This is a genomic window from Paracoccus ravus (assembly GCF_004522175.1).
Lineage (GTDB): Bacteria > Pseudomonadota > Alphaproteobacteria > Rhodobacterales > Rhodobacteraceae > Paracoccus > Paracoccus ravus.
Window position 1 is genome coordinate 1 of record NZ_SDEB01000029.1, and the last position, 41,585, is coordinate 41,585.

Sequence of the window (41,585 nt, forward strand, 5' to 3'; positions counted from 1 at the left end):
GCCTGACGAAGCACAGCCATGATCTGCGGTTCCGTGAAACGGCTCTTTCTCATTCGAATCTCCTCAGCTCACGCTACGAGAAAATTCTACTTATGCAGCCCCTTAACCATGGGGAGGATTACCGAGCCCCCTACAGTCATTCTTCCAGACCGCAGCGAATGCAATTGCAGCATACAGGTTCGGCCCATTTCGACGCTCGCCAAGACAACCGGCGCTGCGGCGCAGCACCCCAGAACAGGCATCCGTGGCAAACCTGCAAACATTATCAGGCAACCCAGGGCGGGAGTGTTGATCACACTGCAGGTCACTTCAATCGAAACGTGGCGATCCCGACCGCTATACCCACGTTGCTGAGCTTCGGCTTGGCAAACAGAGTGCCGTCGGGCAGCGGTTCGCAGAGTGGCGCATGGGGAGAGACGCATCCTGATGTCGGTCCCTCCTTTTGTCGTGTCGGTGCGATCGTTTCCTAAGCAGAGATTCTCTGCTTTTCCCCACGGATGCTGGTTCTTCTAGCGGTTCCGGTATCGCACGCCCTTTTGGATCGCCTTCTCAGGGGCGTGGTCGTCTTGAAAGGTCTGACGGGCGGTGACATGCAATGCAGCCTGGGTCTTCACCGGGGGTAGGCCCACGACCTTGCGTGCCCTCAAAGAATCGACCCTTCCCGCCATGAGCTCGCTGGGCCTTGCCGAAAGGTAGCTTCTCAAACCCCAAAGGCGTGAGCCACCCAACCCTCAATCGTCAGAAGCACCGACCTGCCAAAAACCGCAGAATGACTGTGGCATCTCGGCACGACCGTCGTCGCATCCCGCTGAATGTCCAAGCGCCCTAGAGGCCCAGCCTTGCGGCGAAAGCCCGCACTTCGGCCTCATGCCCGGCGGCAATCGAGCGCAGCAACGTCGCCTGACTGCGCAGGATCGGTTCCTCGGCAAGGATTTTCAGGTGGTTCGCGCGCAGGGTTTCACCTGACGAAGTGATATCGGCAATCGCCTCGGCGGTCAGGTTCGCGACCGTCCCCTCGGTCGCGCCTTGGCTATCGACCAATTGGTAATCGGCGACCTCGTGATCCGAGAGCCAGGCCCGCACCAAACGGTGATACTTCGTGGCAATACGCAGGCGGAAACCATGCTCGGCGCGGAAATCGCGGGCGATGGTGGCGAAATCATCCAGATCGTCGCAATCGGCCCAACAAGACGGCACGGCCAAAATCAGATCGGCATGGCCGAAGCCCATCGGGGCCAGTTCTTCGACATGGCTGCGCCAACCGGCCAGCTTCTCGCGAATCAGGTCGGTCCCGGTCACGCCCAGATGGATGCGCCCGGCCTGAAGCTCGCGCGGGATCTCGCCCGCAGAAAGCAGCACCAGCGAGACGTTTTCCGCCCCGTCGACCCGACCCGCATATTCACGATCAGAACCCGAGCGCGACATGGTCACGCCGCGCTCGGCAAACCAGTCGAAGGTCTGCTCCATCAGCCGCCCCTTGGACGGCACGCCCAGCCGGATCATGCGAGACCCCCGAGTTCATAGACGAGGCCGGGACGGATGATCCCGCCCACCGCCGGGATCGAACGGCCCTGCGCCTGCCCCAGCACTGCCGCCAGCGCGTCATAGCGCCCGCCCGAGGCGACCGGCGGCCAGTCGGCGCGGCCCTCAGCGGCAAAGCTGAAGGTCATGCCGTCGTAATATTCCATCGTGTGACGACCGTGGCTGGCGTCGAAATGGATCGCATCCACGTCAATGCCGCGCCGCGCGAGGTCGACAAGGTTGCGCTCCAGCCGGTCCACCGCCTCGTGGATATCGGGGATTTCGCTCGCAAGCTGGCGCAGCTGCGCCAAGGCCTGCGGAGCCGGAGCCTGAACCGCGAATAGCCGTTCGAGCCGCTCGACCCATTGCGGGGCCAAAGGCTGTTCACCCGCATCGGCTTGCAGTCGGTCGATGCGTTCCTGCATCTCGTCGGGCGTGCGCAGGCCCGTCCAGACCGAGGGCGCTTCCGAGAAATTTCGCCCCTCAGCCGGGGCACTGAAGCGTGCGAGCAGACGGGCGAAACGCTTGGGTCGCCAGATATGATGCAGCAGCGCCGCGCGGCGTGCACCGGACAAAGGCAGCGCGCGGACGGCATCCATCAGCAGATCCATATCGCCCATGCTGGCCTGCAGCTTCAGCGGCGCGAGGATGTCGTGGAACAGCGCGAAGACCTCGGCATCGGCATCCGGGTCGCGGGCGAAAAGCTCGAAACCGGCCTGCAGATACTCGTTATCGCGCGGATGCTCGGGGCGGCTTTCGCCGTGGTCCTGCTTGCGGAAGACCTCGCCCAGATAGCAGTAGCGGGCCGGTTCCGCGCCGTTCTCCATATGCATCTGCACGACGGGAACGGTGAAATCGGGGCGCAGCATGACCTCGCCCCGGATCGGGTCCTGCGTGACATAGGCGCGGGCGCGGATGTCCTCGCCGTAAAGATCCAGCAGCGTCTCGGCGGGCAGCAGCAGGTCGGGCGCGACCTCCTCGGCCCCGGCGGCGCGGAAGGCCGTCAGGATCTGCTGGCCGATCGCCTGTTTCGCGCGCTTGCTCATCCCAGAATGCGCCGGACTTCGGCGACCAGATCGCCGCGTGCCACCTCGGTCTGGGCGGGCTGGGCCTTCCATTCCTCATGGCTGGCCTCGGCAGCGATTTTCGCACCAAGGATCAGGTCCTTGACCTGCACCACACCGCGCAGAGCCTCGTCGCCGCCCTGGATGATGGCGACGGGCGAGTTGCGCTTATCCGCATATTTCAGCTGGTTGCCGAAGTTTTTCGGGTTGCCCAGATAGACCTCGGCGCGGATGCCGGCTTCGCGCAACTCGGACGCCATCGCATAATAGTCGCCCATGCGATCGCGATCCATCACGGTCACGACGACCGGACCCTGATCGACGCCGCCCATCAGCCCCTTGGCGCGCAAAGCGGCCAGCAGGCGGTCGACCCCGATGGACACGCCCGTTGCAGGGACTTTCTGGCCGGTGAAACGCTCGACCAGACCGTCATAGCGACCACCGCCCGCGACCGAGCCGAATTGGCGCTTGCGGCCTTTCTCGTCGAGGATTTCGAAGGTCAGTTCGGCCTCGAAAACCGGGCCGGTGTAATAGCCAAGCCCGCGCACGATCGAGGGGTCGATGACCGCGCGATCCTCGCCCACGCCCATCGCGGCCAGCATGTCGCTGATCTGCGCCAGCTCCTCGACGCCCTCGGCACCCGTGGCCGAAGCACCGACGGCGGCGCGCAGGTTCTCGAGCGTGGCGGCATTGTCCGCGCCTTTCGAGGTCAGGAAGGCGATCACCGGATCGGCCTGTTCCGGGCGCAGGCCGACACCTTCGATGACCGCGCCGGATTCGTCCTTGCGACCGGTGGTCAAAAGCTGGCGGACGCCCTCTTCCCCGACCTTGTCGAATTTGTCGATGGTGCGCAGAACGTCATCGGCAGGCTTGCCGCCCTCGACGCCCATCGCTTCCAATATGCCGTTCAGGACTTTGCGGTTGTTGATACGGATCAGGTAATCGCCGCGCTGGATGCCAGCATGTTCCAGCGCACCCGCCAACATGCCGCAAATTTCCGCATCGGCGGCCACGCTGGCCGAACCGACCGTATCGGCGTCGCATTGATAGAACTGGCGGAACCGACCCGGCCCCGGCTTTTCATTGCGCCAGACCGGACCCATCGCATAGCGGCGATAGGGCGAGGGCAGGTCATTGCGGAACTGCGCCGCGACACGCGCCAAGGGCGCGGTCAGGTCATAGCGCAGCGCCAGCCAGTCGCCCGCGCCGCCGCCCGGGACCTCGGCCTCCTGCCATGCGAAGACGCCCGCGTTCGGGCGGTCCACGTCGGGCAGGAACTTGCCCAGAGCCTCGACAGTCTCAACGGCGCTGGTTTCCAGAGGCTCGAATCCATGTCGATGGTATACTTCTGCAATGCGGTCGAGCATCTGCTTGCGCTCGGTCACGTCTGCGCCGAAATAGTCACGAAACCCCTTGGGCGTCTCTGCCTTGGGACGTGGTTGCTTTTTCTGATCTTTCGCCATGGTATGCCTCGGGCTTTTCCATGCGGGGGTCTAACGGATGGAGGATGCATGGACAAGCAGACGCTGGAAAGAACCGAGCGGCTCGAAGAGGCCGTCGCCCATCTGACCCGGATTGCGGATGATCTGTCAGGGATTGTCGCGCGGCAAGAGGGCGAGATCACCCGCCTGAGCCGCAAGATCGGCATGCTGATGGAGCGCGAGGCCGAACGCGAGGCCGAGGGCGGGACGATTCCCTTGGCCGACCAACGCCCGCCGCATTGGTGAGAGCCGCTTAGCGGCTCGCCGGGCCCAGACGCGGGCCAGAGGGCGCCAGCTGTGGTGGCGCGGTCAAAGGCGGCTCGCCGGCCCGGCTCTGCGTCGGTCGCGCCATGGCACGCATCGGCTCGCTGAAGGGCGGTCGCACGGGCGCATCCGGCGTGGGTTCGGCCTGATCTGCGGGCAGGTCCGCTTCGACGGGTTCCGGCTCCTGGGCCGCGACCGGAATGGGCAGGATTTCCTCGCCATCATCCACCGCGCGGCGAAAGACCAGGATATTGTGATAGATCGTGGTGCGCCCGGTCAGGCCCGCACGTTCCTCGCAGGGCAAGGTCTCGGCACGGACATATTCCCAGCCGTCCTGCGCCATCTCGTTGAGCGCGGCAGCAAGCGTTGCCGAGAATCGTTCGATGCCGGTCTTGGCACCCTTGGACTTTTCGCCGCGCGAGGGGGCCGGAATGACGGTGTATTCGTATACCATTGGATCGTCCTGCCTGTTCCGTGATCCAAGAGTTACGCCAGATCGTTCGGCAAGAAAAGCGCAGCGCGCAATGCTTGGTTGCATTGCGCGCCACGGTCAGGGTTCAGGACAGGATCGGCTGACAATTCCTGCAATGCCGCTCGGCCAGCTTGCGGGCCAGACGACCATTGCCCAAGGGCCGGGCCGTGGGTCGATCCCGCCCCGAGCGCAGCTCAGGAAAGAGCGTCAAGATCTCGTCGCGCGCCGCCTCGCCGATGCTTGAAAGCGCCTGTGGCCCGGTATGCAAGGTCTCAGCCTCGGCCCCGTTGGCAAAGACGATCTGATGCGCGTCGAGCAGGAAATGGACATAGGTGACGCTGTCGCAATCCTCGATCACCTCGACCCCGTCAAGCGCAAGGAGTTGCTTGGCCGGGACCAGAACCTCGCCAAAGCCGAACATGCGCTCGACTATGCGCGAGCGGGCGACCAGCCGATGTTGCGGCGAGACGACCAGATCGCGATCCGGAATCATCGGCCCCAGCGCGCCCGCGCGGATCCTGATCGGTCTCAGATGCGGATGAAGCGCCAAGGTCTCGCGGTCAAGGCTGCGGCTCGAGATCCAGCGGATCGGTTGCGGACCCTCATCCTTGGTCAGCACCCTGTCGCCCACTTTCAGCTCGCCCGCGATCGTTTCGCCATCCGCCATCCTGATCCTCGTCTCGGCGGCAAAGCACAGCACGCTCACATTGGCCGAAGTCAGATTGGCCTCGGTGTGATCGAAATCCGCGAACTGGATCGTCAGGCTGTGCCCAGGGCCGAGGTTGAGAGTTCCCCAGGAACCTCCCTGCTCCGAGGCGAAATCGGCGCGCAACCATGCCAGAGGCGTTGCATATGTCGTTCCATGCTCGGCATTATATGCCGCAAGCGTCGTAGGGTTGTAATAAGAAGACAGATCAATCCTGTCTATCAGCGGATTGAAGTCCAGAATCGAATCTCTTCCGGCGCTGACAAGGAATGTATCCGCACCGCCGCCGCCATAAATCGTGTCGTTCCCGGCCCCACCATCGAGCAGATCGTCTCCGTTACCGCCTGTCAGATAATCGGCCCCAGCCCCGGTCGCGATGGTATCGCTGCCCGTTCCCCCATGAACCTCATCTTCGCCCGAGCCCGTGGTGAAAAGATTAGCACCGCCGCCATAATCATAAATGTAGTTATTGCCCTCGCCCGCGTCGACGGTGTCTGCACCGCTGCCGCCTGAAAATCCCAGAATTATCTGGTCAGATCCCTCTCCGGTGGAAATGCTGTTATCCCCGCCGTAATCCAGAACATAGTCGTCCCCGGTTCCGCCAGAGATCGTGTCGTTTCCGGTTCCAGCGTAGATGGTGTCGTTGCCGTCCCCCCCTACCAATGAATTGTTTCCAGAGTAGTCCGCGAGCACGTCGGCGCCCAAACCACCATCGAGCGTATCACCGCCGGTTCCGCCGTCGAGGTAATCATCCTGTGTACCACCGCTCAGAGAGTCGTCGCCTGTCTCCCCATAAAGACTATCGCGTCCGGCGCCCCCATCGAGCGTGTCATTGCCCAACCCACCGAATACAATGTCATTGCCCTCGCCGCCCAGCAGCGAGTCGCTGCCCCCGTCGCCGCTGATGCTGTCGCCACCCTCGCCCCCGTCGATGGTGTCGCTGCCGGCAAGCCCATAAAGCGTATCGGCACCGGAAAGGCCGTTGATCTCGTCATCAGAATTGCTGCCGTTGATTGAATCGCTACCAGTCGTACCATTAAAAACCGGCATGGTTTCCCCCTGTGAGCTAATGCCGTCGTGAACAGGAAACAGTCGCCCCAAGAATTTACGATAAAATCTGAAAAAAATATGATGCGCGATTTGGTATCGAAGTTTTTATGCGCCACCGATCGCAAATTACATCTCAGGGATGAAAAAGAGCCGCATCGACTGCCTAAATTAAAAGCGTTGCCATAAATTCGGCAATGCGCCAAAGCGGCTTAAACAGGTTACGGGATTAAACCATGCCGCCGGGGCTGAAATTCCGGCTGGTCGGAGGGAATCATTTCATGAAAAAACCGCCTCCGGCCGAACCGAAGGCGGTTTTCTCTTTTCAGGCGAGAGAGCGGGTTACTGGCCCAGTTTCTGGCTGACCAGATCCTGCACGGCGGCGGGGTTGGCCTTGCCGCCGGTGGCTTTCAGCACTTGCCCCACGAACCAGCCCGCGAGTTTGGGGTTGGCCTTGGCCTTTTCGACCTGAGCCGGGTTCGCGGCGATGATTTCATCGACGGCTTTCTCAATCGCGCCAAGGTCGGTGACCTGCTTCATGCCGCGCGATTCGACGATCTCGGCCGGATCGCCGCCTTCGGTCCAGAGGATCTCGAACAAGTCCTTGGCGATCTTGCCCGAGATGTCACCCTTGGCGATCAGGTCGATCACGCCGCCCAGTTGCGCCGAAGAAACCGGCGAGGTCTCGACCGACAGGCCCTCTTTGTTCAGACGCCCGAACAGTTCGTTGATGACCCAGTTCGCGGCCATCTTGCCGTCGCGACCCTGCGCCACAGCCTCGAAGAAGTTGGCGTTTTCGACTTCGGCGGTCAGCACGCCCGCGTCATATTCCGATAGGCCCAGTTCCTGCACGAAACGCGCCTTCTTCTCGTCCGGCAGTTCCGGCATGTCCGAGGCGATGCCATCGACCCATGCCTGCTCGATCTCCAGAGGCAGGAGATCGGGATCGGGGAAATAGCGGTAATCGTGGGCTTCTTCCTTTGACCGCATCGAGCGCGTCTCGCCCTTGTCCGGATCGTAGAGGCGGGTTTCCTGCACGACCTTGCCGCCATCCTCGATGATGGCGATCTGGCGGCGGGCCTCATATTCGATGGCGGCCTGAATGAAGCGCAGCGAGTTCATGTTCTTGATCTCGCAGCGGGTGCCGAGATGGCTGAAATCCTGCGTTTCCTGATAGCGCTCGTAGGCGCCCGGCGCGCAGACCGAGACGTTCACGTCGGCGCGCAGGTTCCCATTCTGCATATTGCCGTCGCAGGTGCCCAGATAGCGCATGATCTGGCGCAGCTTGGCGACATAGGCGGCGGCTTCCTCGGGGCCGCGGATGTCGGGACGGCTGACGATCTCCATCAGCGCCACGCCAGTGCGGTTCAGGTCCACGAAGGACATGTTCGGGTCCATGTCGTGGATCGACTTACCGGCATCCTGTTCGAGGTGGATGCGCTCGATGCGGACCCGGCGGGCGACGCCGGGGGCCATGTCCACGATCACCTCGCCCTCACCCACGATGGGGTGGTAGAGCTGGCTGATCTGATAGCCCTGCGGCAGGTCGGGGTAGAAGTAGTTCTTGCGGTCGAAGGCCGAGCGCAGGTTGATCCCGGCCTTCAGGCCAAGACCGGTGCGCACGGCTTGCGCCACGCAGAATTCGTTGATGACGGGCAGCATCCCCGGCATGGCCGCGTCGACGAAGGCGACATGGCTGTTCGGCTCGGCGCCGAAGCCGGTCGAGGCACCGGAAAACAGCTTGGCGTTCGAGGCAACCTGAGCGTGGACCTCGAGGCCGATGACCAGTTCCCAGTCCTGTTTCGCACCCGAAATGACTTTGGGTTCGGGAGAGGTATAGGTCAGATGGTCAAGCATGGCATTTCCTTTGGCAAGGTTGCTGCGCTTCTAGGCGCTTGGGGCGCGGGTCGCAAGTGTTCGGGGCGCGTCAACGCCCGCCCGGACGGCTGCGTTCGACATAAAGCGGAATGTCGTCCTCGTTGACCGAGATCGGGCCGGCGCTCGGACCATGGGCGAAGCGCTCCATCAGCGCGTTTTCCAACTGCCGGTTCAACTCGCGCGAGCGGGCGACATATTCGGCATTGGATTCCAGCGGCAGACCGGGTTTCCAGACCTCGGCAAGGTTGCGCAGACCGGTCCGGTCCATCTGGTAATAGATCCGTTCCAGTTCGGCGGCCTCGTATTCCGAGAGGCCCGCGCGTTCCAGCACATAGCGCCCGGCGCGAAGAGAACTGTCAAAGGTCTCGCGGACGATATGGTCCACCTTGGCGTCGTAAAGCTGATAGACATTCACCCGGTCATAGGCCCGGGCGATCACCACGATTTCGGGCTTGATCTCGCGGGCATGGCGGATCAGGCGCATATTCGCCTCGGGATCGTCCATCGCGGCGACGAGGATCTGCGCCTTGGCGATGCCGGCGGCGCGCAGGATCTCGGGGCGGGTCGGGTCGCCGAAGTAACCCTTGAAGCCAAAGCGGCGCATGACTTGGATGACGGCCAAATCATTGTCCAGAACCGTGGTCTGAAAGCCCGACATGGTCACCAGCCGGTTCACCACCTGCCCGAAACGGCCGATCCCGGCGATAATGATGGGCTGCTGCTCTTCGATCTCGTCTGGGGGCACATCGGCGCGTTCCTCGGCCAGACGGCGCGAGATCCAGTCCGAGAGCATGAACAGCAAGGGCGTCGCCAGCATGGACAGCGCGATGACCAGCAGCATCGACTGGGCCAGCGCACGCGGTAGGATCGCGAGCGTCAGCGCAAAGGAAATCAGCACAAAGCCGAACTCGCCCGCCTGCGCCAGCGAAAGGGTAAAGAGCGTCCGGTCCCTGCCCCGCAATCCGGTGACGCGCGCGATACCGTAAAGCACCAGCGACTTGATGGCGATCAGCAGGACCGTCATGCCAAGGATCGATACCGGGCGGTCGATCAGGGTCTGCACATCCATCCCCGCCCCGACCGTGATGAAGAACAGGCCCAGAAGCAGCCCCTTGAAGGGCGCGATCTGCCCCTCGAGATCATGGCGGAACTCGGAGCCCGCCAGAACCACCCCCGCGAGAAAGGTGCCAAGCGCGTGCGATAGGCCCACCGCCTGCATCAGCGAGGCGATGCCCACGACGATCAGCAGCGCAAGCGCCGTGTCCAGCTCGCTCACATGCGAGGCGTTGACATATTTGAAGGCGGGGCGGACCAGATATTGCCCGATCAGGATGACCATGGCGACCGCGCCCAAGGTCACCAGCGCCAGCCCCCAGCCGGGCAGGCCATGCAGCGCGCCGGGCGGGTGCTGCTCGCCCGCGCCGCCCGCGCCATGCGCGGCCAGCAAGGGCATCAGCGCGATCATCGGGATCACCGCGATATCCTGCGTCAGCAGCACGGCAAAGGCGCTGCGTCCGCCCGCAGTCTGCATCAGCGATTTCTCGGACATGGTCTGCAGGACGATCGCGGTCGAACTCAGCGACAGGATCATGCCCATCGCCAGCGAGACCTGCCAGCTTTGGCCAAAGGCCATGACGACCATGGCGAGCAGCGCGACCGTGCCAAGGATCTGCATCCCCGCGAGGCCCAGCAGCTTGTGCCGCATCTGCCAAAGCGTGCGCGGGTCAAGTTCCAGCCCGATCAGGAACATCATCATCACGACGCCGAATTCGGCGAAATGCTGCAACTCGGCCATTTCATGGGCGTTGCCCGCAAAGCCCAGCACCGGCCCGATCACGATCCCCGAGATCAGGTAGCCCAGCACCGATCCCAGTCCCAGCCGCGCCGAGAGCGGCACGGCAATGACCATGGTCAGCAGATAGACCGTGGCGACCGGGAGGAATGTCTCCATCTACCGCCCGTCCAGCAGCCGCAATTCGCGGGTGCGGCCCGCCTTGACATAGGTCAGCTTGCCATTGCCGATGGAATTGACGGTTCCGCCGTCGATCTTGTCGCCCAGTCGCAGGGTGACGATTTTTCCGTTGCGCAGGCGGATCAGCGCGCGGCTGGCATTGCCTGCGCCGATAATGCCGATGATCGTGGTCCGGCCGGTATCCATGCCCCGGCGCTCGGTCGCGTTGGCGGCGACACGGGCGGCGGTGGTGCCACCGGTCGCGGCGCTGGCGGCCACCTCAGGTTCGTCGTCGATTTCCTGCGGACGATATTCCTGCTTGCGCGCGCGGGCGGCGCGTTCCTCGGCTTCGGCCTGGGCACGGGCGCGGGCTTCGGCCTGGGCGCGGGCGCGGGCTTCGGCGGCCTGATCGGCCTGGGCGCGGGCACGGATGCGAGCCTCGGCCTGCGCCTGAAGCTGTTCGTCCAGGGCACGCCGGGCCGCGACCTCGGCCTCGCTCGGACCTGGCGCCGGCGTCGCGGCAGCAGCAGCCGCGGCGACAGCAGCGGCTGCTGCGACCGGCGCGCCGGGGGCGGCCGCCGCAGGCGCGTCCGGCACAGCCGGGGCTGGCGCAGTCGAGCGGCGCGGCGGCGGCTGCGAAGACGAGAGGCGAACGGCATTCGGGATGGCGGGCGAAGCATCGACCGCGGCCTTGATCGCGTTTTCCACCGCAGCCTCGGACAGCCCGCTGACCGAGGCCCCGCCCGAGGGCCGAGCCTGCGGGCGCGACGTGGACTGCAAGACGCCACCCGCATTGCGCGACGGCTTGTCGGGCGGAGCGGCGGCTGCCGATTTCAGCGCCGCCTCGACTGCCGAGGGCGAAACCGCATCACTGGCCGTCCCCGGCTTGCGGCGCGGCCGCGCCTCGGCATAGCGCGGGCCGTAGCCGGTCGGCCGTGCATTTCCCGGAACCAGGCCATGGGCCCGCAGGTCCAGGATCAAGTCACGAAGCTGGCCTTGCTCGGCATCATCAAGCGCGTCATTCCCCAGATCGGCGGATTCGGGCTGCGCGCCTTCGGGGCGCTGGGGCGGACGCGCCGCGGCGGCATCGGCACGGGCGCTTTCATCCGGCACAGCCGCAGGCTCGGACGCGCGGGTCTGCTCGCCACCCGGTTTGCGCGGCGGACGCCGGCTATCGACATTGAGCGCCGGGTTCTGGCTGTCCGAATAGGACATCGGATTTCCCGGCACGCGGGGCTGGGGATCGGCGACCGGCACCGAGGTCTGGGGCACACCGCGAAGCGGCGACAAGAGCGGGCGGGCCGATCGGATCAATCGGGGTTCCGGCGCGGGAGTGGCGGGCGTTTCGGCGCGGGCGACCGGCTCAGGCCGGGGCGGCGGGGTCGCGTCGCGCGGCTGGCTGGCGGCGGGCGCCGGTGCGGCCGGCCGTGCCGCAGCGGGCGGCGCGGGTGTTCTGGGCGGCGCCTCGGCTTGCGCGACCGGTTCCGGCTTGTCCGCAGGCGTCGGAGCCCCGCGCTGTGGCGCGGCCTGCGCGGGTTCGGGTGCGGGTTCGGGCTGGGGCGTGACTTTCGCGGCCTGGGGCGGCACGACCACAGCAGTCACCTTCGAGGCAGCGGCTATCACGCGCTGCGTCTCTGCCGAAGCCAGATCGGCGAGGCCGGTCTGCCCGACGGCGCTTGGCGCAATCACCTCGACCATTTCGGGCGGTGCCTCTACCGGCGACACCAGCGCGGCCGAGGCCGGAGCCACACGCGCCGCTTCGGTCTCGGGGGGCGCGTCGAGTGCCGCGACAGATTCGGGCGGGGCCACGACCTGCGCCGGAACCTCGTTCTTGCCCAGCAGGCTCCAGATCGCCAACAGCCCGAGGATCAAGGCCAGAAGCATGGCAAAAAGCGCCCGCATGCTGCGGCGGCGCTCAGGCCTCGCGCGCGAGGGCGGGGCCGGCGCGGCCGCCCCTCCGCCCGCGCGGGACTGGCGCGCCTCGGCCGCGCGCTGATGCACGGCCCGGGCCCGCGGCGGCAGCCTTTTCTCAAGAGGCGGCGGCTCGACGGGCGCGGCGGTCGGTGCCGGGGCCGGTCGGGGCGGGACATGACGCATGTCGGGCCGGGCCGCGACCGGCGCGCCCGTCGTGAAACTTCCTGCCAGGACAGGCGCGGGTCCGGCGTTCGACGGTAGGGCGGGATCGGGGGCCGGATCGGCCTTTGTGGCGGCCGCCACTGTCGGCATCGGCCCATCCGGAACCGAGGCCGTGGCCGCAGGCGGGACCGGATCAGCCTCGTCATCCTTGAACATGAGAGCCGGCGCAGTGACACCGGCCCCGGCCGGATCGACAAAGGGACGCGGACGCGGCGTCTCATGCAATGCAAAAACGGGCTCGCCCTGGTAATGCTGGGGTTCGGGCTGCGCGCAATAACCCTGGGCCTCGAAACCATATTGCCGGGCAAAATCGCGCGCCTCGTTCAGGGTCTGCCGCGCGACTGCCGCGACTCGCACGCTGTCGCCCTCGCCGGTCCAGTCAAAGGCCAGATCCTCGATCGCATAGGGGGTCAGCCCGTCGAGCGCCCGGCGCACCGCATGTTCGCGATCGCCCTCGGGTGCCAGCGTCAGGGTCGTGTAGAGGATCTGGTCATCGGGGATGATGACGGTGACGGGAAGGATCTCGGCCTCCTCCGCGCCGGTCGCCATCCTGCGCAGCCGCACCAGCATGTCGCGGAAATCGGGTTCCTCGAAATCGACCGACCCCATATGCCGAAAGGCGGGTTTCGGCCCGTCCTGTCCCGCTGCATGCTCACGCCGCTGCAGATGCACGGATTCGCCGCTGAAGGACAGGGCATATTCGGAGGCGGAATCAAGCGACATCTATCGGTTTTGCCTTGCAGTTCCCCGCGCGGGGGCACGTGTTCAAATCTTTCGAAAGAACTACCGCAGATCGCGACCCCTGAAAAGGTTAACACCGCATCGTGAGGGAGCCGATAGCGCCATTTCGGGTTATAGCAATTCTACCGAAACAAGAAGCCGCGGAACAAGCCGCGGCGCAGAGGAGACGATCCAAATGGCAAGACTACGCCCGATCCTGACGGCAGCCACCCTTGTCCTGCTGGCAGGCGGTCCCGCCATTGCCCAAAGCCCGGCACCCATGCCGCCGCATCCGCCCGAAGCGGGGATGCCCGATCATCATGGCATGCAAAGAGCCGCGCGCCTGACCGTCTCGGGCGAGGGACGGGCTTCGGCCCAGCCGGATCTGGCGCAGATCACCCTGGGGGTCAGCACCGAGGCAGCGACGGCAGCCGAGGCCATGACCGGCAATTCGACGAGCCAGCAGGCGGTGATGGATGCGCTCAAGGCAGCGGGGATCGAGGATCGCGACATCCAGACCTCGGGCCTGAACCTGTCGCCCCGGATGCAATATGAGAACGGCCAGCCGCCCAAGCTGACCGGCTATGTGGCGCAAAACACCGTCAATGTGCGCGTGCGCGACATCGCGGCCCTTGGCGGCGTGCTCGACAAGCTGGTCGCCACGGGCGCGAATGAGATCAGCGGCATCAGCTTTGCCCGCGAGGATATGGCCGAGGCGCAGGACAAGGCCCGGTCCGAGGCCGTGACCGATGCCCGCCGCCGCGCCGAAGTCATGGCCGAGGCGGCCGGGATGAAGCTCGGCCGGTTGCGCAGCCTGTCGGACAGCCCCGCGCAGGAGCCGCCGCGGCCGATGATGGCGATGCGCGCCGAGGCCAAGGCGGCCGATGGCGCAGTGCCGATCGCGGCGGGCGAACTTGAAGTCTCGGCCCAGGTCACGGCGGTCTTTGACCTCGTGCCGGGCGATGCGCCCGAACAGCCCTGAGGCGACAGGAAATTGGCGGCAGGACCCGTTCTGCCGCCGACATCTTTATGCCGTGGCGATGGCCAGCGCCTGATCCAGATCCGCGATCAGATCGGCGGCGTCCTCGATGCCGATGGACAGGCGCACGACATCCGGCCCCGCCCCCGCCGCGGTCTTTTGCTCATCGGTCAACTGGCTATGCGTGGTCGAGGCAGAATGGATCACGAGCGAGCGCGAATCGCCCAGATTGGCGACATGGCTGAACAACTTCAGCTCATCCACCAGCGTCACCGCCGCATCATACCCCCCCTTGATCGAGAAGGTGAAAAGCGCACCCGCGCCCTTGGGATAGACCCGCTGCGCCGTCGCATTCCAGGGCGATGAGGAAAGTCCCGCATAGGTGACCGAGGCGATGCGCGGGTCTTTCTCGAGCCATTCCGCGACTTTCTGGGCATTCGCCACATGCCTTTCCATGCGCAGGCCCAAGGTCTCGATCCCCAGAAGCGTGTAATGCGCGGCCTGCGGATTCATCGTCATGCCCAGATCGCGCAAGCCGATGGCGATGGAATGGAAGGTATAGGCGAGATTGCCGAAGGCCTCATGAAAGACCAGCCCGTGATAGGCGGGCTCGGGTTCCGAGAGGCTGGGGAACTTGCCCGAGGCCGACCAGTCGAAGCGGCCGCTATCGATCACCGCCCCGCCCGTCACCGTCCCGTTCCCGGTCATGTATTTGGTCAGGCTATGGACGACCAGCGTCGCGCCCATCTCGATCGGGCGGCAAAGCCATGGCGTGGCCAGCGTATTGTCCACGATCAGGGGCAGGCCGAGTTCGTCCGCGACCTTCGCCACCGCCGGGATATCGGTGACATAGCCGCCCGGATTGGAGATCGATTCGCAGAAGATCGCGCGAGTATCCTCATCGACCGCGGCGCGCAGCGCGTCGAGATCGTCCAGATCGACGAATTTCGCGCCCCAGCCGAAACGCTTGATGGTCTGGCTGAACTGCGTGATCGTGCCGCCGTAAAGCCTTGTCGAGGCGACGACATTCCGTCCCGGCCCCATCAGCGGGAAGAGCGCGAGGATCTGCGCCGCATGGCCCGACGCGCAGCAGATCGCGCCCGCCCCGCCCTCTAGCGCCGCAACGCGCGCCTGCAGCGCCGAGACGGTCGGATTGGTCAGTCGCGAATAGATATAGCCCAGTTCCTGCAACCCAAAGAGCCGCGCCGCATGGGCCGCGTCTTTGAACACATAGGCGGTGGTCTGATAGATCGGAACCTGCCGCGCGCCGGTCGCCGGATCTGGTGCGGTACCGGCATGGATCGCGGCAGTATCGAAGCCCCAGTTCTCGGACATGTCACTTCCTCCTCCTAAATCTGGGGCGAGACTAGGGGGAGGTGCGGCAATGTGGCAATGGGGAAGAAAATTCCCCGCCGCCGGGCATGTCGCCCCGGCGGGGGGAGCGTCTCAGGCGCGCATGTCGCGCAGCAGGGCGGCGAGATGCTCGGTCGAGGGGTCATGGCCGGGCGCGGCCTTGCCATCGAGCAGCGGCGCGACTTTCAGCGCCAGTTCCTTGCCGAGTTCCACGCCCCATTGGTCGAAGCTATTGATGCCGAGGATCGCGCCCTCGACAAAGACGCGATGCTCGTACAGCGCGACGATCTGGCCAAGGCTGAAGGGCGAAAGTTCACCGAAAAGCAGCGTCGTCGAGGGCCGGTTGCCGGGGAAGACGCGATGTCGGGCCTGACGTTCCAGTTCCGCACCCTCCAGCCCCTTGGCCTGCATCAAGGCGCGCGCCTCATCGAGCGAGCGGCCACGCATCAGCGCCTCGGATTGGGCGAGGCAGTTTGCGGCGAGCAGCAGGTGGTGGTGGGCAAGCTCGGGCTCATGCCCGTTTGCCGCCAGCATGAATTCGCAAGGGATGATCTGCGTGCCCTGATGGATCAACTGATAGAAAGCGTGCTGGCCATTGGTGCCGGGCTCGCCCCAGATCACCGGACCCGAGGCAATCGCCAGATCGCTGCCATCCATGGCGACGCGCTTGCCATTCGATTCCATCTCAAGCTGCTGCAGATAGGCAGGCAGCCGCGCGAGGCGGTTGTCATAGGGCAGCACGGCGCGGGTCGGATAGCCGCAGACCTGATTGTGCCAGATCCCGACCAACGCCAGAACCACGGGCAGGTTCGCGGCATTGGGGGCAGTCTGGAAATGCCGGTCCATGGCAAGGCCACCGGCGAGGAACTGGTCGAACGCCTCGGGACCGATGGCGATCATCAGCGACAGGCCGATCGGCCCCCACATGGAATAACGCCCGCCGACCCAATCCTCGAAGCCGAAGACGCGGGAAGCATCGATGCCCCAGGCACCGGTCTTTTCGGTCGCGGAACTCAGCGCCGCGAATTGCGCGGCAGGCTCGGTCACGGATTTCGCCATCCATGTCCGCGCCGTCTCGGCATTGGTCATGGTCTCGATGGTGGTGAAGGTCTTCGAGGCCACGATCACCAGCGTCGTCGCCGGATCGAGGCCCTTCAGCGTATCCGCGATATCCGCCCCGTCCACGTTCGAGACGAAATGCACCCGCGGCCCGTCATGCCAAGGGGCCAACGCCCGGACCGCCATGGCCGGGCCCAGGTCCGAGCCGCCGATGCCGATATTCACCACGTCGGTGATCTTGCCGCCCTGCCCCTTGAAGCCACCATCGCGCACGGCGCGGGCGAAATCGGACATCCGGGCATGGGTCTCGCGCACTGCGGGCATGACATCGACGCCATCGACGGTGACGCTGCCCGAAAGATTGCGCAAAGCGGTATGCAGGACGGCGCGATCCTCGGTCTCATTGATGCGCGCGCCCGAGAACATCGCATCCCGACGCGCCGCGACCGGCGCGGCGAGTTCCAGCAGCATCTCGAAGGCGGCCGCATCGATCATGGTCTTCGACCAGTCGAGCACCATTCCATCGGCCGAAGTCGAGAAGCCCTCGGCGCGGTTCGGATCGGCGGCAAAGAGGTCCGCGATGCGCAGATCTCCCTGCGCGTGACGGTAATCGCTCAGCCGGTTCCAGATGTCGGTCATGTCAAATCACTCTGCCCAATGGACACAAATATCGCCTAGAAAAGCCCGGATCGGCGCGTCCTTCGGATCAAGGCTCTGGGCGCGTTCCAGCGCCTCGCGCTTATCTGCGCCGGTAATCATCAGATGGGTATGGATCGCCTTTTGCAGCACCGGCGCGGTCAGGGTGATGCGCGGCTCATCCTTGACGCTGCGCACAGCCATGACCGCAGGCGCATCCGGGGCAAGGGCAAAGGCGGCTTCTGGCGTTCCCGGAAAGAGGCTCGCGGTATGCATGTCGGTGCCCATGCCCAGCAGCAGCACGGTGATCGGAAGCGCGCCGGAGATCGCCTCAGACAGCGCCTCGACGGCCTCTTCGGGTTCGGCATCCCCGGTGAAAAGATCGATATAGTGCGCAGCCTCGGCCTTGCCGGTCAGCAGGTGGCGGCGCAGCAGGCGGCTGTTCGAGCGGGCATGGTCGCCATTGACCCAGCGCTCGTCATTGAGGAACACCGTCACCTGCGACCAGTCGAGTTCCGAGCCCGAAAGCGTGTCGAAGACCGGGCCGGGGGTCGAACCGCCCGGCACGCAGAGGCTCGCGGTCCCGCCCATGCGCAATTGCTGCGAAAGCTGGCCCGCAATCTTGTCGGCCAGCGACAAAGCCAGCATCTCGCGGTCGGGATATTCGATGAATTCGAGGCTCACGACCTGATCTCCCTCCAGCGGCGATTGTCGCGATGCAGCAGGCGCAGGGCCTCCTCGGGACCGCTCGATCCGGCATCATAGGGCTCGGGACGTTTCGTGCCCCCCTCCCAATCGCCGATGATCGGATCGGTCCATGCCCAAGCCGCCTCGACCTCGTCGCCGCGCATGAACAGCGTCTGGTTGCCGCGGATCACGTCCATGATGAGCCGCTCATAGGCGTCGGGCATGTCGGTGCCATTGGCCCCGAGCGCATCGGCGAAGCTCATGTCGAGGGGAACCTGCACCAGACGCATCCCGCCCGGCCCCGGCTCCTTGATCATCACCGTCAGGTCCATGCCCTCGTTCGGCTGCAGCTTGATCACGAGCTGGTTCGAGCGCGGGCCGTCGGATTCGTCGAAGATCGAATGCGGCGGGGCCTTGAAGGTGACGACGATCTCGCTGGTGCGCGCCCGCAGCTTCTTGCCGGTGCGCAGATAGAAGGGCGTGCCCGACCAGCGCCAGTTGGCGATGCGGACCTTGAGCGCGACATAGCTTTCGGTGCGCGAATCCGGGTTGTCCACGTCCTTGAGGTAATCCGACCCGTCCACGCCGTCCCGATATTGCCCGCGCACGATATCGCCCGGCAGCAGCGGTTCGAGCGCGCGGATGACTTTCAGCTTTTCGTCGCGCACCGCATCGGGATCGAAGTGATAGGGCGGCTCCATCGCGATCAGGCAGAGAAGCTGCATCATGTGGTTCTGGACCATGTCCCGGATCGCGCCGGAATGGTCGTAATATTCGCCGCGCCCGCCGACGCCCACGGTCTCGGCCACGGTGATCTGGACGTGATCGACATATTGCGCGTTCCAGAGCGGCTCGAAGAGCATGTTGGCGAAACGCACCGCCATCAGGTTCTGGACGGTCTCCTTGCCCAGATAGTGATCGATCCGGTAAATCTGGTTTTCCGCGAAATGCTGCGCCAGCGTGGCGTTCAAGGCACGCGCGGTCGCAAGGTCGCGGCCAAAGGGCTTTTCCACCACAATGCGGCTATTGGCATCGGCGATGCCGTGATCGGCGAGGCGTTGGGCAATATCGCCAAACAAAGCCGGAGCGACCGAGAAATAGAAGGCATGGACGACGCCAGGCCGGATCAGCGCCTTGAGCCCGTCCCAGCCATCCGTCCCGCGCGCGTCGATCGCGACATAGCGCAGGTGGTTCAGGAAATCGTCAAGCTGGGAAAGATCGTCGCCCTTGCCCGCGAATTCGGTGATCGCGGCCTTGGCCTCAAGGCGGAAGGCGGCGTCATCCTGCTTGGTGCGCGCGGCCCCGATGATCTGCGCCGAGGGCGGCACCTGCCCGGCCACGTAGCGCCGATACAGCCCCGGCAGGATCTTGCGATGCGCAAGGTCTCCGGTCGCCCCGAAGATCACTAGGTCGAACTCATCCACCGGAATGATGCGCGAAACCATCAGGCCCTCCCCGTCTTTCGGTTTCGGCTTACTGTCTGTTAGCGTTAACATCAACCCCGTCTCACCTGTCCGCAGACTTGTGCCCATAATGCTGCATTGCAACATCCGAGCCTGCCAGTCGTTCCATCGCCTTGGCAAGACGTGGCAGCCTTGCGCGGCGCATCAACTCCTTGCGAGACATCGCCCCGCCAGCATTTCGGGCACGCGTCTCGGTGGCGCGAACCGCATCCGCGACCGGATCGGGGTGATTCAGGTAGAACTCGCGCAGGAATTCATCGGGATGGATCGCCTGAAGGCCAAGGGCCGCAAGCGGAGCGCGCGGAAAGTCGCGCAGGTTCGCGGTGACAATGGTTTTCGCCCCCGAGGCCAGCGCCGCCTCGATCACATGGCGGTCGGCATCATCGGGCAGATCCAGCCCTTCGGCCCCGCCCGAGGGCGAGACCGAGGCTTTCGGAAAACGATCCTGCAGCAGCGCGATCTCGACGCCGGCGGACAGGCCCTGCCGCCCGGCGGCGATGCGCCATTCGTCGAGGATGCGCTGCGACCAGACCGGCTGGAACAGCCCCGCCCCCGCGACATCGGCGAGGATCTCCCTCAGCACGGTCGGGAAAAGGACGCAGGCGTCCAGGACCGCCTTCATCCGTCGAGCCGGAAGAACAGCGCCTTGAGATAGCCGGTCTCGGCCAGTTGCGGCAGCGTCGGATGGTCCGGCCCGGCCTGGCCGCTATGCAGAAGCTGCATCCGGCGGCCACCGCGGCCGATGCCGCGCGCGCTGGCATTGCGGAAAGCGGTCAGATCGGCGGCATGGCTGCACGAGCAAAGCCCCAGATAGCCGCCCGGCGCGACCAAAGGCGCTGCCATTTTGGCCACCCGCTCATAGGCGCGCAGACCTTTTTCCAGCGCCTGCTTCGAGGGCGCGAAGGCGGGCGGATCGCAGATCACCACGTCGAATTGTGCGCCCTCTTCCAGCAGAGCCTCCATCTGGTCGAAAGCATCGCCCTGACGGGTGGTCAGCCGGTCCTCGGCCCCCATCGCCTTTGCTCCGCCACGCGCCAGTTCCAGCGCCGCAGCCGAGCCATCGACGCAAGTGGCCGAGACCGCGCCCGCAGCCAGCGCCGCAAGGCCGAAGCCGCCGACATGCGAGAACACGTCCAGCACCCGCGCGCCCTTGGCGAGGCGCTGACCGAAGGCGTGGTTCGGGCGCTGGTCATAGAAGAGGCCGGTTTTCTGCCCCTGAGTCAGATCGGCGAGATAGGTCGCCCCGTTCATCGGCACTTCGATCGGGCCATCGACCGCGCCGGACAGGACTTCCATCCGCTCGGTCAGGCCCTCGAGGCCGCGCACGCGCCCCTGGCCGTTCAGGATCACCGTCGAGACGCCTGTGACATCGCGCAGGGCAGCGGCCAGGTCCTCGATCATGCGCTCGGCCCAGGCGGCGTTCGGCTGGATCACGGCGGCATCGCCGAAACGGTCGATGATCACGCCGGGAAGGCCGTCAGCCTCGGCATGGATCAGCCGGTAGAAGGGCTGGTCGAACAGGCGCGAGCGCATCTCAAGCGCGCGCTTCAGGCGCAGGGCGATCCAGTCGCGGGTGATATGAACCTCGGGATCGGGGTCCATCATCCGGGCGATGATCTTGGAATTCGGATTGACCGTGACCAGACCCATCGGGCGGCGCTCGGCATCTTCGAGAATGGCGAAGCTGCCCGGCGCGATGGCGCGGGTTCGGCGGTCGGTGACAAGCTCGTCCTCGAAGACCCAGGGGAAACCGTGACGGATTGCCTGGGGCTTGGATTTGGGACGCAGGCGGATGATGGGCAGATCAGCGGTCATTGCGGGCCTCGTGTGAATTGCGCAGGATTGCCACTTTGGCGCGTTTTGGGCAAGAGCGGGCCAGTTGAACCGTTAACGCTAACGATCTATATCTCCGATCAGGAGGACGCCAGCCATGACCCTGCACGCCACCCTTGAGCGCGTAACCGACCGCATCCGTGAACGCTCGGTGGAAAGCCGCGCCGCCTATCTGGCCAAGATCGCCCGCGCCGCCGAGGACGGCCCGCGCCGCGCGCATCTGTCCTGCGGCAACCAGGCCCATGCCTATGCGGCCATGCCCGACAAGCAGGACTTCGCCGAGACCCGCAAGCCGAATATCGGAATCGTCACCGCTTACAATGACATGCTCTCGGCGCATCAGCCTTACGAACGTTATCCCGAGCTGATCCGCCGCGCCGCCCATGCCGCAGGCGCCACCGCGCAGGTCGCGGGCGGCGTGCCCGCCATGTGCGATGGCGTGACGCAGGGCCGCGCCGGGATGGAGCTTTCGCTGTTCTCCCGCGACGTGATTGCCTTGGCCACGGGAGTCGCGCTGTCCCATGACACGTTCGACGCGGCGCTCTATCTCGGCGTCTGCGACAAGATCGTGCCCGGCCTCATCATCGCCGCCGCGACTTTTGGCCACATCCCTGCGGTTTTCGTCCCGGCAGGACCGATGCCCTCGGGCCTGCCCAACGACGAGAAATCCCGCGTCCGCCAGCAATTCGCCACCGGCGAGGTCGGGCGCGAGGCGCTGATGGCCGCCGAGATGGCGAGCTATCACAGCCCCGGCACCTGCACCTTCTACGGCACGGCGAATTCGAACCAGATGCTGATGGAATTCATGGGCCTGCATCTACCGGGATCGAGTTTCGTCAATCCTAACACCCCCCTGCGCGAAGCGCTGACGCAAGCTGCAGTCACGCGCGCGGCGGGGATCACGCGGCTGGGCAACGATTACCTGCCCGCCGGAGAGGTTCTGGACGAGCGGGCCTTCGTCAACGGGATCGTCGGGCTGATGGCGACGGGGGGCTCGACCAACCTGATCCTGCACCTGCCCGCCATGGCGCGCGCCGCAGGGGTATTGCTGGATTTGCAGGATTTCCATGATCTGTCGGAAAACGTGCCGCTGATGGCGCGGGTCTATCCGAACGGCCTGGCCGATGTGAACCATTTCCACGCAGCAGGGGGCCTAGGCTTCATGATCGGGCGGCTTCTCGATGCCGGGCTGCTCCATGCCGATGTCAAGACAATCGCGGGCGGCGGCCTCGATCTTTACGCACAAGAGCCGCAATTGCGCGCGGGCCAGATCCATTGGGTCGAGGGCGCAAGCACCTCGCTCAATGACAAGATCCTGCGCCCGGCCAGCGATCCCTTTGCTCCGACCGGCGGGCTGAAGCAGCTGTCGGGCAATCTGGGCCGGGGCGTGATCAAGGTCTCGGCAGTCGCCCCCGAGCGTCATGTGATCGAGGCCCCTGCCCGGGTCTTTTCCGATCAGGATGAGGTCAAGGCCGCCTTCAAGCGCGGCGAATTCACCGAGGACACGATCGTTGTGGTCCGTTTCCAAGGCCCCCGCGCGAATGGGATGCCTGAACTGCATTCGCTGACCCCGACGCTGGCCGTTCTGCAGGATCGCGGACTGCGGGTCGCACTGGTCACGGATGGACGCATGTCCGGTGCCTCGGGCAAGGTGCCTGCGGCCATCCATGTGTCGCCCGAGGCGGCAGATGGCGGGGCGCTGGCCCTGCTGCGCGACGGCGACAGGCTGCGTCTTGATGCCGTCGCAGGCACGCTCGAATGCCTCGAACCCGACCTGACGAGTCGCGCGCCGGCATCTTTCGATCCGCGCCCCTCGGCCGAGGGCATGGGGCGCGAATTATTCGCCGCCTTCCGCGCCCATGTCGGCCCGGCGACCCAAGGTGCTGCGGTGGTGGTCTAAATGCCCCCGCGCATCAATGCGTGACCAGCCGCAGATGGCATGCACCTCGGCCCGAGGTCGCGGTCACATCTGCCCGGACAGGGGAAGGAACGGGAACGCGGCGTCCCGGGTTCTGGACATGCGCCAATTCGACGATCCCGCCGCTGTCCTCCGGCTTGGCCAGCACCATGCGCAGCCGGGCCTGGCCGGTGCCGTCATCCAGCGGGATAACCCGCGCATCGACCCGAAACCGGCGTCCGGATTTCGTGACATGGGCGAGTTCGGGCAGATGCGCCGCGCCACATGGCGGCAGGTCCAGCAAGTCGCCCAGCCGTCCCGCACAACGCTCGGCATGATCGAGAAGCAGCCAGACCGGTCGGCCGATGAGGTCCTGCCGCTCGAAGCCGGTCAGGCGCAGATAGGACCGGTTGATCGCGACAATGCACCCCACCTGATCCAGAACGAGTATCGCGCGATGGGTCCGCAGCACCTGCAGGGCGGCGTCAAAGCCCTCATGAAACGAGATGATGTCCGACATGCTAGAACTCCCTCCGGCTGGGACAGGACATAAGCCAGAGAGCCTAAGATTTGGTTAGCGCTGCATCGACATCATCGCCGGCTCGGTCGGCGGGCCGAACCGGTCAAGCAGCCGGTCGCGGATCTGGTCGCGAATCTGACGATAAAGCGCCAGCCGCGCCTCGCGCCCCTCCGCCAGCCCGGTCGGATCCATGATCGGCCAGTACTCGACCTCGAGATGCGCGATCCGGGTCAGTTCCAGCGCCTGCCGCTGGCTCGCGGGGGACAGCGCCACGACCAGATCGAAACTGCCCAGATCGTCGCCCCATTCGCGCATTTCATCGAAGGAACGCGAGCGGTGCTTGGAGATCTCGACGCCGATCTCCTTGCAGACGGCGATGGCGAAACCGTCCACTTCCATATCGTTCTTGACGCCTGCCGACTGTACATAGGCGGCGCGGCCGTAAAAGGCCTTCATCATTCCCTCGGCCATCGGAGACCGGATGGCGTTGTGATCGCAGCAGAACAGCACCGAATGGGGGATCGGCCCGGCCAAGTGTCACTCCGGAATGAGGGCGCAAATCAGGGTGAAGAGCCTGCGCGAGGTGTCGATATCAATCACGGCCTTGCCTTGCAGCCGCTCTTGAAGTGTGCGCGCGCCTTCATTGTGGATGCCCCGGCGGGCCATGTCGATGGCCTCGATCTGAGCGGGCGGCAGGCGCTTGACCGCGTCGAAATAGCTTGCGCAGATCTGGAAGTAATCCTTGACGGTCTGACGAAACGGGCCGAGCGCCAGATGGAACTCGGCCACGCGCTCGCCCGCTTCGGTCGCGATGTCAAAGACCAGTCGGCGGTCGCGCACCGCCAGAACCAGCGCATAGGGGCCAAGCGGCGGGGCGATGCCGTCTCGTCCCGGCAGGGTGAAGCTGTTGTCCTCGAGCAGGTCAAAGACCGCCACGCGGCGGTCCTGCTCCATTTCCGGCGACGGCGGCGGCTGGGCGCTGTCATCGATCTCGATGCGGCAGATCCGGCCCGTCGTCATTGCCCGGCCAGGTTCAACATGCGCAGGCGCGCCGCCACCGATTCACCATGCGCCGACAGCCCTTCCGAGGCCGCGAGCCGTACCGCCGAGGGGCCGATCGCACCCAGAGCCTCGGGCGAGAGCCGGGCGATCGTCGTGCGCTTCAGGAAATCCGCGACCGACAGGCCCGACGAGAATCGCGCCGAACGCGCCGTCGGCAAGACATGGTTCGGGCCGCTGACATAGTCGCCGACCGCCTCGGGGGTCCAGCCGCCAAGGAAGATTGCCCCGGCATGGCGGGTCCTTTGGGCCAGCGCCTCGGGATCGTCGACGCAAAGCTCCAGATGCTCGGGCGCGATGCGGTCCGAGAGCGCCGCTGCTTCATCGAGATCTCGCGTCACGATCACCGTGCCGTAATCGCGCCAGCTCGCCCCGGCCACGGCGGCGCGCGGCAGCGTGGGCAGCAGGCGCTCGACCTCGGCCACCACCGCCGCGGCCAGCGCGGCATCGGGGGTGATCAGGATCGACTGGGCGTCGGCATCATGCTCGGCCTGCGCGAGCAGGTCCAGCGCCAGCCATTCCGGGTTCTGCGCACCATCGGCGATGATCAACACCTCGGAGGGGCCAGCGATCATGTCGATCCCGACGCGGCCAAAGACATGGCGCTTGGCCGCCGCGACATAGGCATTGCCCGGTCCGGTGATCTTGTCGACCGGGCGGATGGTTTCGGTGCCGTAAGCCATGGCCGCGATCGCCTGCGCGCCGCCGATGCGATAGATTTCATCGACCCCGGCCAGTTCGGCGGCCAGCAGGACCAGCGGATTGACCACGCCATCCGGCGTCGGCACGCAGATGACCAGACGCTCGACCCCGGCGACGCGCGCCGGAATGGCATTCATCAGCACCGAGGAGGGATAGCTCGCCTGCCCCCCCGGCACGTAGAGCCCCGCCGCCGAGACCGGCGTCCAGCGCCAGCCGAGCGTCGCGCCCTCGGGATCGGTCCATTGCATGTCTTCGGGCATCTGGCGGGCGTGATAGGCGCGGATGCGCTCCGCCGCCATGGTCAGCGCCGCGCGATCCTCGGGCGAGACTTTTTCCACCTCGGCGGCGATCTCGGCCTTGGAGAAGGCCAGCGTCTCAGGGGTCAGCGCCAGCCGGTCGAAGCGCCCGGTCAGGTCGCAAAGCGCCTCGTTCCCGCGTTCGCGGACATCGGCGATGATGGCCATGACCGCGTCATTCACATCCACCGCATCCTCGCGCTTCATCGACAGGACTTCGGTGAAACGCTGCTCGAAATCGGGTTGGGACGTCGTCAGATGGATCGGCATGGCCACGCTCGCGGATAATGGGACCTTGTTAGAGCCTGCCCGGAAGCGGCTCAAGCCGTCTTCGCGGACAGGTTCGGGTCCGGGATTGTCGTCACTTGGCCCGCGCAGATTTCAGGCAGATGCACGGGCCCGCCGGTCAATCGGCGGGATGTTCGGGCTGGCGGCGCGAGGGGGCGATATAGGGCCGCGTCACGTCGCGCAATTCGACATTCAGGCATTCGGCCTCGACTGCAAGGGTCCCGTCGCCCGCGAATTCCAGCAGCAGGCGGCCCGCGCCATCCTCGCCCGGCACCCATTTCAGCGCCAGAAGTTCAAGGATCAGATCCAGATCGGCCCGGTCGATGCCGTCGCTCTGGACGCGCCGCACATCCGAGATCAGCAGCACCGCCCGCACCCGCTCATAAGGGCGCTCGGCAGCGCGTGCGCCTTCGGCATCCTCCCAACGGAAGCGGTTGATGAGCAGCGCCAATTGGCGGTGGCGCATGTCATAGGAAATCTCGGTGACGGGCAGGATGGAATCCTGCACCAAGGCCGAGATTACCGTCAGATCATCCATATCCGCGGCGGCCAGCGCCAGTGGTGCCGGATCGGCATCCGTGAAACGTGCATCACTCATCGATCTGAGGCCCCTTGATTCGCTCGATATCCGCGCCGACGCCGCGCAGCTTGCGCACGACTTTCTCATAGCCGCGATCAAGGTGATAGACGCGGCTGACGATGGTCTCGCCCTCGGCCGCGAGGCCGGCAAGGATCAGGCTGACCGAGGCACGCAGATCGGTCGCCATGACCGGCGCGCCGCGCAGTTTCTTGACGCCATGGACGGTGGCATGACCGCCATGGACCTCGATCCGCGCGCCCATCCGGATCAGTTCCGGGGCATGCATGAAGCGGTTCTCGAAGATTTTCTCTTCCAGCACCGAGCTGCCTTCGGCGGTGCAGAGCAAGGCCATCATCTGGGCCTGAAGATCGGTCGGGAAGCCGGGGAAGGGCTCGGTCACGACATTGACCGCCTGCACCGGGCCGTTCTTGCGCGAAACCTTCAGGCCGCGATCCGTCTCGGTGACCGACACCCCGGCCTCGTCGAGCTTCTCGCAGAAGGCCGCGACCAGATCGATCCGCCCGCCAAGGCACTCGACCTCGCCGCCGCAGATCGCCGGGGCGAGCATATAGGTGCCAAGCTCGATCCGGTCGGTCACGACGGGATGGGTCGCGCCGTGCAGCGCCTGCACGCCCTCGATGGTGATGGTCGAAGTGCCCTCGCCCTCGATATGCGCGCCCATGCGGCGCAGGCATTGCGCGAGGTCGACGATTTCCGGCTCGCGCGCCGCGTTCTTGATCACGGTCGTGCCGCGCGCCAGCGTCGCCGCCATCAGCGCGTTTTCCGTCGCGCCGACCGAGACGATCGGGAAATCGACGACTGCGCCCTTGAGGCCGCCCGCCGGGGCCTTGGCATGGACATAGCCGTCGCGCAGGTCGAGATCCGCGCCCATGGCTTCGAGCGCGCGCAGATGCAGGTCCACCGGCCGCGCGCCGATGGCGCAGCCGCCCGGCAGCGAGACGATGGCATGGCCGTCGCGCGCCAGCATCGGCCCGAGCACGAGGATCGAGGCCCGCATCTTGCGTACGATGTCGTAATCGGCGGTGTGGTTGTTCAGGTCATGGCTGGAGAGCGCCAGCACCTGGCCCTCCTGCAGGCTCGCGACCTCGGCACCGAGCGAGCGCAAGAGCTCGGTCATCGTGCGGATGTCCGACAGGCGCGGCGCATTGGTCAGGGTCAGCGGCTGGTCGGTCAGCAGCGTCGCCGGCATGAGCGTGAGGCACGCATTCTTGGCCCCGGCGATCGGGATCTCGCCCTTGAGCGGCCCGTTGCCCCTTACGATGATCTGATCCATCTATTCCTCATTCTCGGGCGCGTGGCCTTCCGGCCCACTGGCTTGCCCACGCTGCTCGTGTTCGGGAGAATCCTCTTGCGCGGCGCGCGCCCGGCCCTGCGCCTTGCGGCGCGCCAGATTGGCCCGCAACGCGGCTTTCAGTCTGGCCTCGCGGCCATTGGCGGCATCCGGTTTGCTGGGTCCCTTGGTCATGGGCTTCTGTTAACGCCTGCGCGCGCTTGCGTCCAGCAGGGCGCTGTCACGGGCATGACGAGGAAATGTTATTTTTTCGCAATTCCCCTCTTGCACCCCCCGCACAGCCGGTCTAAACGCCCCTCCAACGGCGCTGCGGTAGCTCAGTGGTAGAGCACTCCCTTGGTAAGGGAGAGGTCGAGAGTTCAATCCTCTCTCGCAGCACCAGATCATCCCATTGATGTAAAATAGTTCCTTGATTTACTGGATGATGTGCCATTCATGGTGCCGGACACTGTGCCAGAATGGGGTGAACTGATGACGGGTCAGGTTCGGAATCTGAAGGTCAAGAACGGTCGATTCTACGCCAGGCTGGCGGTGCCTCTCGCTTTTCAGGGCTTGGTCGGAAAAACGAGCTGACAATGTCCCTCGGAGGTGATCGCCGTGCCGCGATGAAGGCTCTGCCGCAGGCGGTCGCGACTTTGCAGCAACGAATTGCAGCGTTCGGGCGCGAAGAGACAGGCGCCCGGCTCGGTGACATGCGCAGTCCGCTGACTACGCACGACTTTGGCCGTGCGGTCTGGAGCAGATATAGTGCCGTTCTGGCTGAGGACGATGAAAAACGCGCTCGGCAACCTTCCAAGTCTGCGATCGAAGATGAGGTGCGGACCCGAGCAAACGCTATTCTCGACGATCCGCGATTCACGGCGGAGGGAGTGGATTTGTCCAATCCCCTTGCCAGATTGGATGCAACGCTAGAAGCGCTCGCCGTGCGCGAAGCCCAACGCTTTGATCACGAAGCGCGCGAAATCAAGCTGAAGGCACTTCGTCAAATGCTCGTTGATGGCGAAACGGCTTTAGTTGAGCATGAGATTGATGATTTCCTCACGCGTAACGCGCTGACTGCGGCACGAGGCTCGTCGGAGCGAACCATTCTTGGCAAGAACTTGATGCGCGCCGAGATTGAGGCAATCGAGCGGTCTCTGGAGCGCGACCAAGGGCTCTATGGTGGTCAGCCCTCAGACCCGCTTGTGAAGCAGCCCGCGGACCTGCCAACTGGTGCCACGGTCGCACCCCTACCCATCAAAGAGCTGTTTAAGGACTACATCGCTGCGCGTCAGGCTGTCGGGAAGCACAAAGACGGTGCTGTTGCTTGGGAGACAGCGATCCTGCATCTTGTAAAGTTCGTCGGTCACGCGGATGCACGCAGGATCACCAAACGGAATCTCCTCGACTGGCGCGACAAGCTGGCGGTCGAGGGAAAATCGCCGAAGACCATAGCTGACAAGTATCTCGCCAGCGTTCGTGCAATATTCCGATGGGCTTTCGAAAACGACCGACTGTCAACAAACGAGGCCGAGACCGTTCGTCAGCCGATCGGGAAAAAACAGCATAGCCGTGAGCGCGGCTACACGACGACTGAGGCGACAGCGGTTCTGGTCGCCTCATTGCAATATCGACCGGCAAAAAGCGCCAATCCGAGCAACCGTGAGAGCGCGCACATTTCGGCCGCGAAACAATGGCTGCCCCTCCTCTGTGCGTTTACCGGCGCGCGAGTGACCGAGATGGCACAGCTTCGAACCGAGGACATAAGGGAAGAGCAGTGTCGCTGGGTGCTACGCGTCTCGCCCGATGCCGGCAGCGTCAAGGCGGGCGGATACCGCGATGTCCCTATCCACCGACAAGTCGTCGAACTCGGATTCATCGACTTTGCAAGATCCGCCAAGAACGGTCCGTTGTTTCATGCGGGCAAGACATCTTCGGGCTACCTGAAGGCAGCGCGAGCTACAGCCGGTCGCGTCTCGCAATGGCTTCAGAATAGCGACCTGGTTCCGGAAGGGGTGCAACCTTCTCACGGCTGGCGACACCGCTTCAAGACGCAGGCTCGTGAGCTTGGGCAGTCGGATCGCATAGCGGACGCCATACAAGGGCACGCGGGTCGCTCTGCATCCGATGACTATGGTGACGTGAGCATTGTTGCGAAGGCCCGCCTCATTGACGCCCTACCAGGCTATCAAATCCACCACGCTGCCGGCGTTTCTGACCGGAAAGATCAGCTTTCGGCGAAGTAATCCTCGTCAACAGAGTGGATCGTGTAGCTGCTTCGTGCGCGAACGCCGACACCATACTGGATCATCAGCGCCGCCAACTTCTGTCCGTTAATCAGCCGGATTCGGTGCTGGACCCGATCCACATAGGTCGAGGCATCTCGCGAGAAATCCGACGTCGTGACGAACACGCCCTTGCTCGCTCCTTCACCCGTCAGCGAGCCAACAAAGCGCTGTAGATCGGGTCGGCCAACCTTGTAGCTCGGATCATAGCGCTTGGCTTGGATATAGACGGCGTCGAGGCCGAGCGCGTCCTCGTCGATTACACCGTCGATCCCGCCGTCCCCGGTTGCGCGCGTCATGCGACCGTTGTCGAGATCGCCCCCGCCATAGCCCATAGCGGCCAGCAGATCGAGGATAAGGCGTTCGAACCGGATCGGGTCCATCGCTTGGAGGAGCGCGAGCAGATCGTCTCGCAGGGCCGCGTTGATGAGCTTGTGCGCCGACGCCATGGCATCCTCGGGGGTCTCCCTTTCCAAGGGAAGCGCGCTTGTGATGGCCTGGATATCGCGCTGTGGAGCAATTTGCCCACCTGAGGGTGGAGCTTCTCCAGATGCTCGAACCCGCCAATCGCGGAAGCCGTCGAAGCTATCGAGAAACTTGTTGTCGATCCGGTCGGGTGCGGACGCTAGAACCTCGCGCCCTTTTTGCGTGAGCACATGCTGGTTGCGTCTAGGGCTCTCTAGCAGCCCCGCCTTCGACAGGTATGTTCGCGCCCAGTGCGCTCGGCTCTGCAGCACGGTAACACGACCGCTTGGGAGCAGTTCGACTGCCTCCTCATCGGTAACCTCGAATTCGGCCTTCAGGCATGGCACGCATTCTGCGACGTTTCGCGCGCCCTCTCCGAATAGGCGAAGGACCGGCAGCATCAACGTCTCGTAATCAGGTATCGGCATGTTATCTCTCAGGGAATGAACGGCGGCGATGCTTCCGCCTCAGCAGTTGTTGACCGCGGAAGTCGCGCCGTCGAACAACGTCGGCAGTTAAATCTGGCAGACCCCTCTGCGCGGCTACTGCCCGTCGCGCTAGCTTGTCTTTGCTTTGATAAATGAGCGAATCTTCTGTCCGAGTTCATCTGCTCTCTCGTAAGAGAATCCTCGCGAGAAATGTCGCTCGGTCCACACTTCGCCGGTGTGGTCGATGCTTCGCAGTGCTCCTTGAGCATCGTCGCCATGCGCCACTATCAATCTCGGCTGGATCGTGCGCAGAAGAAACTGAAATGGCCTCAGATTGTCATCATGTGACGAAGCGACATCATCAGACGCCGTGGAAAAGATGTTCGTTTCTAGGACCGGCAACCCTGAAGCATCTACAACGCGCTGGATCATCCGCCTGGTAGCACTGACCGTCTGTCGACGCGTTCTTCCTGGCTTTAGGGGCCGAGAGGCCCGATGACGTTCGTAGGCAAGCTGCCACGCCTTCTTGTCATAGCCCCGGTCCGTCCAGAACGACCAGAAGTCGGCGCCAATATCGGTGGCAGGATTATAGCCTACCAGAAAGACCTCACACTCCAACGGAGAGCCTGAGCATACAAACGGCCTCGCACGGCTTGGCCGACCAATTATCTCGGCGAGGTCCGACTCAAACTGTCTTAAATTCATCGCTTGTTCTCCGCGAGTTTCTCAATCCCCTTCTCGATGATAGCTTCTATTAGCACCCTCCGAACAAGCAGAAACTCGTCGTATGGCATAGTCTGCAAGCTTCAGGCATCGCGTGGTCGCTCATCACCTTCCTCTCGACTTAAATCTCCAGTGGCGGCAGGGCACGGACGATCTTCATCGTTTCTAAGCTGACGGCGATGACGCGGCGGAGCAGGTCGAATGGGTTATCCGAGCAGACCGCGAAAGACCGCAGCGGCGTCGAGGTGTCTTTCGTCCATTCCCGCACCGTCTGGGCCATCAGTGCGAGAGACGGGATCAGGAACAGGACTTTGCCGTCGGCCCCGACCAGATCCTCGGCAATCTTCAGCGCAGTGAAGGTCTTGCCAGTGCCGCAGGCCATGATGATCTTGCCACGGCCATGCTCAGCCAGCCCGGCGCGCACGGCTGTCAGGGCGTCGGTCTGATGGGGGCGTAGCTCTTTCTTGGGCTCGAGCACCACCTCCTGCTTTGCCGCGAACAGTCCCCATTGGATAGGCGAGGCGCGCATGTCGGTGAGGCCGATCCGCAGGACCGGGATGATTTGACCGATCAGCATGGTCTCGGCATTCTCCGACCATGCCGCCTCGGTCGAGTCCATCACCACGCGCCGCACGAAGGGCGCTTTATTGGAGGCCGAGATGAAGGAGTCGATGTCGGCCTTCGCGATCTTGTCCTCGGTTGCGTAGAACTTGCACTGGATCGCTGCGAAGCCCTCGTGGCCGCGCACCTTGGCCACGAGGTCGATGCCGACATCCTTGCCGCCCCAAGCGTTCTCAGCGGCCCAGTCGGCCCAAGTCCAGACCTGCTCATATTGCTCGGCCTGCACCGGATCATGCGTGAGGTAAGCCGCGCAGAGCCGCTCATAATAGGTGCCCTTCTCTCGCTCGGTGATCGCCGCAGCCCGGTAGCTGGCGAGGAGGTCGTCAAGCGAGGAGGTCATAATGGTCACCGTGGAAAAGTCATTGCCGCGACCATAGGGGCGAACTTGCTGTTCGACAATCTACCGCTTGGGAGGTTTCCACGACAGGATGTCGCGCCAACGCCAGCGAAGGTAACGCGCCCCACCGAGCAGGCATGCCCCGACCACACACCCTATTGTCAGACTTGCCCAATCCTGTCGGTAGATGCCCAGCGTCGCCATAACCAGAAATATGACCCCGACATTGCGAAGGAAGGCGAGCAGCACTTTGCGCCGTTCAAATTTGATCCGTTCGATGTCGCGGACGAGCTTGACCATAGCGATCTCCTGATTATTCACCTCTCATTATGACTGCTGAGATGCGACTTTGTCGGGCGGGACCGGCGTCCTAGCTACGGTGCCTCAGCATTCGATCACGTTCGAGCCGTGGGAAATCGCGGTCAATACCGCTATGACACGCGCGTGTTTAACGCGTCCCCTTGTAGAATTTCTACGCGGCGCGCTCCAAGACGGGCTTCGAATGACAAAGCAAAAACAAAACCGAGACAATGACTATTACCTGGAACGCATGAAACTCGAGCGTCCGGACGTGTTCGCCGACTATCAGAAGGGCAAGTTCAAGAACGCGTCGGAGGCGTTCGTCGCGGCGGGACTGCGCAAGCCGAAAGACGGATTGAAGGCGCTCCAAGCCGCGTGGAAAAAGGCGACGCAGGCTGAGCAGGACGCGTTCAAGGTCTTTATCGGGTGCGGTGCTTCTGCTGCGGGTGCTGCGGCCTTGTCGGTAACAGTTGGGGCGTCCGTCGGGATCTCTCCCATCCACGTCGACCGGAAGCTGACGCCCTTGGCCGCGACCGCGATCATGGACATCATGCACCGCCGCGGGATGAAGATGGGCGAAGTGATGCGCGAGCTGGGCTTCGATGCGCTCGACGCGTCTCTGGGGATGGCCTTGCAACGCGGAACACGGCTTCAACCGGATCTTCTCGCCACCCTCGAACCTTGGCTGCTCACCAACGGCGCAACATCATAGCCAGAAAACGCCATACCGCAGCGACGCATCCCGCTCTGCTGCCGTTCCCCGATGCCTCAAGGAGATGGCGACGAAGCCGAAGACGGCACATGCTGCGTAGAGTTTCTACGGAAATCCACCAGAAAGAGGCCGTGCATTGCAGCAGGGCCAATGAACATGGCTCACCTAGACGATGCCGTAGTGAGGCAATTTCCTCAGTTCACGTTCTTCATCCGAGAGATCCTCTCCTTCGGCGCATTTCGAGACCGGAGCGTCCGTGCTCAGCTTCCCCAATTCCGCCACCGGATCATTATCCACGTCATCATGGCCTGGAACGTCCTCGCGGTCGAACTCCGCCCGCGCGTGGATAAGCTTCTCAGCCTCATAGCGATGACGCCGGACCCCAACCTCTGTCCAAGGGCGCTCCCAGCCGGTGAGCAGGCCGCGACGGTTGAGAAGGTCCGCGAACGACCGATGCGACAGGTCGCGATATGCCGGGTCTTCCATTAGAACGTCTGCGATCCGATTGACGATGTCAGCCGCGCGAGTTCTGCGGGCCTTGGTGGAAGCGACATTCGCTGCCTTCTTATCATTATGCCTTGATCTATATACTATGACGAGAGACGGACCGGCATGAGACTGCTTCCGGTAGCGGTGCCTTGTGGCTCTTTGAGATGAAGAAGCCGCTGTTCCGGTCGTCCTTGCGCGTGGCTTCTGTGTTGCCGTCTCTCTAGGCGTTCGATTGGTTTCGTGCCGATTTCGTTTCCGTCTCGCGCTCCGTCTCTCGAGGAAAAGCCGTTTTGGGCTCGATTTTTGTCAATTTAATGTTAAGCCAGCCTGATTTCGTCAATGTTTTCAATAGGCGTTGCTTTACGTCCGGCTCGGAAATGTTAAGTTTGCGGCCCTCGGGCTTAACATTTGGGCGCTGATTTTTAACATTCTGCCCTAGGAACTTAACATTTTGGTCCGCGAACTTAACATTTTCGGCCCGGTGGAGCCGAAAATGTTAACCGACGTAAAGCTGGTCGCTCATTCAATGGATGAGCGGCGATCTCCCGCCCCGGCGACCAAACTTTGACGCAATGAGCCTTAGCAGACGATCGACCCTACAATCTGCTGCTCAGCAGCATTGCGACAAGTTTCCGTTCGGTCATTCCCGCAGCTAGATTCGCGCCAGCATCAGAACCTAACTGGCGACAGTCAAAGTCGGTGTGCAGTCACTGCCCCGCCTGGTATCGGTTCTCAGGTAACCAGAGGCCAGCACCAGCAGGATCATCTAGCCTCGTTCCGCGGCTCACCGCGCAGCCCTGCCGGGCACTAGCTCATTGTCGCCGAGCCCAAGGTCCTCGCGCTCCGACCGCCTGCCGATGCGTCATGGCTCCTCGCCGCATCAGAGCCCATAGCGCGACTTCATGGCTCTGTCCCCTTGTTTGCCGATCGGCCGCCTGCAACGACTAAGGGGGAGGGCGTAGGGCTTGCCTCTGGCGCCGCCGAGCCTTCGGGATAGTCCAGGCAAAGAACCCGCACTGCCAGCTCCTGGAGGAGCCACGCGGCGACGGACGGCTGGATCATGATCGCCCGCAGGCAGGTCACGGCGGCTTCGGACGGCTGGGCGTCAAGGCCGCCGGTGCGCCAGACGTGGCGCATCAGCTCGTTCATGGTCATCAGCCGCAGGCAGGACTGGATCTCGGTGAGCTTCCGGTAGCGCTCCTGATTCTCGGCGCTTTGCGTTTCCATCGCGTGGAAGTCGTAGACCTCCTGCATGAACGACTGCTTCGGGTCGAGGATGGCCAGGCACTCGGCGAGCCTTGCCCCGATCGAGGCGGACCCGGACGACAGATCGGGCCATGGGGCGCCGGAAGCGGGAAGCATAGTCTCGATCTCCTGCGTGATCTCGATGAGGCGGATCAGGTCGGTCCCCGGCAGCGGGGCGCCCTTAAGCGAGTCCCGCCATTGCAGCAGCTCGGAGCGGAAGATGTCGAGCCCGATCATCTGCGGCACGACTGATCTGCCGTCGGCGGCGGCGAGGACGGTCTCGCGCAGGTGACGCACGATCTCGCGCGGGATGGCGCCAGCGAAGACCCTGAGAATTCCGATCGCCGCATCGTCGATTCGGACCGCACTCCCCTGATCGTCTGCCAGTCGGCGATGCACCATTGCCTGCGCGGCGCCGGAGGACATGCGCTCGATGCCGAGCACGTCCTCGAAGGTGCTCTCGAATATGTCGCGCCCTTCGGCCATACGGTTGCGGAAGGCGGCAGCGGCATCTTCGGAGATCGAGATCACGTAGTAGCAGCCGCGCTGGAATAGCGCCCCCTTCAGCTCTAGGAGCACGCTCTTGACGTGCAGCGGATCTGACATCTTGTCGAGCTCGTCGATGATGACGATCAGCTTGCCGTTGTAAAAGGTCAGCAACAGCGACACGAAGCCCTGATAGTGATCTGTCAGGCTCTGCAGCGTGAGGTTGCGCGCCGCCAGCGTGCGCTTGCCGGCCAGTGTCAGGCCGCGGAAGCCGAAGCCGGCGCTCGCCTCCCGGCCTTCCGAATAGTTCAGGAGCTCCATGAACTCGGTGCAGGCGCGCATCAGCACCAGCAGGCGGAAGTTCAGGAGGCCGCGGGCAACGAAATTGATTGCGCGCAATATCTCGGGAAGCAGGCAGAGCACGAGCAGGGCCCCGAGGACCCAGGCGTAGGGCACGCCCGGCAGCGCCCCCGCGCGCGCGGTTATGTTCTGCAGCGAGAAGACACCCGAAGCCGCTACGGTGGAGTCGGCCGCCGCCGGACCGAGTGTGCGCCCCTCCAGGATGCCGACGTAGCGCGCCAGGACGGCCCGCAGCTCCCGCAGCCGATCGGGCTCCAGGAACAAGGCTTCGAACGCCGCCTGCCTCTCCGTAGGCGCTGCTGCCGAGTCCTTGAGAACGGCGACATTGTCGTAGAAGGCGGCGATCAGTGAGAGGCTCGCCCAGTCAGGCGAGATCAGGCCCTGCGACGTGGCGTTGCCGGGGTCAATGCGCAGGATCCTCCGCAAGTCCGCGCTCACGCCCTCGAGATGCGGCGCTAGCCGCGGGTCGCCCCGGAGGACAGCGAGCGCGCCGATGCGCGTCTCGAACTCTGCGCTGATGTCTGAGCCGTAGGGGCTAGGACCATTCAATATCGAACCACGATTTCCGACTATCCGCCGTTCGAATTCCTCCTGGAGAAACGCGAAGGCCTTCTGCACCTCGGACGTTGCCGGGTCGTGAAGCTCCAGCGGATTCAGACCGAACACGCGCAAGAGCCCGCTATCGTTAAAACGAACACTGGCGGTATCGGCGATTCGCAGTTGGGTGTCGCTCCGCAGCCAGGCGTCGCGGTCCACGAGCACCGACTGGTCGAAGCCGTCGATGCGGCCGGCCACGAGGTCGAACCCCGCCTCGCCCGGGATCGGGGTGATCGCGTGACGGTCGCCGACAACAGCTTTCTCCTGCGGGAGCGCGCCGTCGATCTGCGCCAGAAGCGATGCCAGACGAGCGACCTCCGCGGCCCGCGCTTGCTCGAAGGCCGGGACGAGGGTCGAGACGGCAGTGGCGGCATTTGCGGCCCTCAACTCAGCGATGGTTTCACTTGCGCCGCTGTTAACTTCACTGTCAAAGATTTCCTGTCTTAAGGTCTCAGCTTTGAGCTGCCTTACCGAATGGCCAAAAACGGGAAGCTGCTCGCCTCGAAGCTGCACCCGGTCGGGAATGCTCAGCGGCGGCCCGAGGAGCGGGGCACCGCCGGCGAACTGGCCGCCGAGCAGGTAGACAGCTGCGATCAGCAGGCAGCCGATCGCCAGCGGCCAGCGGATGCTGCGGATGAACTCCTCGATCGCACGTTGGGTCTCGCTGCGGTGGCCGTAGAGCACGCTGCCCGCGTCGTCGATCGCCTTCTGGCAGAGGGCGCGGCTGATCGACATCAGGAACGAGAGCTTGTCGTCGCTCTGGTAGGAGACCGGGGCGACGGTCCAAACCACGCAGCGCTCGCGCCGGAACCGGTCCATCACCGCGCCGAGCAGCGCCGACTTGCCGGCCCCGCGCAGCCCGGTCACTCCGATCACGCCGCCGTCGGACTGGAGGATCAGCCGGCTCATGCGGTCGAGGTAGCCGTCCTCGCCGACGTAGGTTCGCGAGTCCGGATAGATCGATAGCGACGCCGGGGCCACGCCTTCGCTGGGTTTCGAGACGAGCGGGCGCTTCAGCGCGAGCGCGAGGGTCATAGCCACCCCGACGATCGCAAAGACGAACATCGCGTTCGCGCGTGGCTCGCCGTGGAAAACGATCGGACTCCATCCTCCGACCGTCTCAGCGATGGCGACGCCCATGCCGGCTTCTCCGCTTATTACGAGAGTGAGGAAGCCAAGCAGGCTAAGGTGGGAGAGGACCGTTCGAAGCGAAATATCCTGCAGGTAGCTGGCGCCGAGCAAGGCAGGTGCGAAAATTGCTGTCCAAACAGCTCTATCTGCCGCGAGAAGGTAGTCCGCGAGCGTCATCGCAACTACGATAAGCCACGGAAAGAACGCGACCGCCCAAGGGGTGCAGCTGCTGGCAAGCCCGGAGCTAAACGCGAAGTGGCCGAGGAGCCAGCGCAAGCCGGCGGCGATCCATACCACCGCCTGGCGGTATGCGAGAAGCGCGAGCAGCGCAAAGCAGAGCTGGGCAAGCAGATTCGCGGCGAAGGTTACGTATGCGAGTGGGACGGTATCCGCTTCCCCGAGAGGAGCCTCGAACCCGAACGGCGCGAGCGCCAGAAGCGCGCCTGCCATGACCATGCCCATGATGGCGAGCGGACCGTAGCGCGGCGCGACCTTCCGCTGCATCGTCCGAGCGAGCTCTTCTCTCTGTCCCAAAACCGCGATACATGCCAGAAGAACCGCGCCGAGCGCCCAGCTGAGCGATTCGGCTCGTATGATCGGATCCGAGACTCCCGCGAGCGTTCCCAAGCCGCTCGCCACGGCCAGCGCCACGATGAAATAGCCAAAGGGATAGTTGAACAATCGTAATGCCGCTCGAGTCATGAGTGACCCTCGTCGAACCATGACTAAGGTTTAGCACATTTCTCTTCGCTCGCAATGCGCATGCAATCCCGGCCATTGCGCTGCCACAGCAGGCGTTCTCCGTTTACGATGCCGCACTGCCGACAGGCCGCTCCCCACCCAGCAGAACAGTTTGGCGGAGATGTTGCGTCTTGCTCTACCGCATCTGCAAACGGCAGCTTAGTCCGCGTCATAGTCGCCCCGCCTCTTTGACTATCCGATGGGGCACCCTCGGCGACAACCGCGGCTTCGCTTAACTCACCGGTCACTAACCCGGAGGTTTCAGGCAGCCCCGCATATCGGACACTGGCCGCACCCCATCACGCAACCGAGCATTTTCTAGGACTTCGGTATTCTCTGAAGTCCCCACCCGACGCGCGTCTCAGCGGTCGCTACGGTCGATCTGTAAGCAACCTGAAAGAGATCGAGATGACGGCACCCCATTCAAGCAGTCCCGCTGCAAAGCTTGTCGCTGACCGCGTGCGTGACCTTGCACACCGCAAGACGCAGGCCGAGATCGCAGCCGCGGCGGGTTTCTCAAACGTGAACATGATCAGCTACTTGAAAACGGGAAAGAGCAAGATTCCGTTCGATCGGGTGCCCTCATTGGCGAAAGCGCTTGAAGTCGATCCGGCATATCTCATGCGTCTGGCTCTTGATCAGGCCATTGGTGAGACGGCAGCAAAGGCGATCGTGGAAATCTTCGGAACGCCCGCGACCGAGAACGAGCGCGCATGGCTCGACGAGATCCGCGACGCATCGGACAATACCGATCCCCGGCTGACTTCGCGTTCGCGCAGCGCGTTGCGGGGAATCTTCGGAAAATGAGCGATGGTCTTTTCGTAGTCCCCAAGGGGCCGGTGGGACCCTGGGACCAACTGAGCGAAAACGAGAGGGCTTGGATCGAACTCATCCGCGTCATTTCTGGCGGACGGGATCCGAAGCCCTCGCTGTCTCGTGTGCGGGCGCTGCGCGAACTGGTCGACGCTGGATGAGGCGTGTAGCGGGGAATGCTCAGGCGTTCCCCGCTGAACTCACTGTTGGACTGGAAGCGCGCGCAGCCAACTGGCGAAGCTCGTCTCGGTCACCACGCTCGAGGCGAGATCCTCCATCATCTGAACGCCCTTTCGAGGCTCCGGTCGGAGGTTCAGCCCGTTCAGCCGCAGGAAGGTAAAGGCGGCAACAAAGGCCGTGCGCTTGTTGCCGTCAACGAAGGCATGCGCCTTACTGATTCCGAAAGCGTATGCGGCCGCGATATCAAACGCGTCCGGCGAGCCATAGGCCGCCAGGTTCATCGCACGCGCACAGCCCATCTCAAGAAGTGCCGGATCGCGCATCCCCGATGCGCCGCCATGCCGTGAGATTTGGCGGTCATGTATAACTGTCAGCGCGCCAAGGGGCACCCAAATCCAGTCTGTCACGCGAGGGCCTGCAGCAGGTCCCGGTTCTCGTCCATCACGATCTCGGCCGCGGCCAGCGCTGCCTTGAGGGTCGGGTCCTCAACCATAACCTTCAAGCCGCCGTCATCGGTGCGCACGACATAGAGGGTATCGCCTTCTTTGGCGTCGAGCAGCGTCAGCATCTCGGTGGTAAGGGTCATCACGGCCGAATTCCCGACCTTGCGGATTTTGGTCTCGATCATCGCGGCCTCCATGTATGCTCATCAGTATACACTGTGGAAAGTTGAACAGCAACTTTGTCGCTACGTCTACACTGACCTTCGTCGGACGAACGAATCGAAGGGGTTCCAACATCGTCATTTGGCGGTCACATGAGACGAATAGTCGGTGCCAGAATTGCGCCCAAATTTGGTGCCGGAGGAGCCTGCAACTAACTGATTTTACTTATATAGGAAAGAATTCAATCCTCTCTCGCAGCACCATCTCACCAAAATGACCAGAATCGCTACCCGAAAGGCCACCTAAGACATTGAAGGGAAACGAAGTTTCGATATTTCCATAACCTCCATTCCGGCAGTACCTCAAAGGCTCTGTGAAAGCCAATCTGAGCACTGTTTGCTTCATCGCGAAGGTGCCTTTTTCGTAGAGATACCAAGGCTTTGACAGGAACATGAAGGTGAGTTCAATAAGTTCCTCCAGCCGTCCCTTCGGTGGCACCAGCTTGGCAGATTTGTCCTGCAGCAGTATCTTCTGGCGATCCAGCTTCTCGATCCGCTCTTCGTACTTCTTCACGACCGACGGCGCGCTGGCCTCGACAATGCGATCAAGCATTTGCTCGACTTGCTTCTCGACCTCGGCAAGCTGACGCATCATCTCGTCCTTGGCGGACCGAGCTTCGGCAAGACGCATCTCCCAGGCATCGCACAGCATCGCCTTGGCAACCTCGAAGAGCGGCTTGGCGGGCTGTAGAGACTTCAGGACACCATCGAAGCCATTTTCCACCGCTGCTCGCGAAATGGACTTACCCTTTGAAGGGCAGCCGCCCGTCTGGCAGCGATAGTAAGCATAGCGCTTGCGGCAGCCTGTCGACCAAGCAGCAGTATAGGGATTGCCACAGTCCGCGCATGCAACATGACCACGCAAGGGGAAGTCCTCGTTGAAGTCCTTCCGTGCTGACGCTCGCTTCTTGCCGTCCAAAACTTCGAGTGTCCACTTAACCTTCTTGGCTAACGAATTTCATGACGGTTTCGATCGGTCTGCGCCCCATGTTGCGGTAGCCGAGATGGGGCCTTTCGGTGTTGTAATGGACGAGCCACGCATCGAGATCGGCCTGCAACGCATCGACGGTTTCGTAGAAGGTCTCGCGCATCTTCACCCGGACAAACTCGTCCAGGACCGTACCG

General features: G+C 63.8%; 38 protein-coding genes and 1 tRNA gene. 8 read left to right on the top strand and 31 right to left on the bottom strand.

The genetic code is table 11. The features are described 5' to 3' along the window. On the top strand, nucleotides 1-470 hold a 470-nt coding region (locus ESZ60_RS21125), incomplete at its 5' end, for a hypothetical protein (RefSeq protein WP_209021346.1). Nucleotides 471-825: 355 nt separating this feature from the next. Here ESZ60_RS21125 and hisG read toward each other — a convergent pair. Genes hisG through hisS form a run of 3 tightly spaced genes read right to left on the bottom strand, consistent with a single transcriptional unit; the run spans nucleotide 826 to nucleotide 4,048 of the window. Next, nucleotides 826-1,503: an ATP phosphoribosyltransferase gene (hisG, locus tag ESZ60_RS17420; protein ID WP_134681996.1), complete on the bottom strand. Its 678-nt coding sequence runs from the start codon at nucleotides 1,501-1,503 to the stop codon at nucleotides 826-828. After that, nucleotides 1,500-2,567 (bottom strand): ATP phosphoribosyltransferase regulatory subunit, encoded by a 1,068-nt coding sequence (locus tag ESZ60_RS17425; RefSeq protein ID WP_134681997.1) that lies wholly within the window; start codon nucleotides 2,565-2,567, stop codon nucleotides 1,500-1,502. Before ESZ60_RS17425 ends, hisG begins: the two co-directional genes overlap by 4 nt. Continuing rightward, nucleotides 2,564-4,048: a histidine--tRNA ligase gene (hisS, locus tag ESZ60_RS17430; protein WP_134681998.1), complete on the bottom strand. Its 1,485-nt coding sequence runs from the start codon at nucleotides 4,046-4,048 to the stop codon at nucleotides 2,564-2,566. Before hisS ends, ESZ60_RS17425 begins: the two co-directional genes overlap by 4 nt. A 48-nt stretch (nucleotides 4,049-4,096) precedes the next feature. Here hisS and ESZ60_RS17435 point away from each other — a divergent pair, with 48 nt between their 5' ends. After that, nucleotides 4,097-4,312 (top strand): SlyX family protein, encoded by a 216-nt coding sequence (locus ESZ60_RS17435; RefSeq protein WP_134681999.1) that lies wholly within the window; start codon nucleotides 4,097-4,099, stop codon nucleotides 4,310-4,312. A 7-nt stretch (nucleotides 4,313-4,319) separates the two neighbouring features. On the opposite strand, the gene ESZ60_RS17440 is transcribed toward ESZ60_RS17435, so the two are convergent. The 5 genes from ESZ60_RS17440 to ESZ60_RS17460 all read right to left on the bottom strand — a co-directional run bounded on the left by ESZ60_RS17440 (nucleotide 4,320) and on the right by ESZ60_RS17460 (nucleotide 13,243). Next, nucleotides 4,320-4,784 (bottom strand): DUF4177 domain-containing protein, encoded by a 465-nt coding sequence (locus ESZ60_RS17440; protein ID WP_134682000.1) that lies wholly within the window; start codon nucleotides 4,782-4,784, stop codon nucleotides 4,320-4,322. 103 nt (nucleotides 4,785-4,887) lie between these two features. Then, entirely contained in the window at nucleotides 4,888-6,558 is a 1,671-nt protein-coding gene (locus tag ESZ60_RS17445) for a Hint domain-containing protein (RefSeq protein WP_134682001.1), read from the bottom strand. A gap of 339 nt (nucleotides 6,559-6,897) precedes the next feature. After that, nucleotides 6,898-8,412 (bottom strand): Asp-tRNA(Asn)/Glu-tRNA(Gln) amidotransferase subunit GatB, encoded by a 1,515-nt coding sequence (gatB, locus tag ESZ60_RS17450; protein WP_134682002.1) that lies wholly within the window; start codon nucleotides 8,410-8,412, stop codon nucleotides 6,898-6,900. A 70-nt stretch (nucleotides 8,413-8,482) separates the two neighbouring features. Continuing rightward, nucleotides 8,483-10,384, bottom strand: coding sequence for a monovalent cation:proton antiporter-2 (CPA2) family protein (locus ESZ60_RS17455; protein WP_134682003.1), 1,902 nt, complete (start codon nucleotides 10,382-10,384; stop codon nucleotides 8,483-8,485). Beyond that, the gene (locus ESZ60_RS17460; protein WP_134682004.1) at nucleotides 10,385-13,243 is read right to left on the bottom strand and encodes a hypothetical protein; all 2,859 of its coding nucleotides are present in this window, start codon (nucleotides 13,241-13,243) and stop codon (nucleotides 10,385-10,387) included. Between the two features lie 193 nt (nucleotides 13,244-13,436). Here ESZ60_RS17460 and ESZ60_RS17465 point away from each other — a divergent pair, with 193 nt between their 5' ends. Beyond that, nucleotides 13,437-14,222, top strand: a complete 786-nt coding sequence (locus tag ESZ60_RS17465; RefSeq protein ID WP_134682005.1) for an SIMPL domain-containing protein — start codon at nucleotides 13,437-13,439, stop codon at nucleotides 14,220-14,222. A 45-nt stretch (nucleotides 14,223-14,267) separates the two neighbouring features. Here the strand turns inward: ESZ60_RS17465 and ESZ60_RS17470 are convergent, their stop codons facing one another. From ESZ60_RS17470 to ESZ60_RS17495, 6 genes are all read right to left on the bottom strand, one after another. Continuing rightward, a complete protein-coding gene (locus ESZ60_RS17470) occupies nucleotides 14,268-15,554 on the bottom strand; it encodes an O-acetylhomoserine aminocarboxypropyltransferase/cysteine synthase family protein (protein WP_134682006.1) in 1,287 nt (428 codons plus the stop codon). A gap of 111 nt (nucleotides 15,555-15,665) precedes the next feature. After that, nucleotides 15,666-17,270 (bottom strand): glucose-6-phosphate isomerase, encoded by a 1,605-nt coding sequence (gene pgi / locus ESZ60_RS17475; protein WP_134682007.1) that lies wholly within the window; start codon nucleotides 17,268-17,270, stop codon nucleotides 15,666-15,668. A gap of 6 nt (nucleotides 17,271-17,276) precedes the next feature. Then, nucleotides 17,277-17,951 carry a 6-phosphogluconolactonase gene (gene pgl, locus ESZ60_RS17480; RefSeq protein ID WP_134682008.1) on the bottom strand — a complete coding sequence of 225 codons (675 nt, stop codon included), beginning with the start codon at nucleotides 17,949-17,951 and terminating at the stop codon, nucleotides 17,277-17,279. Continuing rightward, complete coding sequence (gene zwf / locus ESZ60_RS17485; protein WP_134682009.1) at nucleotides 17,948-19,399, bottom strand: glucose-6-phosphate dehydrogenase; 1,452 nt, start codon at nucleotides 19,397-19,399, stop codon at nucleotides 17,948-17,950. Before zwf ends, pgl begins: the two co-directional genes overlap by 4 nt. 61 nt (nucleotides 19,400-19,460) lie before the next feature. After that, entirely contained in the window at nucleotides 19,461-20,039 is a 579-nt protein-coding gene (locus tag ESZ60_RS17490) for an RSP_2648 family PIN domain-containing protein (RefSeq protein ID WP_134682010.1), read from the bottom strand. Next, nucleotides 20,036-21,232, bottom strand: coding sequence for an RSP_2647 family RNA methyltransferase (locus ESZ60_RS17495; RefSeq protein WP_134682011.1), 1,197 nt, complete (start codon nucleotides 21,230-21,232; stop codon nucleotides 20,036-20,038). The genes ESZ60_RS17490 and ESZ60_RS17495 overlap by 4 nt, the downstream gene beginning before the upstream one ends. Nucleotides 21,233-21,347: 115 nt before the next feature. Between ESZ60_RS17495 and edd the strand changes: the two genes are divergently transcribed. After that, the gene (edd, locus tag ESZ60_RS17500) at nucleotides 21,348-23,150 is read left to right on the top strand and encodes a phosphogluconate dehydratase (RefSeq protein WP_134682012.1); all 1,803 of its coding nucleotides are present in this window, start codon (nucleotides 21,348-21,350) and stop codon (nucleotides 23,148-23,150) included. A 13-nt stretch (nucleotides 23,151-23,163) separates the two neighbouring features. On the opposite strand, the gene ESZ60_RS17505 is transcribed toward edd, so the two are convergent. The 7 genes from ESZ60_RS17505 to ESZ60_RS17535 form a co-directional block, all read right to left on the bottom strand. Next, nucleotides 23,164-23,667 (bottom strand): PAS domain-containing protein, encoded by a 504-nt coding sequence (locus ESZ60_RS17505; RefSeq protein WP_134682013.1) that lies wholly within the window; start codon nucleotides 23,665-23,667, stop codon nucleotides 23,164-23,166. 54 nt (nucleotides 23,668-23,721) lie between these two features. Then, entirely contained in the window at nucleotides 23,722-24,201 is a 480-nt protein-coding gene (locus ESZ60_RS17510) for an arsenate-mycothiol transferase ArsC (protein WP_134682014.1), read from the bottom strand. 3 nt (nucleotides 24,202-24,204) lie between these two features. Further along, a complete protein-coding gene (locus ESZ60_RS17515) occupies nucleotides 24,205-24,687 on the bottom strand; it encodes a UPF0262 family protein (protein WP_134682015.1) in 483 nt (160 codons plus the stop codon). Continuing rightward, nucleotides 24,684-25,994 carry a histidinol dehydrogenase gene (hisD, locus tag ESZ60_RS17520; protein WP_134682016.1) on the bottom strand — a complete coding sequence of 437 codons (1,311 nt, stop codon included), beginning with the start codon at nucleotides 25,992-25,994 and terminating at the stop codon, nucleotides 24,684-24,686. Before hisD ends, ESZ60_RS17515 begins: the two co-directional genes overlap by 4 nt. A gap of 136 nt (nucleotides 25,995-26,130) precedes the next feature. After that, on the bottom strand, nucleotides 26,131-26,610 hold the full coding sequence (locus ESZ60_RS17525) for a DUF2948 family protein (RefSeq protein ID WP_134682017.1): 480 nt from the start codon (nucleotides 26,608-26,610) through the stop codon (nucleotides 26,131-26,133). Next, complete coding sequence (gene murA, locus ESZ60_RS17530; protein WP_134682018.1) at nucleotides 26,603-27,886, bottom strand: UDP-N-acetylglucosamine 1-carboxyvinyltransferase; 1,284 nt, start codon at nucleotides 27,884-27,886, stop codon at nucleotides 26,603-26,605. Before murA ends, ESZ60_RS17525 begins: the two co-directional genes overlap by 8 nt. Continuing rightward, nucleotides 27,887-28,078 (bottom strand): hypothetical protein, encoded by a 192-nt coding sequence (locus ESZ60_RS17535; RefSeq protein WP_134682019.1) that lies wholly within the window; start codon nucleotides 28,076-28,078, stop codon nucleotides 27,887-27,889. A 132-nt stretch (nucleotides 28,079-28,210) separates the two neighbouring features. On the opposite strand from ESZ60_RS17535, the gene ESZ60_RS17540 reads away from it, so the two are divergent. Together ESZ60_RS17540 and ESZ60_RS17545 are read left to right on the top strand one after the other, a co-directional pair. Further along, nucleotides 28,211-28,285 (top strand) — tRNA-Thr (locus ESZ60_RS17540). 194 nt (nucleotides 28,286-28,479) lie between these two features. Further along, the gene (locus tag ESZ60_RS17545; RefSeq protein WP_134682020.1) at nucleotides 28,480-30,129 is read left to right on the top strand and encodes a site-specific integrase; all 1,650 of its coding nucleotides are present in this window, start codon (nucleotides 28,480-28,482) and stop codon (nucleotides 30,127-30,129) included. Here the strand turns inward: ESZ60_RS17545 and ESZ60_RS17550 are convergent. The 4 genes from ESZ60_RS17550 to ESZ60_RS17560 form a co-directional block, all read right to left on the bottom strand. Next, the gene (locus ESZ60_RS17550; RefSeq protein ID WP_134682021.1) at nucleotides 30,111-31,061 is read right to left on the bottom strand and encodes a restriction endonuclease; all 951 of its coding nucleotides are present in this window, start codon (nucleotides 31,059-31,061) and stop codon (nucleotides 30,111-30,113) included. The two genes, ESZ60_RS17545 and ESZ60_RS17550, sit on opposite strands and share 19 nt — an antisense overlap. A 129-nt stretch (nucleotides 31,062-31,190) precedes the next feature. After that, the gene (locus ESZ60_RS20875; RefSeq protein ID WP_167620213.1) at nucleotides 31,191-31,679 is read right to left on the bottom strand and encodes a hypothetical protein; all 489 of its coding nucleotides are present in this window, start codon (nucleotides 31,677-31,679) and stop codon (nucleotides 31,191-31,193) included. Nucleotides 31,680-31,905: 226 nt separating this feature from the next. Then, nucleotides 31,906-32,745, bottom strand: coding sequence for a restriction endonuclease (locus tag ESZ60_RS17555; RefSeq protein WP_134682022.1), 840 nt, complete (start codon nucleotides 32,743-32,745; stop codon nucleotides 31,906-31,908). Nucleotides 32,746-32,805: 60 nt separating this feature from the next. Next, on the bottom strand, nucleotides 32,806-33,042 hold the full coding sequence (locus ESZ60_RS17560; RefSeq protein ID WP_134682023.1) for a hypothetical protein: 237 nt from the start codon (nucleotides 33,040-33,042) through the stop codon (nucleotides 32,806-32,808). A 202-nt stretch (nucleotides 33,043-33,244) separates the two neighbouring features. Here ESZ60_RS17560 and ESZ60_RS17565 point away from each other — a divergent pair, with 202 nt between their 5' ends. After that, nucleotides 33,245-33,754, top strand: coding sequence for a hypothetical protein (locus ESZ60_RS17565; protein WP_134682024.1), 510 nt, complete (start codon nucleotides 33,245-33,247; stop codon nucleotides 33,752-33,754). Nucleotides 33,755-33,919: 165 nt separating this feature from the next. Here ESZ60_RS17565 and ESZ60_RS17570 read toward each other — a convergent pair whose 3' ends face one another. Beyond that, complete coding sequence (locus ESZ60_RS17570) at nucleotides 33,920-34,240, bottom strand: hypothetical protein (protein ID WP_134682025.1); 321 nt, start codon at nucleotides 34,238-34,240, stop codon at nucleotides 33,920-33,922. 903 nt (nucleotides 34,241-35,143) lie between these two features. Next, nucleotides 35,144-38,743 (bottom strand): hypothetical protein, encoded by a 3,600-nt coding sequence (locus ESZ60_RS17575; protein WP_134682026.1) that lies wholly within the window; start codon nucleotides 38,741-38,743, stop codon nucleotides 35,144-35,146. A 468-nt stretch (nucleotides 38,744-39,211) separates the two neighbouring features. Here ESZ60_RS17575 and ESZ60_RS17580 point away from each other — a divergent pair, with 468 nt between their 5' ends. Further along, nucleotides 39,212-39,610 carry a helix-turn-helix domain-containing protein gene (locus ESZ60_RS17580; protein WP_134682027.1) on the top strand — a complete coding sequence of 133 codons (399 nt, stop codon included), beginning with the start codon at nucleotides 39,212-39,214 and terminating at the stop codon, nucleotides 39,608-39,610. A 206-nt stretch (nucleotides 39,611-39,816) separates the two neighbouring features. On the opposite strand, the gene ESZ60_RS17585 is transcribed toward ESZ60_RS17580, so the two are convergent. From ESZ60_RS17585 to ESZ60_RS17600, 4 genes are all read right to left on the bottom strand, one after another. Further along, entirely contained in the window at nucleotides 39,817-40,203 is a 387-nt protein-coding gene (locus ESZ60_RS17585) for a type II toxin-antitoxin system death-on-curing family toxin (protein WP_134682028.1), read from the bottom strand. Further along, nucleotides 40,200-40,436 carry an AbrB/MazE/SpoVT family DNA-binding domain-containing protein gene (locus ESZ60_RS17590; protein WP_245155756.1) on the bottom strand — a complete coding sequence of 79 codons (237 nt, stop codon included), beginning with the start codon at nucleotides 40,434-40,436 and terminating at the stop codon, nucleotides 40,200-40,202. Before ESZ60_RS17590 ends, ESZ60_RS17585 begins: the two co-directional genes overlap by 4 nt. 190 nt (nucleotides 40,437-40,626) lie before the next feature. Then, nucleotides 40,627-41,379 carry a recombinase zinc ribbon domain-containing protein gene (locus ESZ60_RS17595; protein WP_134682029.1) on the bottom strand — a complete coding sequence of 251 codons (753 nt, stop codon included), beginning with the start codon at nucleotides 41,377-41,379 and terminating at the stop codon, nucleotides 40,627-40,629. 16 nt (nucleotides 41,380-41,395) lie between these two features. Further along, nucleotides 41,396-41,585: integrase core domain-containing protein (locus ESZ60_RS17600; RefSeq protein ID WP_167620214.1), on the bottom strand; the 190-nt coding region annotated here is incomplete at its 5' end.

What these genes read in the sequence shown, in the direction of transcription:
- pgi (WP_134682007.1), bottom strand. Translation starts at nt 17,270, where the DNA reads ATGACCGACATCTGGAACCGGCTGAGCGATTACCGTCACGCGCAGGGA.
- ESZ60_RS17495 (WP_134682011.1), bottom strand. Translation starts at nt 21,232, where the DNA reads ATGACCGCTGATCTGCCCATCATCCGCCTGCGTCCCAAATCCAAGCCC.
- ESZ60_RS17435 (WP_134681999.1), top strand. Translation starts at nt 4,097, where the DNA reads ATGGACAAGCAGACGCTGGAAAGAACCGAGCGGCTCGAAGAGGCCGTC.
- ESZ60_RS17445 (WP_134682001.1), bottom strand. Translation starts at nt 6,558, where the DNA reads ATGCCGGTTTTTAATGGTACGACTGGTAGCGATTCAATCAACGGCAGC.
- ESZ60_RS17460 (WP_134682004.1), bottom strand. Translation starts at nt 13,243, where the DNA reads ATGTCGCTTGATTCCGCCTCCGAATATGCCCTGTCCTTCAGCGGCGAA.
- gatB (WP_134682002.1), bottom strand. Translation starts at nt 8,412, where the DNA reads ATGCTTGACCATCTGACCTATACCTCTCCCGAACCCAAAGTCATTTCG.
- ESZ60_RS17535 (WP_134682019.1), bottom strand. Translation starts at nt 28,078, where the DNA reads ATGACCAAGGGACCCAGCAAACCGGATGCCGCCAATGGCCGCGAGGCC.
- ESZ60_RS17590 (WP_245155756.1), bottom strand. Translation starts at nt 40,436, where the DNA reads ATGGAGGCCGCGATGATCGAGACCAAAATCCGCAAGGTCGGGAATTCG.
- ESZ60_RS17515 (WP_134682015.1), bottom strand. Translation starts at nt 24,687, where the DNA reads ATGACGACGGGCCGGATCTGCCGCATCGAGATCGATGACAGCGCCCAG.
- hisD (WP_134682016.1), bottom strand. Translation starts at nt 25,994, where the DNA reads ATGCCGATCCATCTGACGACGTCCCAACCCGATTTCGAGCAGCGTTTC.
- ESZ60_RS17555 (WP_134682022.1), bottom strand. Translation starts at nt 32,745, where the DNA reads ATGACCTCCTCGCTTGACGACCTCCTCGCCAGCTACCGGGCTGCGGCG.
- ESZ60_RS17455 (WP_134682003.1), bottom strand. Translation starts at nt 10,384, where the DNA reads ATGGAGACATTCCTCCCGGTCGCCACGGTCTATCTGCTGACCATGGTC.
- ESZ60_RS17525 (WP_134682017.1), bottom strand. Translation starts at nt 26,610, where the DNA reads ATGAGTGATGCACGTTTCACGGATGCCGATCCGGCACCACTGGCGCTG.
- ESZ60_RS17470 (WP_134682006.1), bottom strand. Translation starts at nt 15,554, where the DNA reads ATGTCCGAGAACTGGGGCTTCGATACTGCCGCGATCCATGCCGGTACC.
- ESZ60_RS17545 (WP_134682020.1), top strand. Translation starts at nt 28,480, where the DNA reads ATGTCCCTCGGAGGTGATCGCCGTGCCGCGATGAAGGCTCTGCCGCAG.
- ESZ60_RS17505 (WP_134682013.1), bottom strand. Translation starts at nt 23,667, where the DNA reads ATGTCGGACATCATCTCGTTTCATGAGGGCTTTGACGCCGCCCTGCAG.
- ESZ60_RS17440 (WP_134682000.1), bottom strand. Translation starts at nt 4,784, where the DNA reads ATGGTATACGAATACACCGTCATTCCGGCCCCCTCGCGCGGCGAAAAG.
- ESZ60_RS17425 (WP_134681997.1), bottom strand. Translation starts at nt 2,567, where the DNA reads ATGAGCAAGCGCGCGAAACAGGCGATCGGCCAGCAGATCCTGACGGCC.
- zwf (WP_134682009.1), bottom strand. Translation starts at nt 19,399, where the DNA reads ATGGTTTCGCGCATCATTCCGGTGGATGAGTTCGACCTAGTGATCTTC.
- hisS (WP_134681998.1), bottom strand. Translation starts at nt 4,048, where the DNA reads ATGGCGAAAGATCAGAAAAAGCAACCACGTCCCAAGGCAGAGACGCCC.
- hisG (WP_134681996.1), bottom strand. Translation starts at nt 1,503, where the DNA reads ATGATCCGGCTGGGCGTGCCGTCCAAGGGGCGGCTGATGGAGCAGACC.
- ESZ60_RS17490 (WP_134682010.1), bottom strand. Translation starts at nt 20,039, where the DNA reads ATGAAGGCGGTCCTGGACGCCTGCGTCCTTTTCCCGACCGTGCTGAGG.
- ESZ60_RS17570 (WP_134682025.1), bottom strand. Translation starts at nt 34,240, where the DNA reads ATGGAAGACCCGGCATATCGCGACCTGTCGCATCGGTCGTTCGCGGAC.
- edd (WP_134682012.1), top strand. Translation starts at nt 21,348, where the DNA reads ATGACCCTGCACGCCACCCTTGAGCGCGTAACCGACCGCATCCGTGAA.
- ESZ60_RS17565 (WP_134682024.1), top strand. Translation starts at nt 33,245, where the DNA reads ATGACAAAGCAAAAACAAAACCGAGACAATGACTATTACCTGGAACGC.
- ESZ60_RS17465 (WP_134682005.1), top strand. Translation starts at nt 13,437, where the DNA reads ATGGCAAGACTACGCCCGATCCTGACGGCAGCCACCCTTGTCCTGCTG.
- murA (WP_134682018.1), bottom strand. Translation starts at nt 27,886, where the DNA reads ATGGATCAGATCATCGTAAGGGGCAACGGGCCGCTCAAGGGCGAGATC.
- ESZ60_RS17580 (WP_134682027.1), top strand. Translation starts at nt 39,212, where the DNA reads ATGACGGCACCCCATTCAAGCAGTCCCGCTGCAAAGCTTGTCGCTGAC.
- ESZ60_RS17550 (WP_134682021.1), bottom strand. Translation starts at nt 31,061, where the DNA reads ATGCCGATACCTGATTACGAGACGTTGATGCTGCCGGTCCTTCGCCTA.
- ESZ60_RS17560 (WP_134682023.1), bottom strand. Translation starts at nt 33,042, where the DNA reads ATGGTCAAGCTCGTCCGCGACATCGAACGGATCAAATTTGAACGGCGC.